Origin of the sequence: Cupriavidus sp. HPC(L), from assembly GCF_000307735.3 — a bacterium.
In the GTDB taxonomy this organism is placed as follows: Bacteria; Pseudomonadota; Gammaproteobacteria; order Burkholderiales; family Burkholderiaceae; genus Cupriavidus.
Genome location: NZ_AMPR02000002.1, coordinates 1 through 56812 on the forward strand (window position 1 = coordinate 1; position 56812 = coordinate 56812).

Annotated in this window: 55 protein-coding genes, 1 tRNA gene and 2 pseudogenes (1 of these 58 cut by a window edge); 50 read left to right on the forward strand and 8 right to left on the reverse strand. The window is 65.1% G+C overall.

Features of this window, described 5'->3' with window-relative positions:
- The 8 genes and pseudogenes from B551_RS25045 to B551_RS00650 form a co-directional block, all read left to right on the forward strand.
- Positions 1–789 (forward strand): pilus assembly protein PilP (locus B551_RS25045; protein ID WP_157071885.1); only part of this gene is annotated, 789 nt, incomplete at its 5' end.
- A 155-nt stretch (positions 790–944) separates the two neighbouring features.
- Positions 945–2303: pseudogene (locus B551_RS00620) on the forward strand (type IV pilus secretin PilQ); the annotation flags it as partial.
- Positions 2304–2490: 187 nt separating this feature from the next.
- Positions 2491–3126, forward strand: a complete 636-nt coding sequence (aroK, locus tag B551_RS00625) for a shikimate kinase AroK (protein ID WP_023263292.1) — start codon at positions 2491–2493, stop codon at positions 3124–3126.
- Positions 3113–4219, forward strand: a complete 1107-nt coding sequence (aroB, locus tag B551_RS00630; protein ID WP_006578483.1) for a 3-dehydroquinate synthase — start codon at positions 3113–3115, stop codon at positions 4217–4219. Before aroK ends, aroB begins: the two co-directional genes overlap by 14 nt.
- Positions 4220–4279: 60 nt before the next feature.
- Positions 4280–5416, forward strand: a complete 1137-nt coding sequence (locus tag B551_RS00635; protein WP_006578484.1) for a deoxyguanosinetriphosphate triphosphohydrolase — start codon at positions 4280–4282, stop codon at positions 5414–5416.
- A 78-nt stretch (positions 5417–5494) separates the two neighbouring features.
- Positions 5495–6211 carry a transposase gene (locus B551_RS00640; RefSeq protein WP_006578485.1) on the forward strand — a complete coding sequence of 239 codons (717 nt, stop codon included), beginning with the start codon at positions 5495–5497 and terminating at the stop codon, positions 6209–6211.
- A gap of 303 nt (positions 6212–6514) precedes the next feature.
- Positions 6515–11320, forward strand: coding sequence for a glutamate synthase-related protein (locus B551_RS00645; RefSeq protein ID WP_006578486.1), 4806 nt, complete (start codon positions 6515–6517; stop codon positions 11318–11320).
- Between the two features lie 138 nt (positions 11321–11458).
- A complete protein-coding gene (locus B551_RS00650) occupies positions 11459–12922 on the forward strand; it encodes a glutamate synthase subunit beta (protein WP_006578487.1) in 1464 nt (487 codons plus the stop codon).
- Between the two features lie 214 nt (positions 12923–13136).
- Here B551_RS00650 and B551_RS00655 read toward each other — a convergent pair whose 3' ends face one another.
- A complete protein-coding gene (locus B551_RS00655) occupies positions 13137–13667 on the reverse strand; it encodes a GNAT family N-acetyltransferase (RefSeq protein WP_023263293.1) in 531 nt (176 codons plus the stop codon).
- 206 nt (positions 13668–13873) lie between these two features.
- Here B551_RS00655 and B551_RS00660 point away from each other — a divergent pair, with 206 nt between their 5' ends.
- The 26 genes and pseudogenes from B551_RS00660 (at position 13874) to B551_RS00785 (ending at position 34643) form a co-directional block, all read left to right on the forward strand.
- Positions 13874–15034, forward strand: coding sequence for a tripartite tricarboxylate transporter substrate binding protein (locus B551_RS00660; protein WP_043436570.1), 1161 nt, complete (start codon positions 13874–13876; stop codon positions 15032–15034).
- 184 nt (positions 15035–15218) lie between these two features.
- A complete protein-coding gene (locus tag B551_RS00665; RefSeq protein ID WP_006575759.1) occupies positions 15219–16040 on the forward strand; it encodes an ABC transporter ATP-binding protein in 822 nt (273 codons plus the stop codon).
- Entirely contained in the window at positions 16040–16828 is a 789-nt protein-coding gene (mlaE, locus tag B551_RS00670; RefSeq protein ID WP_023263295.1) for a lipid asymmetry maintenance ABC transporter permease subunit MlaE, read from the forward strand. Before B551_RS00665 ends, mlaE begins: the two co-directional genes overlap by 1 nt.
- Before the next feature lie 49 nt (positions 16829–16877).
- A complete protein-coding gene (gene mlaD / locus B551_RS00675; protein ID WP_006575761.1) occupies positions 16878–17357 on the forward strand; it encodes an outer membrane lipid asymmetry maintenance protein MlaD in 480 nt (159 codons plus the stop codon).
- 41 nt (positions 17358–17398) lie between these two features.
- The gene (locus B551_RS00680; RefSeq protein WP_231906589.1) at positions 17399–18187 is read left to right on the forward strand and encodes a VacJ family lipoprotein; all 789 of its coding nucleotides are present in this window, start codon (positions 17399–17401) and stop codon (positions 18185–18187) included.
- Between the two features lie 194 nt (positions 18188–18381).
- Positions 18382–19005, forward strand: coding sequence for a phospholipid-binding protein MlaC (locus B551_RS00685; protein ID WP_006575763.1), 624 nt, complete (start codon positions 18382–18384; stop codon positions 19003–19005).
- A 132-nt stretch (positions 19006–19137) separates the two neighbouring features.
- Positions 19138–19413 (forward strand): annotated as a pseudogene (locus B551_RS00690) (lipid asymmetry maintenance protein MlaB); the annotation flags it as partial.
- Between the two features lie 405 nt (positions 19414–19818).
- Positions 19819–20856: an ABC transporter ATP-binding protein gene (locus B551_RS00695; protein ID WP_006575765.1), complete on the forward strand. Its 1038-nt coding sequence runs from the start codon at positions 19819–19821 to the stop codon at positions 20854–20856.
- 77 nt (positions 20857–20933) lie between these two features.
- On the forward strand, positions 20934–21704 hold the full coding sequence (locus tag B551_RS00700; protein WP_043436578.1) for an ABC transporter permease: 771 nt from the start codon (positions 20934–20936) through the stop codon (positions 21702–21704).
- Between the two features lie 68 nt (positions 21705–21772).
- Positions 21773–22045 (forward strand): BolA family protein, encoded by a 273-nt coding sequence (locus B551_RS00705; RefSeq protein WP_006575767.1) that lies wholly within the window; start codon positions 21773–21775, stop codon positions 22043–22045.
- Positions 22046–22070: 25 nt separating this feature from the next.
- Positions 22071–23324, forward strand: a complete 1254-nt coding sequence (gene murA, locus B551_RS00710; protein WP_006575768.1) for a UDP-N-acetylglucosamine 1-carboxyvinyltransferase — start codon at positions 22071–22073, stop codon at positions 23322–23324.
- Positions 23325–23343: 19 nt separating this feature from the next.
- Complete coding sequence (gene hisG, locus B551_RS00715) at positions 23344–24006, forward strand: ATP phosphoribosyltransferase (protein WP_006575769.1); 663 nt, start codon at positions 23344–23346, stop codon at positions 24004–24006.
- Positions 24007–24037: 31 nt separating this feature from the next.
- Positions 24038–25366, forward strand: a complete 1329-nt coding sequence (hisD, locus tag B551_RS00720) for a histidinol dehydrogenase (RefSeq protein ID WP_043436580.1) — start codon at positions 24038–24040, stop codon at positions 25364–25366.
- 90 nt (positions 25367–25456) lie between these two features.
- On the forward strand, positions 25457–26557 hold the full coding sequence (gene hisC, locus B551_RS00725) for a histidinol-phosphate transaminase (RefSeq protein WP_006575771.1): 1101 nt from the start codon (positions 25457–25459) through the stop codon (positions 26555–26557).
- Between the two features lie 4 nt (positions 26558–26561).
- A complete protein-coding gene (gene hisB, locus B551_RS00730) occupies positions 26562–27149 on the forward strand; it encodes an imidazoleglycerol-phosphate dehydratase HisB (protein WP_006575772.1) in 588 nt (195 codons plus the stop codon).
- A gap of 144 nt (positions 27150–27293) precedes the next feature.
- Positions 27294–27947: an imidazole glycerol phosphate synthase subunit HisH gene (hisH, locus tag B551_RS00735; RefSeq protein ID WP_023263297.1), complete on the forward strand. Its 654-nt coding sequence runs from the start codon at positions 27294–27296 to the stop codon at positions 27945–27947.
- A gap of 90 nt (positions 27948–28037) precedes the next feature.
- Positions 28038–28784 carry a 1-(5-phosphoribosyl)-5-[(5-phosphoribosylamino)methylideneamino]imidazole-4-carboxamide isomerase gene (gene hisA, locus B551_RS00740; protein WP_006575774.1) on the forward strand — a complete coding sequence of 249 codons (747 nt, stop codon included), beginning with the start codon at positions 28038–28040 and terminating at the stop codon, positions 28782–28784.
- A gap of 75 nt (positions 28785–28859) precedes the next feature.
- Positions 28860–29630, forward strand: coding sequence for an imidazole glycerol phosphate synthase subunit HisF (gene hisF, locus B551_RS00745; protein ID WP_006575775.1), 771 nt, complete (start codon positions 28860–28862; stop codon positions 29628–29630).
- A 2-nt stretch (positions 29631–29632) separates the two neighbouring features.
- Positions 29633–30040, forward strand: a complete 408-nt coding sequence (hisI, locus tag B551_RS00750; RefSeq protein WP_006575776.1) for a phosphoribosyl-AMP cyclohydrolase — start codon at positions 29633–29635, stop codon at positions 30038–30040.
- Positions 30040–30432 (forward strand): phosphoribosyl-ATP diphosphatase, encoded by a 393-nt coding sequence (locus B551_RS00755; protein ID WP_006575777.1) that lies wholly within the window; start codon positions 30040–30042, stop codon positions 30430–30432. Before hisI ends, B551_RS00755 begins: the two co-directional genes overlap by 1 nt.
- 85 nt (positions 30433–30517) lie before the next feature.
- The gene (locus B551_RS00760; protein WP_006575778.1) at positions 30518–30925 is read left to right on the forward strand and encodes a hypothetical protein; all 408 of its coding nucleotides are present in this window, start codon (positions 30518–30520) and stop codon (positions 30923–30925) included.
- Between the two features lie 66 nt (positions 30926–30991).
- Positions 30992–31348, forward strand: coding sequence for a histidine triad nucleotide-binding protein (locus B551_RS00765; RefSeq protein ID WP_006575779.1), 357 nt, complete (start codon positions 30992–30994; stop codon positions 31346–31348).
- A 147-nt stretch (positions 31349–31495) separates the two neighbouring features.
- On the forward strand, positions 31496–31738 hold the full coding sequence (gene tatA / locus B551_RS00770; protein ID WP_006575780.1) for a Sec-independent protein translocase subunit TatA: 243 nt from the start codon (positions 31496–31498) through the stop codon (positions 31736–31738).
- Between the two features lie 144 nt (positions 31739–31882).
- Positions 31883–32404, forward strand: a complete 522-nt coding sequence (gene tatB, locus B551_RS00775) for a Sec-independent protein translocase protein TatB (RefSeq protein WP_006575781.1) — start codon at positions 31883–31885, stop codon at positions 32402–32404.
- Between the two features lie 125 nt (positions 32405–32529).
- Positions 32530–33318 carry a twin-arginine translocase subunit TatC gene (tatC, locus tag B551_RS00780; RefSeq protein ID WP_006575782.1) on the forward strand — a complete coding sequence of 263 codons (789 nt, stop codon included), beginning with the start codon at positions 32530–32532 and terminating at the stop codon, positions 33316–33318.
- Between the two features lie 236 nt (positions 33319–33554).
- The gene (locus B551_RS00785; RefSeq protein WP_006575783.1) at positions 33555–34643 is read left to right on the forward strand and encodes a porin; all 1089 of its coding nucleotides are present in this window, start codon (positions 33555–33557) and stop codon (positions 34641–34643) included.
- 535 nt (positions 34644–35178) lie between these two features.
- Here the strand turns inward: B551_RS00785 and B551_RS00790 are convergent.
- Positions 35179–36369, reverse strand: a complete 1191-nt coding sequence (locus B551_RS00790) for a Do family serine endopeptidase (RefSeq protein WP_006575784.1) — start codon at positions 36367–36369, stop codon at positions 35179–35181.
- Positions 36370–36388: 19 nt separating this feature from the next.
- Here B551_RS00790 and B551_RS00795 point away from each other — a divergent pair, with 19 nt between their 5' ends.
- Positions 36389–37135 (forward strand): Nif3-like dinuclear metal center hexameric protein, encoded by a 747-nt coding sequence (locus B551_RS00795; RefSeq protein WP_006575785.1) that lies wholly within the window; start codon positions 36389–36391, stop codon positions 37133–37135.
- A 62-nt stretch (positions 37136–37197) separates the two neighbouring features.
- Here B551_RS00795 and mscL read toward each other — a convergent pair whose 3' ends face one another.
- Complete coding sequence (mscL, locus tag B551_RS00800; protein ID WP_006575786.1) at positions 37198–37629, reverse strand: large conductance mechanosensitive channel protein MscL; 432 nt, start codon at positions 37627–37629, stop codon at positions 37198–37200.
- Positions 37630–37861: 232 nt separating this feature from the next.
- On the opposite strand from mscL, the gene petA reads away from it, so the two are divergent.
- The 11 genes from petA (at position 37862) to B551_RS00850 (ending at position 50123) form a co-directional block, all read left to right on the forward strand.
- Positions 37862–38479: a ubiquinol-cytochrome c reductase iron-sulfur subunit gene (gene petA / locus B551_RS00805; protein WP_023263298.1), complete on the forward strand. Its 618-nt coding sequence runs from the start codon at positions 37862–37864 to the stop codon at positions 38477–38479.
- Between the two features lie 2 nt (positions 38480–38481).
- A complete protein-coding gene (locus B551_RS00810; protein WP_006575788.1) occupies positions 38482–39885 on the forward strand; it encodes a cytochrome b in 1404 nt (467 codons plus the stop codon).
- Positions 39886–39911: 26 nt separating this feature from the next.
- On the forward strand, positions 39912–40655 hold the full coding sequence (locus tag B551_RS00815; protein WP_006575789.1) for a cytochrome c1: 744 nt from the start codon (positions 39912–39914) through the stop codon (positions 40653–40655).
- A 237-nt stretch (positions 40656–40892) separates the two neighbouring features.
- The gene (locus B551_RS00820; RefSeq protein ID WP_006575790.1) at positions 40893–41504 is read left to right on the forward strand and encodes a glutathione S-transferase N-terminal domain-containing protein; all 612 of its coding nucleotides are present in this window, start codon (positions 40893–40895) and stop codon (positions 41502–41504) included.
- A 55-nt stretch (positions 41505–41559) separates the two neighbouring features.
- The gene (locus B551_RS00825) at positions 41560–42054 is read left to right on the forward strand and encodes a ClpXP protease specificity-enhancing factor (RefSeq protein ID WP_006575791.1); all 495 of its coding nucleotides are present in this window, start codon (positions 41560–41562) and stop codon (positions 42052–42054) included.
- Between the two features lie 81 nt (positions 42055–42135).
- Positions 42136–42211, forward strand: a tRNA-Thr gene (locus B551_RS00830).
- A gap of 609 nt (positions 42212–42820) precedes the next feature.
- A complete protein-coding gene (locus B551_RS00835) occupies positions 42821–44377 on the forward strand; it encodes a class I SAM-dependent DNA methyltransferase (RefSeq protein ID WP_023263300.1) in 1557 nt (518 codons plus the stop codon).
- Entirely contained in the window at positions 44367–45755 is a 1389-nt protein-coding gene (locus B551_RS25430) for a restriction endonuclease subunit S (protein ID WP_023263301.1), read from the forward strand. The genes B551_RS00835 and B551_RS25430 overlap by 11 nt, the downstream gene beginning before the upstream one ends.
- Positions 45755–46177 carry a hypothetical protein gene (locus tag B551_RS25935; RefSeq protein ID WP_157071886.1) on the forward strand — a complete coding sequence of 141 codons (423 nt, stop codon included), beginning with the start codon at positions 45755–45757 and terminating at the stop codon, positions 46175–46177. Before B551_RS25430 ends, B551_RS25935 begins: the two co-directional genes overlap by 1 nt.
- Positions 46174–46920 carry an abortive infection family protein gene (locus B551_RS00845; RefSeq protein ID WP_006575794.1) on the forward strand — a complete coding sequence of 249 codons (747 nt, stop codon included), beginning with the start codon at positions 46174–46176 and terminating at the stop codon, positions 46918–46920. The genes B551_RS25935 and B551_RS00845 overlap by 4 nt, the downstream gene beginning before the upstream one ends.
- Positions 46920–50123, forward strand: coding sequence for a type I restriction endonuclease subunit R (locus tag B551_RS00850; RefSeq protein ID WP_023263302.1), 3204 nt, complete (start codon positions 46920–46922; stop codon positions 50121–50123). Before B551_RS00845 ends, B551_RS00850 begins: the two co-directional genes overlap by 1 nt.
- A 475-nt stretch (positions 50124–50598) precedes the next feature.
- Here the strand turns inward: B551_RS00850 and B551_RS00855 are convergent, their stop codons facing one another.
- Both B551_RS00855 and B551_RS00860 read right to left on the reverse strand, forming a co-directional pair.
- Positions 50599–51294, reverse strand: coding sequence for a FadR/GntR family transcriptional regulator (locus B551_RS00855; protein ID WP_006575795.1), 696 nt, complete (start codon positions 51292–51294; stop codon positions 50599–50601).
- A 142-nt stretch (positions 51295–51436) separates the two neighbouring features.
- Positions 51437–52768: an MFS transporter gene (locus tag B551_RS00860; protein ID WP_006575796.1), complete on the reverse strand. Its 1332-nt coding sequence runs from the start codon at positions 52766–52768 to the stop codon at positions 51437–51439.
- 202 nt (positions 52769–52970) lie between these two features.
- Here B551_RS00860 and B551_RS00865 point away from each other — a divergent pair, with 202 nt between their 5' ends.
- Positions 52971–53534 carry an ureidoglycolate lyase gene (locus B551_RS00865; protein ID WP_006575798.1) on the forward strand — a complete coding sequence of 188 codons (564 nt, stop codon included), beginning with the start codon at positions 52971–52973 and terminating at the stop codon, positions 53532–53534.
- A gap of 79 nt (positions 53535–53613) precedes the next feature.
- Here B551_RS00865 and B551_RS00870 read toward each other — a convergent pair whose 3' ends face one another.
- Positions 53614–53856: a DUF2164 family protein gene (locus tag B551_RS00870; protein WP_006575799.1), complete on the reverse strand. Its 243-nt coding sequence runs from the start codon at positions 53854–53856 to the stop codon at positions 53614–53616.
- A gap of 171 nt (positions 53857–54027) precedes the next feature.
- On the opposite strand from B551_RS00870, the gene B551_RS00875 reads away from it, so the two are divergent.
- Positions 54028–54906, forward strand: coding sequence for a glycosyltransferase (locus B551_RS00875; RefSeq protein ID WP_172682426.1), 879 nt, complete (start codon positions 54028–54030; stop codon positions 54904–54906).
- A gap of 51 nt (positions 54907–54957) precedes the next feature.
- On the opposite strand, the gene B551_RS25940 is transcribed toward B551_RS00875, so the two are convergent.
- Positions 54958–55110: a hypothetical protein gene (locus tag B551_RS25940; RefSeq protein WP_023263303.1), complete on the reverse strand. Its 153-nt coding sequence runs from the start codon at positions 55108–55110 to the stop codon at positions 54958–54960.
- 248 nt (positions 55111–55358) lie between these two features.
- Between B551_RS25940 and B551_RS25435 the strand changes: the two genes are divergently transcribed.
- Positions 55359–55661 carry a helix-turn-helix transcriptional regulator gene (locus B551_RS25435; RefSeq protein ID WP_006575802.1) on the forward strand — a complete coding sequence of 101 codons (303 nt, stop codon included), beginning with the start codon at positions 55359–55361 and terminating at the stop codon, positions 55659–55661.
- Here B551_RS25435 and B551_RS00885 read toward each other — a convergent pair.
- Positions 55652–55879 (reverse strand): hypothetical protein, encoded by a 228-nt coding sequence (locus B551_RS00885; protein WP_006575803.1) that lies wholly within the window; start codon positions 55877–55879, stop codon positions 55652–55654. The genes B551_RS25435 and B551_RS00885 overlap by 10 nt on opposite strands.
- A 142-nt stretch (positions 55880–56021) precedes the next feature.
- Here B551_RS00885 and ettA point away from each other — a divergent pair, with 142 nt between their 5' ends.
- A protein-coding gene (ettA, locus tag B551_RS00890; protein ID WP_006575804.1) for an energy-dependent translational throttle protein EttA crosses the window boundary here: on the forward strand, positions 56022–56812 show its beginning. 877 nt of this gene lie beyond the right edge of the window; 791 of the gene's 1668 nt are visible here — the first part of the coding sequence; its start codon is at positions 56022–56024; the stop codon falls past the right edge of the window.

The following is a 56812-nucleotide window of genomic DNA, read 5'->3' on the forward strand; positions in this document are numbered from 1 at the left end:
GTCACGTTGAGCACGCTCGCCACCGCCCGGGGTCTGCGGATCGCGCTGTTCCAGCCGCAGCCCGTGGCGGCGGGCGAGGACTTCGCCCGGATTCCGCTGAAGCTGCGCGTCCACGGCGGCTATCGCGAAATCACGGCCTGGCTGGCCGATATCGCGGCCCTGCCGAGGCTGGTGACGCTGCAGTCGATGCAGCTGGCAGCCGGCAAGGGCGGCAGCCAGGGCGGCGGGCTGACGATGGAGGCGGTCGCGCTGGCCTACCGCGCGCTCGATGCGGCCGAACGCGAGGCGCAGCAGCGGGCGGCGCGCACACCGCGCGGGAAAGCCGCGGCCCAGGCCGTGCCGCCGGTGGCATGGACTCCCACGCCGCCGGACTCGCCACCTCTCTTGCCTCTGCTCGACGCGAACCATGCCGGCGACACTGACCTGGCGGCGGGGGACCCCTTTACCTACGCGCGGCTGCTTGCGCCCCAATTCGCGCCGCCGGACGATTGGCTCGCCGATCGGCGTCAGGCGCGGGCGCGCGAGCCGCTCGAGGCGTATGCGCTGGAGCAGTTGCGGATGGTCGGCAGCCTGCACGGCGCGGGCCGCGCCTACGGCCTGGTGCGGGTCGATGGCGTCGGCGCGGACGGCCTGGTCGCGGCGCTGCAGGTCGGACAGCGTGTGGGGCGCCACGATGGCGTCGTGGTGCGCATTGAACGGGACGAGATCGTGCTGCGCGAGCGCGTCTGGAACGGAGAGGATCGATGGATCGAAACGACGTCCCGCCTCGCGCTCGATGCGCCGGCGTGAACGCGCGCCTGCGGAGGGGGCTGACGCCGCGGATGGCGGTCGCGCTGGCGTTGGCCATGCCATGGGCGATTCCGCTGCGCGCGCTGGCCGTGCCCACGGTCGAGGCGCCGGCGGCCGACGCCGCGCCTTCCGCTTCGCCTTCGCCTTCGCCTTCGCCCGCGCCCACCCGCGAGCGCCTGTCCCTGAATTTCCAGCGCGTCGATGTCCGCGCGCTGCTGCAGGTCTTCGCCGACTTCACCGATCTGAACGTGGTCGCCAGCGACAGCGTGCAGGGCAATCTGACGCTGCGGCTCAAGGACGTGCCGTGGGAGCAGGCGCTGCGCATCGTGCTCGATGCCAAGGGACTGGCGTCGCGGCGCGACGGCAATGTGCTGTGGGTCGCGCCGCGCGCCGAGCTCGCGGCGCGGGACAGGCAGGAGCTGGAGGCCCGGCAGCAACTGGCCGACCTGGAGCCGGTCGGCAGCCAGGTGTTCCAGCTGAACTATCAGCGTGCGGACGATGTCCGCCGGCTGCTGCTCGGCAGCGGATCCACGGCGCCGGCGGCGAGCGCGGGGCCATACGGCGGTTCGCAAGGGCACGGCGCATCGGCGGGCGCCTCCCCGCTGCGGCTGCTGTCCCGCCGCGGCAGCCTGACCGCCGACGCGCGCACCAACCAGCTGTTCGTCGCGGACCTGCCCGAACGGCTGCAGCAGATCGCCGCCTTCCTGGCCCGCATCGACGTGCCGGTGCGCCAGGTCATCATCGAGGCCCGCATCGTCGAGGCCGACGACAAGTTCAGCCGCAACCTGGGCGTCAAGCTGAGCTTTGCCGCGCAATACGGGCGCGGCCGCGTCGCCGATACCCTGTCCGACGTGATGCCCGGCGCGGCGGGGCAGCCGGGCCCGTTGCTCAGCCTGCCGGCCGGCGCGCTGCATGGCGCCGATCCGGGCCACCTGGCGGTCAGCCTGTTCAACAGCGCGGCCAGCCGTTTCGTCGCGCTGGAGCTGTCGGCGCTGGAGGCCGACGGCAAGGGCAAGATCGTGTCGAGCCCGCGCGTGGTCACCACCAACAACATCAAGGCACTGATCGAGCAGGGCACCGAGTTGCCGTACCAGGCGGCCACCTCCAGCGGCGCGACCTCGGTGCAGTTCCGCAAGGCCAATCTGAAGCTGGAGGTGACGCCGCAGATCACGCCCGAGGGCCAGGTGCTGCTCGACGTCGACGTCAGCAAGGACAGCGTCGGCGTGCAGACGACGCAGGGCTTCGCGATCGATACCAGGCACGTGCAGACCCAGGTGCTGCTCGAGAACGGCGGCACGGCGGTGATCGGCGGCATCTATACGCGCGCCGAGCGCGGCGACGCCGCCAAGGTGCCGCTGCTCGGCGATATCCCGGTGCTCGGCCGGTTGTTCGGCAGCCGCGCGGTCTGGCGCGACCGCACCGAGCTGCTGGTCTTCCTGACGCCGCGCATCCTGCATGATGCCGGCGCGCCGGGCCGCGGCCATTCACGCGACCCGCCCGGCGCGATGCAGTAGACTGAGGCCCGCAATGCAGCGTCGGCGCTGGCCTGCGGCAGGAGCTGGCGATATTCGCCGGCGATTCGCCGCTGGAGCGGGCCGCGCGGCTGCACGGGTCTTGCCCCGCCGGGCCCGACATAAGAAGATGATGCCGTTTCCAACCCGCGAGCCGCCTGCAGAGCGCCGATCGGCTCGCCGCGAATCCGTGACCGCTTCCCGTCCGAACCTTTTTTTCGTCGGCCTGATGGGCGCCGGCAAGACCACTGTCGGCCGCACCGTGGCCCGCCGCATCGGCTATTCCTTCTTCGATTCCGACCATGAGATCGAGGCGCGCTGCGGCGTTCGCATCCCGGTGATCTTCGATCACGAAGGGGAGAGCGGCTTTCGCGACCGCGAGGCGCAGATGATCGACGAGCTGACGCAGCGCCAGGGCATCGTGCTGGCGACCGGCGGCGGCGCGGTGCTGCGGCCCGAGAACCGCAGCCGGCTGAAGGCGCGCGGCACCGTGGTCTACCTGCGCGCCAGCCCGCACGACCTGTGGCTGCGCACGCGGCACGACCGCAACCGGCCGCTGCTGCAGACGCAGGACCCGAAGGCGCGCCTGGAGGCGCTGTATGCCGAGCGCGATCCGCTCTATCGCGAGGTCGCCGATTTCGTCATCGAGACCGGCAAGCCCTCGGTAGCCCAGCTTGCTAATATGGTGCTGATGCAACTCGAGATGTCCGGCTGGATCGCCGCGGCGGCCGGCGGCAACGATCCCCGCAACGATGTTCCCGACGATGCCCGCAGCGATGCCGGCATCGAGCCGGCCCAAGATACCAAGACCGATGATCACGCTTGAAGTCGACCTGGGAGAGCGCAGCTATCCCATCCATATCGGCGCGGACCTGCTGGACCGCGCCGATCTGCTGGCCCCCCATATCCGTGGCCGCCACGCCGTCATTGTCACCAACGAGACCGTCGGTCCGCTGTACGCGGCGCGCGTCGAAGCCACGCTGGCCGGTCTCGGCAAGATCGTGCGCACGGTGACGCTGCCCGACGGCGAGTCGTTCAAGCACTGGCAGACGCTGAACCTGATCTTCGATGCGCTGCTCGCCGCCGGCGCCGACCGCAAGACCACGCTGATCGCGCTCGGCGGCGGCGTGGTGGGCGACATGACCGGGTTTGCCGCGGCCTGCTACATGCGCGGTGTACCGTTCGTGCAGATGCCGACCACGCTGCTGGCCCAGGTCGATTCGTCGGTGGGGGGCAAGACCGGCATCAACCATCCGCTCGGCAAGAACATGATCGGCGCCTTCCACCAGCCGCAGGCGGTGATCGCCGATATCGGCACGCTGAAGACGCTGCCCCCGCGCGAACTGGCCGCGGGCCTGGCCGAGGTCATCAAGCATGGCGCGATCGCCGACGCCGACTACTTCAGCTGGATCGAGCAGCATATCGGCGCGCTCAACGCCTGCGACGCCGACATGATGGCGCTGGCCGTGCAGCGCTCCTGCGAGATCAAGGCCGCGGTGGTGGCCGCCGACGAGCGCGAGGGCGGCATCCGCGCCACGCTCAATTTCGGCCATACCTTCGGCCATGCAATCGAGGCCGGCATGGGCTACGGCGAGTGGCTGCACGGCGAAGCGGTCGGCTGCGGCATGGTGATGGCCGCGGGCCTGTCGCTGCGGCTGGGCTTCATCGACATCGAGACGCGCTCGCGCATCGAGCGGCTGGTGGCCGCCGCGATGCTGCCGGTCGTCGCGCCCGATCTCGGCGTGGACCGCTACATCGAACTGATGAAGGTCGACAAGAAGGCCGAGGCCGGCCAGATCAAGTTCATCCTGCTGAAGAAGCTCGGCGAGGCCTTGATCACCAGCGTGCCCGATGCCGACCTGCGCGCCACGCTGCAGCACGCCGTATTGAAACGTCCCGTCGAGGCACCGGTCGCGTAAGCGGTCGGCCATGCCTCGCAACCCTCAGACGATGCCCGCATCGCCCAACCGGATTGCCGCATGACCGATCTCGAAAGCCATCTCGCTCCCTATGCCGCGCACTCGGCGCAGTCGCGCGGGCGTGTCCATGTCGAACCGGCGTCGTCCTCGCGCAGCGAGTTCCAGCGCGACCGCGACCGCGTGATCCACAGCACCGCGTTCCGCCGGCTCGAATACAAGACGCAGGTCTTCGTCAATCACGAGGGCGACCTGTTTCGCACGCGGCTGACGCACAGCCTCGAGGTAGCGCAGATTGCCCGCTCGATCGCCCGCAACCTGCGGCTGAACGAGGACCTGGTCGAGGCGATCTCGCTGGCGCACGACCTCGGCCATACGCCGTTCGGCCACGCGGGCCAGGATGCGCTGAACGCCTGCATGAAGAACCACGGCGGCTTCGAGCACAACCTGCAGAGCCTGCTGGTGGTGGACGAGCTGGAGGAGCGCTACGGCGGCTTCAACGGCCTGAACCTGACGTTCGAGACGCGCGAGGGCATCCTGAAGCATTGCTCGCGCGTCAACGCCGCCGCGCTGGGCGAGCTGGGGCGGCGCTTCCTCGAGGGCACGCAGCCGTCGCTGGAGGCGCAGCTGGCCAACCTGGCCGACGAGATCGCCTACAACAACCACGACATCGACGACGGGCTGCGCTCGGGGCTGCTGACGCTCGAGCAGATGGACGAGGTGCCGATGTGGGGCCGTCACCGCGCCGAGGTCATCGCGGCCTATCCGGGCATCAACGGCCGCCGGCTGATCAACGAGACGGTCCGCCGGATGATCAACACGCTGATCGTCGACCTGATCGAGACGACTCGCCGCAATATCGCCGCCGCGCGCCCGGCCGATATCGACGCGGTGCGCGCCGCCGGGCCGCTGGTCGCCTTCAGCCCGACGGTCAGGGAGGAGGCGCAGGCGCTCAAGCGCTTCCTGTTCCGCCATCTGTACCGCCACTATCTGGTGATGCGGATGTCGGCCAAGGCCCAGCGCATCATCGGCGACCTGTTCGAAGCCTTCATGGGCGACCCGCGCCTGCTGCCGCCGCAATACCAGGCGGCCCACGGCGGCGATCAGCCGCGGCTGATCGCCCACTACATCGCCGGCATGACCGACCGCTACGCGATCCGGGAGCATCGGCGCATGTTCGCCGTCGGCGAGCAGAACTGATGGCCGGCCGGGGGGCCGCCCTCAAAAAATAGGGACAGATGAGCTATCATGGCGCCATCGCATTGACACGATGGCGCCATGGCTCGACTTCCCCGCTTCTCTCCGACCGGCCTGCCGGCACTGGTGTTGCAACGTGGCAACAACCGCCAGCCGGTCTTCCTTACCCCAGACGATTACCGCTTTTACCTCGACTGCCTGCGCATGGCCGCGCGCGAGCACGATCTGGCGGTGCACGCCTACGGGCTGCGGCCCAACCATATCCATCTGGTAGCGACGCCCCGGCGCGACGACGCGCTGAGCCTGACGATGCAGGCGGTGGGCCGCCGCTACGCCCGTTACTTCAATCGCGTCGCCAGCCGCACCGGCACGCTGTGGGAAGGGCGCTTCCGCTCCGCGGTGCTGGAGCCCGACGCCTGGCTGCTGCCGGCGATGCTCTATGTCGAAGGCAACGCCGTTCGCGCCGGCGAGGCGAACACGCCGGAGGAGGACCGCTGGAGCAGCCACCGCCATCACGTCGGCCTCGAGGCGAGTCCCTTTGTAAGCGATCACTCCGCCTACTGGGCGCTAGGCAATACCCCGTTCGAGCGCCAGTCGCGCTACCAGTCGCTGGCGGCGGAAGGGTTGTCGTCCTCGGCGCTGGCCGTGCTGCGCAAGCACGCGCACAGCGGCTGGCCGCTCGGCAACGAGGCCTTCCTGCGCGGCCTGGAGCGCCACGCGGACCGGCGCGTGCAGCCGCTGCCGAAGGGCCGGCCGAAGCGCGCACCGGCCGAACCCGATACTGCGGCGACGTCCTGACAAATTGTCACTTCATGGCCACCGGACGCCGCCCAGAAATGGTGCAATATTAATGTGTCCCCAATAAATGACCCTCACCAAAACAGGGCATCGGTTAATATGATCTGACCCCATTTTATTTTTTTGCGGGCCTCAGACGATTCTTTTATATTTGCTCCACCCACATTCATTGTGCGGCGCGTCACGTCCTGTGTACGCCGCTGCGGTCTCCTTCGCTGCCCACCACGTCCGCCCGGACTGCACGCGAACGCCGTTCCGGCCGATGCCACACGAGGCGCGCTGCCCTCACCGGAATCGAAGCCCGTGGACCAATCGCAATTCCCGCCGGCCGAGCAGGCCCAGCAGGCCCAACAGGCGCTGCAGACCCACGCCAGCGCCGAGCGCCCGCAGGCGCAAGGCATGTACGACCCCGCCAACGAGCATGACGCCTGCGGCGTCGGCATGGTCGCCCATATCAAGGGCAAGAAGAGCCACGAGATCATCCTGCAGGGCCTGAAGATCCTGGAGAACCTGGATCACCGCGGCGCGGTGGGCGCGGACCACCTGATGGGCGACGGCGCGGGCATCCTGATCCAGATTCCCGACCAGTTCTATCGCGAGGAAATGGCCAGGCAGGGCGTGACGCTGCCGCCGGCCGGCGAGTACGGCGTGGGCATGATCTTCCTGCCGAAGGAGCACGCCTCGCGGCTGGCCTGCGAACAGGAGCTCGAGCGCACCGTTCGCCTCGAGGGCCAGGTCGTGCTGGGCTGGCGCGACGTGCCGGTCGACGCGGCGATGCCGATGTCGCCGACGGTGCGCAAGACCGAGCCGGTGATCCGCCAGATCTTCATCGGCCGCGGCCGCGACATCATGACGACGGACGCGCTCGAGCGGAAGCTGTACGTGATCCGCAAGACCGCGAGCCACGCGATCCAGGCGCTCAAGCTCAAGCACGGCAAGGAATACTTCGTGCCGTCGATGTCGGCGCGCACCGTGGTCTACAAGGGCCTGCTGCTGGCCAACCAGGTCGGCCAGTACTACCGCGACCTGCAGGATGCGCGCGCCGTGTCGGCGCTGGCGCTGGTCCACCAACGCTTCTCGACCAACACCTTCCCGGCCTGGGAACTGGCGCACCCGTACCGGATGGTCGCCCACAACGGCGAAATCAACACGGTCAAGGGCAACGTCAACTGGATCAACGCGCGCACCGGCGCGATCTCGTCGCCGGTGCTGGGCGAGGACCTGCCCAAGCTGTGGCCGCTGATCTATCCGGGCCAGTCCGATACCGCGTCGTTCGACAACTGCCTCGAGCTGCTGACGATGGCCGGCTACCCGCTGGTCCACGCGATGATGATGATGATTCCGGAAGCGTGGGAGCAGCACACGCTGATGGACGACAACCGTCGCGCGTTCTACGAGTACCACGCCGCGATGATGGAGCCGTGGGACGGCCCCGCCGCGATCTGCTTCACCGACGGCCGCCAGATCGGCGCGACGCTGGACCGCAACGGCCTGCGTCCGGCGCGCTTCTACGTGACCGAGGACGACGTCGTGGTGCTGGCCTCCGAGGCCGGCGTGCTGCCGTTCCCCGAGTCGCGCGTGGTGCAGAAGTGGCGCCTGCAGCCGGGCAAGATGTTCCTGATCGATATGGAGCAGGGCCGCATCATCGACGACAAGGAACTGAAGGACAACCTGGCCAACGCCAAGCCTTACAAGAGCTGGATCGATGCCGTGCGCATCAAGCTCGACGAGATCGACGCGAAGCCCGAGGATGTCGCCTCCGAGGCCAAGCCCGCGGCCAAGCTGCTGGACCGCCAGCAGGCGTTCGGCTTCACGCAGGAGGACGTCAAGTTCCTGATGGCGCCGATGGCGCTGTCCGGCGAAGAGGCGACCGGCTCGATGGGCAACGACTCGCCGCTGGCGGTGCTGTCGTCCAAGAACAAGACGCTGTACCACTACTTCAAGCAGCTGTTCGCGCAGGTCACCAACCCGCCGATCGATCCGATCCGCGAGAACATGGTGATGTCGCTGGTGTCCTTCATCGGACCGAAGCCGAACCTGCTCGAGCTGAACAACATCAACCCGCCGATGCGCCTCGAAGTGTCCCAGCCGGTGCTGGACTTCAAGGACATCGCCAAGATCCGCAACATCGAGCACTACACCGGCGGCAAGTTCCGTTCGTACGAGCTCGACATCTGCTATCCGGCCCAGTGGGGCAAGGAAGGCATCGAGGCGCGCCTGGCGTCGCTGTGCGCCGAGGCCGTCGATGCGGTGAAGTCGGGCTACAACATCCTGATCGTGTCGGACCGCCGCGTCGATCCGTCGCACGTCGCGATCCCGGCGCTGCTGGCCACCTCGGCGATCCACCATCACCTGGTGGAAAAGGGCCTGCGCACGTCCACCGGCCTGGTGGTCGAGACCGGCTCGGCGCGGGAGGTCCATCACTTCGCGCTGCTGGCCGGCTACGGCGCCGAGGCGGTGCACCCGTACCTGGCGATGGAAACGCTGGCCGAGATGGCCGGCGGCCTGTCGGGCGACCTGTCGGCCGACAAGGCGATCAAGAACTTCATCAAGGCGATCGGCAAGGGCCTGCAGAAGGTGATGTCCAAGATGGGCATCTCGACCTACATGTCCTACACCGGCGCGCAGATCTTCGAGGCCATCGGCCTGTCGCGCGAGCTGGTGCAGAAGTACTTCCACGGTACCGCGTCGAACGTCGAGGGCATCGGCATCTTCGAGGTCGCCGAGGAAGCGCTGCGCCTGCACCGCGACGCCTTCGGCGACAGCCCGGTGCTGGAGAACATGCTGGACGCCGGTGGCGAATATGCGTTCCGCATCCGCGGCGAAGAGCATATGTGGACCCCGGACTCGATCGCCAAGCTGCAGCACTCGGTGCGCGCCAACGAGGGGCAGGGTGCGTACCAGACCTACAAGGAATACGCGAACCTGATCAACGACCAGAGCCGCCGCCACATGACGCTGCGCGGCCTGTTCGAGTTCAAGGTCGATCCGGCCAAGGCGATCCCGCTGGAGGAAGTCGAGCCGGCCAAGGAAATCGTCAAGCGCTTTGCCACCGGCGCGATGTCGCTCGGCTCGATCTCGACCGAGGCGCACACCACGCTGGCGATCGCGATGAACCGCATCGGCGGCAAGTCGAACACCGGCGAGGGCGGCGAGGACGAGAAGCGCTATCGCAACGAGCTGCGCGGCATTCCGATCAAGAACGGCGACACGCTCAAGAGCCTGCTGGGCGACGACGTGGTCGAGCGCGACATCGAGCTCAAGGACGGCGATTCGCTGCGCTCGAAGATCAAGCAGGTCGCCTCGGGCCGGTTCGGCGTGACCGCCGAATACCTGGCGTCGGCCGACCAGATCCAGATCAAGATGGCGCAGGGCGCCAAGCCTGGCGAGGGCGGCCAGCTGCCCGGCCACAAGGTGTCGGACTACATCGGCAAGCTGCGTTATTCGGTGCCGGGCGTCGGCCTGATCTCGCCGCCGCCGCACCACGACATCTATTCGATCGAGGATCTGGCGCAGCTGATCCACGACCTGAAGAACGTCAATCCGCAGGCCGACATCTCGGTCAAGCTGGTGTCCGAAGTGGGCGTGGGCACGGTCGCGGCGGGCGTCGCCAAGGCCAAGGCCGACCACGTGGTGATCGCCGGCCATGACGGCGGCACCGGCGCTTCGCCGTGGTCGTCGATCAAGCACGCCGGCACGCCGTGGGAGCTGGGCCTGGCCGAGACGCAGCAGACGCTGATGCTCAACGGCCTGCGCAACCGCATCCGCGTGCAGGCCGACGGCCAGATGAAGACCGGCCGCGACGTCGTGATCGGCGCGCTGCTGGGCGCCGACGAGTTCGGCTTCGCCACCGCGCCGCTGGTCGCCGAGGGCTGCATCATGATGCGCAAGTGCCATCTGAATACCTGCCCGGTCGGCGTCGCCACGCAGGACCCGGTGCTGCGCGCGAAATTCCAGGGCAAGCCCGAGCACGTCGTCAATTTCTTCTTCTTCGTCGCCGAGGAAGCGCGCGAGATCATGGCGCAGCTGGGCATCCGCACCTTCGACGAGCTGATCGGCCGCGCCGACCTGCTCGACACCCGTGCCGGCATCGAGCACTGGAAGGCGCGCGGCCTGGACTTCTCGCGCATCTTCTATCAGCCGCCGTTCCCGGGCGACCAGCCGCGTTTCCACACCGATACGCAGGACCACGGCCTGGCGCCGGAATCGGGCAAGGCGCTGGACCACGTGCTGATCGCCAAGTCGCGCGCGGCCATCGACAAGGGTGAACGGGTGTCGTTCATCCAGCCGATCAAGAACGTCAACCGGACCGTCGGCGCGATGCTGTCGGGCACGGTGGCGCGCCAGTACGGCCATGAGGGCCTGCCGGACGACACCATCCACATCCAGCTGCAGGGCACCGCGGGCCAGTCGTTCGGCGCGTTCCTCGCGCACGGCATCACGCTGGACCTGGTGGGCGACGCCAACGACTACGTGGGCAAGGGCCTGTCGGGCGGCCGCGTGATCGTGCGCACGCCGCACGAGTTCCGCGGCGATCCGACCCGCAACATCATCGTCGGCAACACCGTGCTGTACGGCGCGATCGCGGGCGAGGCCTTCTTCAACGGCGTCGCGGGCGAGCGCTTCGCGGTGCGCAACTCGGGCGCCGTCGCGGTGGTCGAGGGCACCGGCGACCATGGTTGCGAGTACATGACCGGCGGCACCGTGGTGGTGCTGGGCGCCACCGGCCGCAACTTCGCGGCCGGCATGTCGGGCGGCGTGGCCTACGTCTACGACGAGGACGGCCTGTTCGACAAGCGCTGCAACACCTCGATGGTCGCGCTCGAAGCGGTGCTGGGCGCCGCCGACCAGGAGAAGGGCCAGAGCGCGGCCAGCTGGCACAAGTTCGGCGGCAAGCGCCAGCTGGACGAGGTGATCCTGCGCGGCCTCATCGAGCAGCACTTCCGCTTCACCGGCTCGGAGCGCGCCAAGGCGCTGCTGTCGGACTGGACCACGGCGCGCCGCAAGTTCGTCAAGGTCTTCCCGACCGAGTACAAGCGGGCGCTGGGCGAGATGTACGCCAAGGAACAGGCCGCGCGCGACAGCGACCGCGAGGCGATTGCCGCCTGAGGGCGGGCCCCGCAGCCGGGACGGCGCGGGCGGCAACGGTGGCGAATCGCTGCCGCCGCGCGGTCCACCACACCACTATGACCTCACAACGGGGCGCGCGCGTCGCGCTGCGCCCCGAGCACAACCCAAGGAAGCGACATGGGCAAGGCGACTGGCTTTCTCGAATTTCCGCGCCAGAGCGAGAGTTACGAACCGGCACCGAAGCGGGTCCGGCATTACAAGGAATTCGTGTTCCGGCTGAGCGACAACGAAGCCAAGGTGCAGGGCGCGCGCTGCATGGACTGCGGCATCCCGTTCTGCAACAACGGCTGCCCGGTCAACAACATCATCCCGGACTTCAACGACCTGGTGTATCGCCAGGACTGGAAGTCGGCGATCGACGTGCTGCACCAGACCAACAACTTCCCCGAATTCACCGGCCGCATCTGCCCGGCGCCGTGCGAGGCCGCCTGCACGCTCGGCATCAATGAAGACCCGGTCGGCATCAAGTCGATCGAGCGCGCGATCGGCGACAAGGCGTGGGAAGAGGATTGGGTCAAGCCGCAGCCGCCCGCGCACAAGACCGGCAAGACGGTGGCCGTGGTCGGCTCGGGCCCCGCGGGCCTGGCGGCCGCGCAGCAGCTCGCTCGCGCCGGCCACGACGTCACCGTGTTCGAGAAGAACGACCGCATCGGCGGCCTGCTGCGCTACGGCATCCCCGACTTCAAGCTGGAGAAGGCGCTGATCGACCGCCGCATGACGCAGATGCAGGCCGAGGGCGTGACCTTCCGCGCCGGCGTGATGGTGACCGACGGCAAGCTGCCGGCCGGCATCAAGAACTACGCGCGCGAAACGATCTCGGCGCAGGAGCTGATGGACCAGTTCGACGCGGTCGTGCTGGCCGGCGGCGCCGAAGTGCCGCGCGATCTGCCGGTGCCGGGGCGCGAGCTGCAGGGCGTGCATTTCGCGCTGGAATTCCTGATTCCGCAGAACAAGGAAGTGGCCGGCGACGGCCCCAACGAGATCCGCGCCGACGGCAAGCACGTGGTGGTGATCGGCGGCGGCGATACCGGCTCGGACTGCGTCGGCACCTCGAACCGCCATGGCGCCGTCTCGGTGACCCAGTTCGAACTGCTGCCGCAGCCGCCGGAAGAGGAGAACAAGCCGCTGGTGTGGCCGTACTGGCCGATCAAGCTGCGCACCTCGTCGTCGCACGAGGAAGGCTGCGAGCGCGACTGGTCGGTGGCGACCAAGGAATTCATCGGCGAGAACGGCAAGGTTACCGCGCTGAAGGCGTGCCGCGTCGAATGGAAGGACGGCCGCATGCAGGAAGTGCCCGACAGCGAGTTCGTGCTGAAGGCCGACCTGGTGCTGCTGGCGATGGGCTTCACCAACCCGGTGGGCTCGATGCTGGAAGCGTTCGGTGTCGACACCGATGCGCGCAAGAACGCCAGGGCGTCGACCGAAGGCGAGCGCGCCTACTTCACCAATGTGCCGAAGGTGTTCGCCGCTGGCGACGTGCGCCGCGGCCAGTCGCTGGTGGTCTGGGCGATCCGCGAAGGCCGCCAGGCCGCACGCTCGGTCGATGCCTTCCTGATGGGGCATTCGGAACTGCCGCGCTGATTGGCGCTGGCGCGGGGGAAGGGCCCGGTTGCCCTCTCCCCGACCCTCTCCCGCAAGCGGGAGAGGCAGAACCCAGCAAGGAGAGGACGAGCGCCACAGGTTCGCCTACGTATCGTCCGCTGTAGGGGTGGCTCCCCTCTCCCGCTTGCGGGAGAGGGGCCGGGGGAGAGGGGCCGGGGGAGAGGGCAGCGGGCGGACGCCACGCCACCGCCATTCAACCGTACCCGCCGATCTCCCTCCCCATCACCACCGCCCCCTTCCCATAGCGCGACAGCCTGGTCGCCGCTTCCCCCACAAGCGCCACCGGCGCGTAGCCCAGCTGCTGCCACCAGCGCGCCGCGCTCTGGACCGCGATCAGCCGCGAGCAGCGCAGGCCCGCCTGCATCGCATGCTGCCGCGCCTTCGCATAGAGCCGTTTCGCCAGCCCTTGCCCTTGTCCCGCAGGCGCGACCGCCATGTCGTGGATGAACCAGCTCAGGGTTTGGTCTGCGGCCCCATCGTGCCGCAGCACGCCGTCGAGCGGCGGCAGCGTCTCGCGCGGCCACGGATGGGTCAGCAGATAGGCGGCAAGCCGTTGCGGCGCATCGGCGTGCGCGGCGACCCAGCATAGCGTCGGCGCCAGCGCCAGCCGGCTGGCCAGCGCGTCGGCCGATTCGATCAGTTCGGGGCGGTAGCACTGCGCCTGCACCGCCAGCACTTCGGGCAGATCGGCCGCCGCCATCGGCCGCAACAGGAAATCGGACATGGCGCGGATTATAGGGCGCCCCGGGGAGGCGTCCGGGCGATACGCCGCCGCACAATGTGCTTCCGGGTTGACCCGGCTATGGTTAACGCGGTTTGTGCTGGCCGGAAGCGGCTTCGTACAATCGTCCCAAGCAAGAACAACGCTGCCTCGCTCACCCCTGTCAGCCAATCCAGGCGCCCGCCAGCGCGGCGCCCCGGAGGATCTTGATGCCCGAAGTACGCATGCTTGCGCGGCTTTGGCGAGGTAAGGCGACGTTGCGCTTCCCCGCCGTGACGGCGACCGGCGCACCTGGCGCGCGACCGCACGCCGCCGCAGGTCCCGGGCGCGCGGTGGTCGTGATGTGTCTTCTGTCGGCTCTCCTCGGCCCGGTCAGCGACGCGCTGGCCGCCCCGCCGGCCGCCCAGTCCAGCGCGCAGCCAACCGCGCCTTCCGCCGCGCCATCGGGCGCCACCGGGCGCTCCGCCTCGATGTCGTTCCCCGCCCGTCCGCTGCGGCTGGTCGTGCCGTTTCCGGCCGGCGGCGTGCCGGACGCCATCGCGCGCACGCTGGCCGAGAAGCTGACCGCCAAGTTGGGCGTGCCGGTCGAGGTCGACAATCGCCCCAGCGCCAACGGCACCACCGCCGGCGACGTGGTGGCCAAGGCCAGTTCCGACGGCCATACGCTGCTGCTGCACCAGTCCACGATGCTGATCCAGTCCGGCGTCGAGCCGCTGCCTTACGACGTGGTGCGCGATTTCACGCCGGTGGCGCGCGTGGCGGCGATGCCGCTGTTCCTGGTGATCGACGCCCGGCTGCCGATCCGCACGCCCCAGCAATGGATCGCCGCGGTGCGCGCCAATCCCGGCGCCTACAGCGTGGGCACCGCCCAGGCCGGCACGCCGGCGCACCTGTATGCCGAATACGCGGTGCGCGGCATCCCCAACGGCGTGCCGCTGGTCACCGCCAAGGGCGAGGCGGCACTGGTGCAGGAGATGCTGGCGGGCCGGATCAGCGCCTGCTTCTGCAATTTCGCGCCGGTCCAGCAGCATGTGCGGGAGGGCACGCTGCGGCTGCTCGGCGTGGCCGGATCGGCCCGTTCGCCGCTGGCGCCGGGTGTGCCGACTCTTCACGAGAGTGGACTCGACGGCTACGGCGCGGGTCCGTGGCTAGGCGTGCTGGCGCCGGCCAAGACGCCGCGAGCCATCGTCGCCAGGCTGGCCACGGTGCTGGACGAGGTCGTGCGCGAGGGCGACGTCGCGCGCCGGCTGGAATCGGTCGGGCTGACGCCGCTGCGCGACTCGCCCGAGGCCTTCGCCACCTCGATCCGCTCGGAATCGATCCAGTGGCAGGTGATCCTGCGCCAGGCCGGCCGGCCGGTCGAACCTTGAGTCGGGAGAGGCGTCCGCGGGCGCGTCCGCCGGGCCTCGACCCGGGTGTCCGCCCCTTCGTCGCTCGATAGTGCACGTCGCGCTGCCCTGCAGCATTTCATCGCGGGCGCATTGCCCGGCACGCGAACGGACGAGTATAGGTATTAGCACTTATAATGCCGACCGTCTCTAGCGCGATGCCAACGTGACCCAAACCACACCCAACCTCGTCGAGCTGCAAGCGGTCGACTTCGCCTATGCGGCGGGCGGCAAGCCCATCCTGTCGGGCCTGTCCATGCGGATTCCGCGCGGCAAGGTCGTCGCGGTCATGGGCGGCTCCGGCTGCGGCAAGACCACCGTGCTGCGGCTGATCGGCGGCCAGGTGCGGCCGCAGCGCGGCCACGTCCGCTTTGACGGCGCCGATATTCCGGCGCTGGACCGCGCGGGCCTGTATGCGGCGCGGCGGCAGATGGGGATGCTGTTCCAGTTCGGCGCGCTGTTTACCGACCTGTCGGTGTTTGACAACGTCGCCTTTCCGCTGCGCGAACACACCGACCTGCCCGAGTCGATGATCCGCGACCTGGTGCTGATGAAGCTCAACGCGGTGGGCCTGCGCGGCGCGCGCGACCTGATGCCGGCGCAGATCTCCGGAGGCATGGCGCGGCGCGTGGCGCTGGCGCGCGCGATCGCCCTCGATCCCTCGCTGCTGATGTACGACGAGCCTTTTGCCGGGCTCGATCCCATTTCGCTGGGCCTGACCGCGCGCCTGATCCGCACGCTGAACGACGCGCTCGGCGCCACCACGATCATCGTGTCGCACGACGTGCACGAGACCTTCCAGATCGCCGACTACGTGTATTTCATCGCCGAGGGCCGCATCGCGGCGGAAGGGGAGCCCGAGGCGCTGCGCGCGTCGACCGACCCCTTCGTCCACCAGTTCGTGCATGCCGAGGCCGACGGCCCGGTGCCGTTCCACTACGGCGGGCCCTCGCTCGCCGAGGACTTCGTCGGCGGGGCGGGACGGTAATGGGCGCGCTCTACAACGCCATCGCGATGATCGGCTCGGCGGTGCGCCAGACCGTCGAGGGCCTGGGCATGGCCACGCGGATGTTCTTCGCGATGCTGGCGATGTCGCCGTCGATGCTGCGGCGCTTCCGGCTGGTATCGGACCAGATCTTTTTCGTCGGCAACCTGTCGCTGGTGATCATCGCGGTGTCGGGACTGTTCGTCGGCTTCGTGCTGGGTCTGCAGGGCTACTACACGCTGAACCGCTACGGCTCCGAACAGGCGCTGGGGCTGCTGGTCGCGCTGTCATTGGTACGCGAGTTGGGGCCGGTGGTGACCGCGCTGCTGTTCGCCGGCCGCGCCGGCACCTCGCTGACCGCCGAGATCGGCCTGATGAAGGCGGGCGAGCAGCTGACCGCGATGGAAATGATGGCGGTGAACCCGCTGCAGCGCGTGGTCGCGCCCCGCTTCTGGGCGGGCGTGATCGCGATGCCGGTGCTGGCGGCGATCTTCAGCGCGGTCGGCATCCTCGGCGGCTACATCGTCGGCGTGCAGCTGATCGGCGTCGACGCCGGCGCGTTCTGGTCGCAGATGCAGGGCGGCGTCGATGTGCGCGACGACGTGCTGAACGGCGTCATCAAGAGCTTTATCTTCGGCATTGCCGTGACGTTTATCGCCTTGTACCAGGGCTACGAGGCCAAGCCGACGCCCGAGGGCGTGTCGCGCGCCACCACCCGCACCGTGGTGATCGCGTCGCTCGCCGTGCTGGGGCTCGATTTCCTGCTGACGGCGCTGATGTTCAGTACCTGAGCCCCGCATGGGCGCCGTCGCATCCCGCTGGTTGAACTAGAGAATTCCGATGAGAAAGAACGCACTCGATTTCTGGGTGGGGCTGTTCGTGGTGGCCGGCTTCGTGGCCCTGCTGTTCCTCGCGCTGAAGGCCGGCAACATGAGCGCCTTCACCTTCGAGGACACCTACACCGTGCAGGCCCGCTTCGACAATATCGGCGGGCTGAAGGCGCGCGCGCCGGTCAAGAGCGCCGGCGTGGTGGTCGGCCGCGTCGCCCAGATCAGCTTCGACGACAAGAACTACCAGGCCACGGTGACGATGCACCTGGAGCAGCGCTACCAGTTTCCCAAGGACACGTCGGCCAAGATCCTGACGTCGGGGCTGCTGGGCGAGCAATACATCGGCCTCGAAGCGGGCGGCGACACCGCAATGCTGGCCGACGGCGCGCGGATCACGATGACCCAGTCGGCCGTGGTGCTGGAGAATTTGATCGGGCAGTTCCTATACAACAAGGCGGCCGATGCAGGCGGCACGGGAGCGGAGAAATGAGGGGTTTGGGAGTACACGGGCGCTGGCTGCTGGCCGGCGCGATGGCGGTCGCCCTGGCGGGCTGCGCGACGGGGCCGGACGCCAATCCGCGCGACCCGCTCGAGCCGTTCAACCGCGAAGTCAACAAGATCAACGAGGACTTCGACAAGGGCGTGATGCGCCCGATCGCGGAGGTCTATGCCGACTACGTGCCGTCGCCGGTCCGCACCGCGGTCAGCAATGTGTTCTCCAACGTCAGCGACGTCTACTCGGCGCTGAACAACCTGCTGCAGGGCAAGCCGACGCGCTTCGCCGAGGACACCATGCGGGTGGCGATCAACACGGTGCTGGGCATCGGCGGCCTGATCGACATCGCCACGCCGGCCGGCCTGCCCAAGTACAAGGAAGACTTCGGCCAGACGCTGGGCGTGTGGGGCGTGCCGCCCGGGCCGTACCTGGTGCTGCCGCTGTTCGGCCCGAGCACGGTGCGCGACACCGGCGGCATGCTGGTGGACCGGCAGGCCGACCCAACCGCCTACCTGCATCCGGTCTGGATGCGCAATACACTGATCGGCGTGCGCGTGGTCAGCGCCCGCGCCGAACTGCTGGGCGCCAGCAGCCTGGTCGAGATGGCCGCGCTGGACCGCTACTCGTTCATGCGTGACGCCTATTTGCAGCGCCGCGAGTACCTGGTCTACGACGGCAATCCGCCGGACCGCGACGACGATGACGTCGACAGCGACGCCGAGCCCAAGCCGCCGAGCTCGGGTTCGGGCGAAAGCCTGCCGGGTCAGACCATGCCGGTGCCGCCGGTGGCGCCGTCGCTGACGCCCGGCCGGCTCGGCCTGTGAGTGCCGGCGCCGCGAGACTTGTGCGCCACTGGGGTCGACCGGCTATGTCAGTGGCCGGTCACCGCTGCAACAAACTGTGATAACGGGTGCCAGCGCCACGCGCGCCCGGCACCATGAACTTGCCCGGGGTGCGCGCTCTCCAACGTACGCACCCCCCGCCGCCCCCGGCGGAACAAGATAGACAAGGAAAAACCATGTTCAAGCGACTGTTGCTTCCCTTCATCGCCGCCTTCGCCATGGCGGGCGCGGCCATGGCCCAGAGCGCGGATACCTCCACGCCGGACGGGCTGATCAAGGCCCTGGTGGACGACGTGATGGCCACCGTCAAGGCCGACAAGGAAATGCAGGCCGGCAGCATTCCGAAGATCACCGCGCTGGTCGAGCAGAAGATCCTGCCGAACGCCAACTTCCAGAAGACCACGCAGATCGCGATGGGCCGCAACTGGGCCAAGGCGACGCCGGAGCAGCAGAAGCAGATCGTCGAGGAGTTCAAGATGCTGCTGATCCGCACCTACGCGGGCGCCGTCTCGCAGATCCGGGACCAGACCGTGCAGTTCCGTCCGTTCCGCGCCGCGCCCGAGGACACCGAGGTGACCGTGCGCACCCAGGTGATCAACAAGGGTGAGCCGATCCAGATGGACTACCGCCTGGAAAAGACGGCGCAGGGCTGGAAGGTCTACGACATCAACGTGCTGGGCGCCTGGCTGACCGAGGCCTACAAGGGCAGCTTCAACACGATTGCCAGCCAGCAGGGCATCGAAGGCGTGATCAAGACGCTGCAGGACCGCAACCGCCAGCTGGCCAGCGCGAAGGGTTAAGACCCGTTGCGGCGCAGCACGTGGATGCTGCGCCGCGTTACAATGCCGGCTCGGTGCACGCTTTTCGCGCACCGGCCGCTAAATCCGATCGGATCCGATCCGATCCGACCCGATTCCTTACCGACCGCCTCGATGCTTTCACTCGGAACCTCGCTGACCAACCGCAACGCCGCCGCCGTGCTGCGCGACGCGGCCGCGCGCGTGGCCCAGGGGGAAGCGCAGGTCGACTGCAGCGCGCTCGGGCAGGTCGACTCCTCGGCGGTGGCCGTGATGCTGGCGCTGCATCGCGACGCCAGCGCGCGCGGCCGGACGCTGTCCTTCGTCGGCGTGCCGCAGCAACTGGCCGCACTGGCCAGCCTGTACGGCGTCGATACGCTGCTGGCCCTGTCGCCGCAGAGCCCCGCATCGGTACCGGCGCAAGCGGTTGCCGCAACGGAGGCGGAACCCGCCGCAGAATCGGCTTCGGCATCCGGCGCCGTACCCCTCGAGCAAGCCGCCTTGCACCGACATTGAACCGGCATCCGCGGTGAGGGCAGGGCCAAGGCCTGGGCCGGCACCGTCGCGATGCCTCGGCGCCGGCCGCCAGCCCGCGCCGCGTCCCAAGCGGGGACTTCCCCGCATCCCCTATAATTCCGGGTTATTCGTTCGTCAGCACCGCCGCGCGCCAACGCGCGATGCGCCTGCCACGCCGGCAGCCGGCACGCCAGGCGGGCGACCAGTCCGGCTGCTGTCACACCCCCAGGCGGTCCCCGCCATTTCCAGGAGCCCGGCGCGGCAGCGCGACGCTCGCACGCCCGCCAGACGATATCGGCCATGAAAGCCATCGAAATCCAGGATGTCCGCAAGCGCTACCGCAATCTGCAGGCGCTCAAGGGCGTCAGCTTCAGCGTCGAGCGCGGCGAATTCTTCGGCCTGCTCGGTCCCAACGGCGCGGGCAAGACCACGCTGATCTCGATCCTCGCCGGACTGAACTGCGCGGACTCGGGCCAGGTACGCGTGCACGGCCACGACGTGGTCGGCGATTACCGGCTGGCGCGCCGCATGCTGGGCGTGGTGCCGCAGGAGCTGGTATTCGATCCGTTCTTCACGGTGCGCGAGACGCTGCGCCTGCAGTCGGGTTATTTCGGCCTGACCCGCAACGACGACTGGATCGACGAGATCATGGCCAACCTGGACCTGACCGACAAGGCCGACGCCAACATGCGCCAGCTGTCGGGCGGCATGAAGCGCCGCGTGCTGGTCGCGCAGGCGCTGGTGCATCGTCCGCCGGTGATCGTGCTCGATGAACCCACTGCAGGCGTCGACGTGGAACTGCGCCAGACGCTGTGGAAATTCATCTCCCGGCTGAACCGCGAAGGTCATACCATCATCCTGACCACCCACTATCTGGAAGAGGCCGAGGCTTTGTGCGATCGCATCGCGATGCTCAAGTTCGGCGAAGTGGTGGCGCTGGACCGCACCAGCAGCCTGCTGAGCCAGTTCGCCGGCCTGCAGCTGGTACTGACGCTGTCGGCCGGACGCCTGCCGGCCTCGCTGGAGCCGCTGCGGATGCCCTCCAATCCGGGCGAGCGCGCGATCCGGCTGCGGCTGTCCGGCTACCAGGTGGTCGAACCGATCCTCGCGGCCTGCCGCGAGGCGGGCTGCGAAATCGAAGACATGGAAATCAACAAGGCGGACCTCGAGGACGTATTCGTGCAGATCATGGGCAGGGAAGGGCGCAAGCCGGCTTCCGGTGACCCGGGCGAAGGCGAAGGTGCGGACGGACAAGGCAAGGGCGACGGCGGCAAGCGCGCCACGGACGCGGCCGAACCGGTCAATACCACCCCTTCCTCGCTGGAGAGCCCGGTATGAAACATCCTGCCGGACTCGATCACGCGCAACAGGACGCGCGCAACGGCGGCGGCGACGACAGCCAGCACCTGGCGCCGATGGCGGTGGGCGGCCTGGTCGGCTTTCGCACGCTGCTGTACAAGGAAGTGCTGCGCTTCTGGAAGGTCAGCTTCCAGACCGTGGCCGCGCCGGTGCTCACCGCGATCCTCTATCTGCTGATCTTCGGCCATGTGCTGGAGGACCGCGTCCAGGTCTACGACCAGATCAGCTACACCGCCTTCCTGGTGCCCGGGCTGGTGATGATGAGCATCCTGCAGAACGCGTTTGCCAACAGTTCGTCGTCGCTGATCCAGTCCAAGATCACCGGCAACCTGGTGTTCGTGCTGCTGCCGCCGCTGTCGCACTGGGAGATGTTCGGGGCCTACGTGACCGCGGCCATCGTGCGCGGGCTCGCGGTGGGACTCGGCGTGCTGCTGGTGACGGTGTGGTTCGCCGACCTGCATGTGGCCAACGTGGCGTGGATCGTCGTGTTCGCGCTGCTCGGCGCCGGCATGCTGGGCACGCTGGGGCTGATCGCCGGCATCTGGGCCGAGAAGTTCGACCAGCTGGCCGCCTTCCAGAACTTCCTGATCATGCCGGCGACCTTCCTGTCCGGCGTGTTCTATTCGATTCACTCGCTGCCCGCGTTCTGGCAGAAGGTATCGCACGCCAATCCGTTCTTCTACATGATCGACGGGTTCCGCCATGGCTTCTTCGGCGTCTCCGACGTGTCGCCGTGGTTCAGCCTGGCCGTGGTCGCGAGCGCCTTCGCGGTGGTCGCGACGATCGCGCTGCGTCTGCTGCAGAGCGGCTACAAGCTGCGGCACTGATCTTGCGAGACCAGGCCAGACCGACACGCGCGACAGCGGGGACGCACACAGACGAAACGAGATTCACCATGCTGCCTACACCGGAACAAGTCAGGGACTACATCGCTCAGGGGCTGCCCTGCGAACACCTCGAAGTGGAGGGCGACGGCCAGCACTTCTTCGCCACGATCGTCAGCGCCGAGTTCGAGGGCAAGCGGCTGATCCAGCGCCATCAGCGCGTCTATGCCGCGCTTGGCGACCGCATGCGGGCCGAGATCCACGCGCTGTCGATGAAGACGCTGACGCCCGCCGAATGGCAAGGCGGGCAGGGCGACCAGGGCGGCCAGCCGGGCCGCGGCTGAGCGGCCGCGTACCTGCGTATCCCTCATGGATCAACTGCAAATACACGGCAACGGCCCGCTGCGCGGCGAGATCCGCGTGTCGGGCGCGAAGAACGCCGCGCTGCCGATCCTGTGCGCCAGCCTGCTGACGGCCGACACGCTGACGCTGCGCAATGTCCCCGGTCTGCACGACGTGCGCACCATGCTGGCGCTGCTGCGCCAGATGGGCGTGCGCATCGAACAGGACGGCACGCAGCTGGCGCTGGACGCGCGCGAGATCGCCTCGCCCGAGGCGCCGTATGAGATGGTCAAGACCATGCGCGCGTCGATCCTGGTGCTCGGACCGCTGGTCGCGCGCCTGGGCGAGGCGCGGGTGTCGCTTCCCGGCGGCTGCGCCATCGGCGCGCGCCCCGTGGACCAGCACATCAAGGGCCTGCAGGCGATGGGCGCCGAGATCGCCATCGAGCACGGTTTCATCCACGCCCGCGCGCGCCGGCTCAAGGGCGCGCGCATCGTCACCGACATGATCACGGTGACGGGAACCGAGAACCTGCTGATGGCCGCCACGCTGGCCGACGGCGAGACCGTGCTGGAGAACGCCGCACGCGAGCCCGAGGTGACCGACCTGGCCAATCTTCTGGTCGCCATGGGCGCACGGATCGAAGGCATCGGCACCGACCGGCTGGTGATCCAGGGCGTCGAGCGGCTGCACGGCGCCGAGCATGCGGTGATCGCCGACCGCATCGAGGCTGGCACCTTCCTGTGTGCAGCCGCGGCGACACTGGGCGAGGTCGTGGTACGCGATGTCTCGCCTGGCATCCTCGACGCGGTGCTCGACAAGCTGGTCGAAGCCGGCGCAACGATCGGGCGCGGCGCCGACTGGGTGCGGCTGTCGATGGGCCAGCGCCCGCGCGCGGTCAGCTTCCGGACCTCCGAATATCCGGCCTTTCCGACCGACATGCAGGCGCAGTTCATGGCGCTCGATTGCGTGGCGGACGGCGCCGCGCGCGTCACCGAGACGATCTTCGAGAACCGCTTCATGCACGTGCAGGAGCTGAACCGGCTCGGCGCCAATATCGCGGTCGAAGGCAATACCGCGGTGGTGACCGGCGTGCCGCGCCTGTCCGGCGCCCGCGTGATGGCGACCGACCTGCGCGCCTCGGCCAGCCTGGTGATTGCCGGCCTGATCGCCGACGGGGAAACGGTGATCGACCGCATCTATCATCTGGACCGCGGCTACGACCGCATGGAAGACAAGCTGTCGGCAGTCGGTGCGCGCATTCGGCGCATCGCCGGCTGACCCAGCGACGAACAAGACGATGAGCCCATCTCCGAACCAGCTGACCCTGGCCCTTTCCAAGGGCCGGATCTTTACCGAAACCATGCCGCTGCTGGCGGCCGCGGGCATCGAGGTCACCGAAGACCCGGAAACCTCCCGCAAGCTGATCCTGCCGACCACCGACCCGGACGTGCGCGTGATCATCGTGCGCGCCTCCGACGTGCCGACCTATGTGCAGTACGGCGCCGCCGACTTCGGCGTGGCCGGCAAGGACGTGCTGATGGAACACGGCATGGCCGGCCTGTATGCGCCGATCGACCTGAATATCGCGCGCTGCCGCATGTCGGTGGCGGTGCCGGCGGGCTTCGACTATGCCCGCGCGGTGCGCCAGGGCGCGCGGCTGGCGGTGGCGACCAAGTATGTGCAGACCGCGCGCGAGCACTTCGCCAAGAAGGGCGTCCACGTCGATCTGATCAAGCTGTACGGTTCGATGGAGCTCGGTCCGCTGGTTGGACTGGCCGATGCGATCGTCGACCTGGTCAGCACCGGCGGCACGCTGCGCGCCAACAATCTGGTGGAAGTCGAGGAGATCGTGCAGATCTCGTCGCGGCTGGTGATCAACCAGGCCGCGCTCAAGCTCAAGCGCGAGCGGCTGGCGCCGATCCTCGAAGCGTTTGAACGGGCCTCCGCGGCCGTGGCGTGATGCCATGGCCGACGGCCCGGGGAAGGGAATCATGAACGAACAAAGCCTGAACATTCGCCGACTGGATTCGGCCAGCGCGGACTTCCCCGTGCGGCTGCGCCAGCTGCTGGCCTTCGAGGCCGGCGAGGACGAGGCCATCGAGCGCGCCGTTGCGCAGATCCTGGCCGACGTCAAGGTGCGCGGCGATGCCGCGGTGCTGGAATACACACTGCGCTTCGATCGCGTCGAGGCGGAGTCGCTGGCCGCGCTGGAACTGTCACCGGCCGAGATGGACGCCGCGCTCGAGGAACTCGAGCCCAAGCGCCGCGCCGCGCTCGAGGCGGCCGCGGCGCGCGTGCGCGCCTACCACGAGAAGCAGAAGATCGAATGCGGCAGCCATAGCTGGGAATACGCGGAGGCCGACGGCACCGTGCTGGGCCAGAAGGTGACGCCACTCGATCGCGTCGGCCTCTATGTGCCGGGCGGCAAGGCGGCCTATCCGTCGTCGGTGCTGATGAACGCGATTCCGGCCCGCGTCGCCGGCGTCAAGGAAGTGATCATGGTGGTGCCGACCCCGGGCGGCGTGCGCAATCCGCTGGTGCTGGCCGCCGCGGCGATCGCCGGCGTCGACCGCGTGTTCACGATCGGCGGCGCGCAGGCCGTCGGCGCGCTGGCCTACGGCACCGAGACGCTGCCGCAGGTCGACAAGATCGTCGGCCCGGGCAACGCCTATGTCGCCGCGGCCAAGCGGCGCGTGTTCGGCACGGTCGGCATCGACATGATCGCCGGCCCGTCCGAGATCCTGGTGATCTGCGACGGCAGCACCGACCCGGACTGGGTGGCGATGGACCTGTTCTCGCAGGCCGAGCACGACGAGATGGCGCAGTCGATCCTGCTGTGCCCGGATGCCGGCTATCTGCTCAAGGTCGAGGACAGCATCCGCCGCCTGCTCGACGACATGCCGCGCCGCGACGTGATCGCGGCCTCGATCGGCGGCCGCGGCGCGCTGATCAAGGTCCGCGACATGGAGGAGGCCTGCGACATCGCCAATGCGATTGCGCCCGAGCACCTGGAGATCTCCGCGCTCAATCCGCGCCAGTGGGCCGAGAAGATCCGCCACGCCGGCGCGATCTTCCTGGGCCAGTTCACCAGCGAATCGCTGGGCGACTACTGCGCGGGGCCGAACCACGTGTTGCCGACCTCGCGCACCGCGCGCTTCTCGTCGCCGCTGGGCGTCTATGACTTCCAGAAGCGCTCGAGCCTGATCGAGGTCAGCGAGACGGGCGCGCAGATGCTGGGCCAGATCGCGGCGGAACTGGCCTATGGCGAAGGCCTGCAGGCGCATGCCCGCAGCGCCGAATACCGCCTCAAGCGCAGTTGAATTGCCGGGGCGTGCGTGCCGGGCCGGTGCGCCGCCCCCCGTGTGCCGCCCCGGTGTGCCGCCCCCTCACACCCAACCGAAGAGGAAACCATGTCAGCAGTCGAGCCTTCCCTGATCGAGCGAATCATCCGTGACGACGTCCGCGCCATGGGCGCCTATCACGTGGCCGATTCGCACGGTCTGATCAAGCTCGACGCGATGGAGAACCCGTACCGGCTGCCGGCCGAGTTGCGCGAACAGCTGGGCAAGCGGCTCGCCGAGGTCGCGCTGAACCGCTATCCGGTGCCGACCAGCGAGGCGCTGCGCGCGCGGCTCAAGAGCGTGATGGACGTGCCCGCCGGCATGGAGATCCTGCTCGGCAACGGCTCGGACGAGATCATCAGCATGCTGGCGCTCGCGGTCGCACGGCCCGGCGCCAAGGTGATGGCGCCGGTGCCCGGCTTCGTGATGTATGCGATGTCGGCGCAGTTCACCGGGCTCGAATTCGTGGGCGTGCCGCTGCGCGCGGACTTCACGCTGGACCGCGAGGCGATGCTGGCCGCGATGGCCGAGCACAAGCCGGCGGTGATCTATCTGGCCTATCCGAACAATCCGACCGGCACGCTGTTCGACGAGCAGGATATGGAGGCGATCGTGCGCGCCGCGCAGGGCGAGGTCTGTCACAGCGTGGTGGTCGTCGACGAGGCCTACCAGCCGTTCGCGCAGCACAGCTGGATGCCGCGGCTGCCGGAGTTCGGCAACCTGCTGGTGATGCGTACCGTGTCGAAACTGGGCCTGGCCGGCATCCGGCTCGGCTACCTGGCCGGCGATCCGGCCTGGCTCGCGCAGATCGACAAGGTCCGCCCGCCATACAACGTCAACGTGCTGACCGAGGCGACCGCGCTGTTCGTGCTCGAGCATGTCGACGTGCTCGACGAACAGGCCGCGCAGCTGCGTGCCGAGCGCGCCAGCGTGGCCGCCGCGATGGCCGCGCACCCCGGCGTGACGGTGTTTCCGAGTGCCGGCAATTTCCTGCTGGTGCGCGTGCCCGATGCCGCGCGAATCTTCGATCGGCTGCTCGCGCGCAAGGTGCTGATCAAGAACGTGAGTAAAATGCACGCATTGCTGGCCAACTGTCTGCGCGTGACGGTCAGCACCCCCGAAGAAAATGCGCAGTTTCTCGAGGCGTTTGCCGCCTCGCTGCAGGATTAGCACCATGCGTGTTGCCGAGGTCACCCGCAATACCTCCGAGACCCAGATCCGCGTCGCGTTGAATCTGGACGGCACCGGACGCCAGCTGCTGGCTTCCGGCGTTCCCTTCCTGGACCACATGCTGGACCAGATCGCCCGCCATGGCATGTTCGACCTCGAGGTCGAGGCCAAGGGCGATACCCATATCGACGACCACCATACGGTCGAGGATGTCGGCATCACGCTGGGACAGGCGGTGGCCAAGGCCATCGGCGACAAGAAGGGCATCACCCGCTACGGGCACAGCTACGTGCCGCTGGACGAATGCCTGTCGCGCGTGGTCATCGATTTCTCGGGCCGCCCGGGGCTGGAGTTCCACGTGCCGTTCACCCGGGCACGCGTGGGCAGCTTCGATGTCGACCTGACCATCGAGTTCTTCCGCGGCTTCGTCAATCATGCCGGCGTGACGCTGCATATCGACAATCTGCGCGGCATCAATGCCCACCATCAATGCGAAACGGTATTCAAGGCCTTCGGCCGGGCGCTGCGCATGGCGGTGGAGCTGGACCCGCGCGCGGCCAACACGATTCCGTCGACCAAGGGCACGCTCTGATTTCGCTATCGCCGTGATCGAGGGCCGGCCAGTCCTGCCGCCGACGATCACGCGGACCGATCTCTATCGATCTCTACCGGATTCCACCACCCCCCACCGTTTCCGAGGGGACGGCCGCGCGATGCCACGGCCGTTTCCAACATCATGACTACGATTGCAATTGTGGATTACGGCATGGGCAACCTGCGCTCGGTGGCGCAGGCGCTGCGCCGTGCGGCGCCGGACGCCGATGTGCGTGTCGTCGATGCGCCCGAGGGCATCCGTGCCGCCGAGCGCGTGGTGCTGCCCGGCCAGGGCGCGATGCCCGACTGCATGGCGGCGCTGAACGCCTCCGGGCTGCGCGAGGCCGTGCTCGAGGCCGCGGACAGCAAGCCGCTGCTGGGCGTGTGCGTTGGCGAACAGATGCTGTTCGAAGCGAGCAGGGAAAGTAGGGCCGGTGCGGACAGCACGCCATGCCTGGGCCTGATGCCGGGCGAGGTGGTGCGCTTCGAGCTCGACGGCATGACGCAGCCCGACGGCTCGCGCTACAAGGTGCCGCAGATGGGCTGGAACCGCGTTCGCCAGACCCGGCCGCATCCGCTGTGGCAGGGTATTCCTGATCAGAGCTGGTTCTATTTCGTACACAGCTACTATGTGCAGCCGCGCGATTCCGCCCATACTGCCGGGGAAACCGAATATGGCGTCGTGTTTACCAGCGCGGTGGCCCGGGATAATATTTTTGCCACGCAGTTCCACCCCGAGAAGAGCGCGGCGCTTGGCTTGCAGCTCTACCGGAACTTCGTGGACTGGAAGCCCTGATTCACCAAGCCGTTCGACGCAGGCAAGGCCGGGCCGGCAGCGCCGGTCACGCCAGGACAACCTTTTTACTTCAACACGCTCGTCACGCTTATGTTGCTCATTCCGGCCATCGACCTGAAGGACGGTCAGTGTGTACGCCTCAAACAAGGCGATATGGACCAGGCCACCGTCTTCTCCGAAGAGCCCGCCGCCATGGCACGACATTGGGTGGAACAGGGCGCGCGCCGTCTGCACCTGGTCGACCTGAACGGCGCCTTCGTCGGCAAGCCCCGCAATGAGGCGGCCATCAAGGCCATCATTGCCGAGGTCGGCGAAGAGATCCCGGTCCAGCTCGGCGGAGGCATCCGCGACCTGAACACCATCGAGCGCTGGCTGGACGACGGCCTGTCGTACATCATCATCGGCACAGCCGCGGTCAAGAACCCGGGCTTCCTGAAGGACGCGTGCTCGGCGTTCGGCGGCCACATCATCGTCGGCCTCGATGCGCGCGACGGCAAGGTCGCCACCGACGGCTGGAGCAAGCTGACCGGCCACGAGGTCATCGACCTGGCGCGCAAGTACGAGGACTACGGCGTCGAGGCGATCATCTATACCGACATCGGCCGCGACGGCATGCTGCAGGGCATCAACATCGATGCGACGGTCAAGCTGGCCCAGTCGGTGTCGATCCCGGTGATCGCCAGCGGCGGCCTGTCGAACATGAGCGATATCGACCGGTTGTGCTCGGTCGAGAGCGAAGGCGTCGAAGGGGTGATCTGCGGCCGCGCGATCTACTCCGGCGACCTGAATTTCGCGGACGCGCAGGCGCTCGCGGACAAACTGGGCGCGGACAAGTAAGCCGTCGCCATTGCGCCCGGGGGGCGCTGCTGCCCGCGTCGTGCCGCACTGGCGCGCCGCGTGGCAAGGATTCCGATGCTAGCCAAACGTATCATCCCCTGCCTGGACGTGACCAATGGGCGGGTGGTCAAAGGGGTCAACTTCGTCGAATTGCGCGACGCGGGCGATCCGGTCGAGATCGCGCGCCGTTATGACGAACAGGGCGCGGACGAAATCACGTTCCTGGACATCACCGCGACCAGCGACGGCCGCGACCTGATGCTGAACATCATCGAGGCGGTGGCCTCGCAGGTCTTCATTCCGCTGACGGTCGGCGGCGGCGTGCGCACCGTCGAGGACGTGCGCCGGCTGCTCAATGCCGGCGCGGACAAGATCAGCGTCAATTCGTCGGCGATCAGCAATCCGCAGCTGGTGTCCGATGCCACCGCGCGCTACGGTTCGCAGTGCATCGTGGTGGCGATCGACGCCAAGCGCAGCTCGGCACCGGGCGAGCCGCCGCGCTGGGAGGTGTTCACCCACGGCGGGCGCAAGGCGACCGGGCTCGACGCGGTCGAGTGGGCGCGCGAAATGGCGCGCCGCGGCGCCGGCGAGCTGCTGCTGACCAGCATGGACCGCGACGGCACCCGGAGTGGTTTCGATCTCGAGCTGACCCGCGCGGTCAGCGACGCGGTCGGCGTGCCGGTGATCGCCTCGGGCGGCGTCGGCGGGCTGCAGGATCTGGCCGACGGCATCCGCATCGGCCATGCCGACGCGGTGCTGGCGGCGAGCATCTTCCACTACGGCCAGCACACGGTGGCCGAGGCGAAGGCATTCATGGCCCGCGAGGGCATTCCGATGCGGGTTTGACGATGCAAAAGAAGTGGCTCAACAAGGTCAAGTGGGACGATCACGGCCTGGTGCCGGTGATCGTGCAGGAAGTCGGTTCCAACGACGTGCTGATGTTCGCCTTCATGAATCGCGAGGCGCTGCAGCGCACCGTCGAGCTCGGCGAGGCGGTGTTCTGGTCGCGCTCGCGCAAGCGGCTGTGGCACAAGGGCGAGGAATCGGGCCATGTGCAGAAGGTGCACGAGATCCGGCTGGACTGCGACGAGGACGTGGTACTGCTGAAGGTCACGCAGGCCGGCGACATCGCGTGTCATACCGGCCGCCATTCCTGCTTCTTCCAGAAATTCGAGGGCGACGTCGAGGACGGCGACTGGCAGACCGTCGAACCGGTGCTGAAGGACCCCTCGTCCATCTACGGCGGCAATCACTGATGAGCGACGCTTCTGTAAACCAGGCGGACGCGCTGGCCGACGTGCTGGCACGGGTGGCCGCGGTACTCGAATCGCGCAAGCCGGAACACGGTGGCGATCCCGACCAGTCCTATGTGGCGCGGCTGTTCCACAAGGGCGACGACGCGATCCTGAAGAAGATCGGCGAGGAAGCCACCGAAACCGTGATGGCGGCCAAGGACGCACGCGCCGAGGGTCTCGCCGCGCCTGCGCTCGACAAGGTGGTCTACGAGGTCGCGGACCTGTGGTTCCACAGCATGGTGCTGCTGGCCCGCTTCGGCCTGAGCCCGGCCGACGTGGTCGCCGAACTGGCGCGCCGCGAAGGGCTGTCGGGACTGGCCGAAAAGGCGGCGCGCACGCCCGGGTCGAAGTGATCGTCGGCGCTCCTCGGCGGGCCGCGGTGTATCGTGTGGCACAGTATCGTCTGGACCGAACCGTGCGCACATGCAAGGAGGCGCAATGAGCAACGACTATCCCGGCCGCGATTATCCGGGCCAGGTGGTGCCGAGCAGCGGCGGCGCGCAGCTCGACACCCTGCGCAAGCTGACCCACATCCTGTACGGGCTGTATGCGATTTTCTGGCTGACCGGCGGCATCACCGCGCTGATCGCGATCATCATCAACTACGTCAAGCGCGACGATGCGCGCGGCACGCTCTATGCATCGCACTTTGCGTGGCAGATCCGATCGTTCTGGTGGTCGGTCGCGTGGACCGTGCTCGGCGGCGTGCTGTTCGCCACCGTGGTCGGCATCGCGCTGGCCTTCATCGTCTGGGGCCTGTTGTCGCTGTGGATTCTTTACCGTATTGTCAAAGGCTGGTTGTATTTGAACGACAGCAAGCCGATGTACCCGGAGCAGCGTTTCTAGACGGCGCGAACTGGGCCAGGGTCGAATCGGGCTTGCCGGTGTCCTTCACTTCGCAATGAAACTTTCATGAACGCACACGAGAATTGCATCTTCTGCAAGATCGTCGCCGGCCAGATACCGTCGCGCAAGGTGTACGAGGACGCCGACATGCTGGCGTTCCACGATATCCATCCGAAGGCGCCGGTGCACTTCCTGATCATTCCGAAGGTGCATGTGAACTCGCTCGCCGACTGTGGCCCGGGCGAAGGCGACGTGCTTGCTAAAATGCTGCTCAAGGCGCCGCAGCTGGCCCAGGAACTGGGTTGCGGCAATGGCTTTCGCACCGTGATCAACACCGGTCCGGATGGCGGCCAGGAGGTCTATCACCTGCATCTGCACGTGATGGGCGGGCCGCGGACCGAATGGAAGGTCGCGCTGCCGTAGCCGCGGCAAGCCTTCAGTAGAGAATCACGTCTGGCCGCTTGCGGCGGACGAAACAGCGCCGGCTACCGTCGCCCGGCGTGCGAGCTCGGACGGAACAACGGGTCCGCGTGGCAAGGTGCCCCGCGGGGCTTCATCAGGAGCAGGAAAATGGGTTCGTTTAGCATTTGGCATTGGCTGATCGTGCTGGTGATCGTCATGCTGGTCTTCGGTACGAAGAAGCTGCGCAACATCGGCCAGGATCTGGGCGGCGCGGTCAAGGGCTTCAAGGACGGCATGAAGGACCCCAACGCCCCGGCGGGCGAGGACACTGCCACCGGTACGCCGAAGGAACTGCGCGATTCGACCACGATCGACGTGGACGCCAAGGAAAAGTCGCGCCAGCAGCAGTAATCCGACCATGCAGTCAGTCGGCGTCCGGCCCGCACGGCCCCGCATCGGTCCGGCCGTGCCCCGGTACACTGATTTCCTCCTTCCTCCCGGCAGCGGCGTGCGGCATTGCGCCCGCCCGCTGTCGGCACTGGCATTGAATCCCGCATGATCGATCTGGGCATTTCCAAGCTGGCGCTGATCGGCGCGGTCGCGCTGATCGTGATCGGGCCCGAGCGGCTGCCCAAGGTCGCCCGCACCGTCGGCGCGCTGGTCGGCCGCGCGCAACGCTATATCAGCGACGTGAAGGCGGAGGTCAGCCGCGAAGTCGAACTCGATGAGTTGCGTCGGATGCGTACCGAGTTCGAGGACGCCGCGCGCGACGTCGAGCGGACCATCCATAAAGAGGTCAACGAGCAGACCCAGTCGCTGAACGAGGCATTGTCGGATGCGATCGCCGAGCCTGGCGCGCCCGGCGCCGGCTCGGGGGATGCGCCGGCGCCGTATGTGCCGAGCTGGGATACCGCGCACAAGATGCACAACGGCCGCAAGAGCTGGCGCGTCAAGCAGGCCGCCGTGCCGAAGTGGTACAAGCGCCAGAACAATGTCCGCGGCTGGGCGCAGTCCGGCGCTGCCCGCGTCAAGCGGCACCGCCCGGCAACGCGCCCCGCGCGTTCTTTCTTCGAGTGACCATGCGGCAGTCCGCCCCGATGCCGGCGGCCGACCGGTCCGCACGTTTGTCGCGCGCCTTGCCGCGTGCGATGTCGCTTTTCTCTTCCCTGTTGTCCGCCCACCGCTGCTGAGCGGCTGCCGCCATGAGCGAATCGCGTTCTCCCGAACCCCAAGACGAATCCCAGCAGGAAACCTTCATCTCGCATCTGGTGGAGCTGCGCGAGCGCATCGTCAAGGCCGTCGCCGGTGTGCTGGTGGTATTCGTCAGCCTGGTGTACTGGGCGCCGGATATCTTCAATCTGTTTGCGCGTCCGCTGATGGAGTCGCTGCCCAAGGGCGGCAAGATGATCGTCACCGACGTGACCGGCTCGTTCTTCGTGCCGATGAAGGTCACGTTGCTGGTCGCCTTCCTGATCGCGCTGCCATGGGTGCTGTACCAGGTCTGGCAATTCGTCGCGCCCGGTCTCTATCAGCATGAGAAGCGTTTGATCATGCCGCTGGTCACCAGCAGCTATCTGCTGTTCCTGTTCGGCGTGGCGTTCGCGTACTTCCTGGTGTTTCCCACGGTGTTCCATTTCATGGCGCACTACAACGCGCCGCTGGGCGCCGAGATGTCGACCGACATCGACAAGTATCTCGGCTTCGCGATGACAACGTTCCTCGCCTTCGGCATCACGTTCGAAGTGCCGGTGGTCGTCATCGTGCTGGTGCGCTTCGGCGTGGTGGAACTGGAGAAACTCAAGCAGATCCGCCCGTATGTGATCGTTGGCGCCTTCATCATCGCGGCCATTGTCACGCCGCCCGATGTGCTGTCGCAGCTGCTGCTGGCGATTCCGCTGATCCTGCTCTACGAGCTTGGCCTGCTGATGGCCAAGGTCATCGGCCGTCCGTTGCCCAATGACGGCGCCGCAAAGGAGTCGCAAGCCGACTGATTGGTGCTACGGGGCGCAAACATTGCGTCCTTTTTGCACCAAAATGGGGAAAATCACCGTTTCTCCTGTTGCTGTTCAGCAACAAAAGCCGCCCTCAGGAACGGTTTACGACGAAAAAGCCTTCTGAGCGCGCGGGAGCCTGACACATAATACGCAGCAGACGTGATGGTGAATGCGTCGCCCAAGCACTTGGGCAACCCAAGATTTCCCAATCAGTTGACAAGGAAAGTGTCGATATGAAGATGAAACTGTTTGCAGCTGCAGTCGCCGCCCTGGCCGCTGGTGGTGCCTACGCCCAGTCGAGCGTGACCCTGTACGGCGTGGTCGACGCTGGTATCGAGTACAACAACAACGCTGGTCAGACGGGCGAAAACCTGTTCAAGATGACGTCCGGCGGCCAGTCGGGCTCGCGTTGGGGCCTGCGTGGCGTGGAAGACCTGGGCGGTGGCCTGAAGGGTCTGTTCGTGCTGGAAAGCGGTTTCGATCTCGACACCGGCCGTTCGGGCCAAGGTGGCCGTCTGTTCGGTCGTAGCGCCTACGTCGGTCTGCAGAACCAGTTCGGCACCCTGACCCTGGGCCGTCAACAGACCCCGTTCTACGACTTCGGTCTGCAGTTCGACCCGATGGCGATCGCTCCGCGTTACTCGATCACCTCGCAAGCTGTCGAGTTCCAATCGCGTGCTGACAACGCCGTCAAGTACGTCGGCAAGTTCGGCGGCCTGACCGCGTCGGCAATGTACTCGTTCCGCGCTGACGGCCAAGAAGTTGCTGGCCGCAACGTGTTCGGCCGCGAAATGGGCGCCATGCTGTCGTACGCAGCTGGTCCGTTCGCGATCGGTGCTGCCTACGACGACCTGCACGTCGGTACCGAAGCTAACCAGGCTCCGGTGATCCGCCGCGCTACGGTTGCTGGTACCTACGCTTTCGGTCCGGCCAAGGCTTTCGTTGGCTACCGTTGGGCGAAGGCTTCGGACGGCGCTGTTCTGCCGGGCGCTGTTGGTGCTGACACCACGACGTCGAACCTGTACTGGGCTGGCCTGGCGTACCAAATGACCCCGGCCTTCTCGGTCACGGGTGCTGCGTACTACCAGGACTTCCGCCGCAGCGGTGCTGATCCGTGGCAATTCGTGCTGACCGGCGACTACGCTCTGTCGAAGCGCACCGACATCTACACCTCGCTGTCGTACACCCTGAACAAGGATGGTTCGGCTCTGGGCGTGTCGGGCTTCAACACCGCCGCTACCGCCACCGCGCCTGCCACGTTCAACGTGGAGCCGGGCAAGGACCAGTTCGGTGCCATCATCGGCGTGCGTCACAAGTTCTAATTTGACGCGAGCGATCGCATCAAGTTAGCTTGATCGAAACGCCGGCATCCTTCGGGATGCCGGCGTTTTGTTTTGTAGGGTCCGTTTTGTCAGGTCTGGATCTGCAGGATCGGGCGCTGCGAAGCGCGCTATGCAAGCGGCGCGCTGCCCCGCCGAAGTGCTCTAGCTGTGGATTGGAGTCGACGAGCAGACCAACAGGTGGCGGCATGCTGTCGGGCTCCAACCGTCTCTTGGTATCTCCACGCTGGCGTCGACGTTTAGCCGAACGCCTGTCGGTGCGGCCGCATCGCCTTCATCGGTCCCCCAAAGCATGGCTGGGTTCGGTGTGGGTGGGCAGGGCAGCGGGAAGACCGGCTCTGCGCCATCAGCACGCGCATCTCGAAAGATCGCGCGGCGTACGCCTTACCGATCGGCAATCCGAATGGCAATCCAAACCGCTCGGCTCATCCACGATCGGTAGACGCCAATAAAAAAGCCCCTTGGCAAACACCAAGGGGCTTTTGTTCGACCGCCGACGGGGAAGGGAGGATCCTCCTCAATCTTCCTCGTCGTACGGCAACACACGCCGCGGCGGCGGAGGACGCTTGCCGATCATCACCGTGACTTCGGTCGGCTTGCCGCGGCGTACGACTTTCATCTTGACTTCCGTACCCGGCTTGAGCTGCGCGATCGCATTGAGCAGTGCCGTGGTATCGGTGATCGGTTGATCCTGCACGGCGACCAGCACGTCTCCCGGACGCACGCCGGCCTTGTCTGCCGGGCCGCCCTGGACAATCGCGGCGATCAGCGCGCCTTCCTTCGCTTCGAGCCCGAACGACTCGGCGATCTCCGGCGTCATGTCCTGCGGCTCGACCCCGATCCAGCCGCGCGTCACCGAACCGGTCGAAATGATCGACTCCATTACCTGCTTGGCGGTCGACACCGGAATCGCGAAGCCGATCCCCAGCGAACCACCCGAGCGCGAGTAGATTGCCGTATTGATGCCCAGCAGATTGCCCTGCGCGTCGACCAGCGCGCCGCCGGAGTTGCCCGGGTTGATCGCGGCGTCGGTCTGGATGAAGTTTTCGAAGGTATTGATGCCGAGGTGGCTGCGGCCCAGCGCCGACACGATGCCCATCGTCACCGTCTGGCCCACGCCGAACGGGTTGCCGATCGCCAGCACCACATCGCCGACCTTGACGTTCTCGAGGCGCCCCAGCGTGATCGCCGGCAGATCCGTCAGCGTGATCTTGAGCACCGCCAAGTCCGTTTCCGGGTCTGAGCCCACGACCTTGGCGTTGGCCTTGCGGCCGTCGGTCAGCGCGACCTCGATCTCGTCGGCGCCGTCCACCACATGATGGTTGGTTAGAATGTAGCCCTCGGCGCTGACGATCACCCCCGAGCCCAGGCTCGATACCGGCTCCTGCCGCTCGGGCAGCCGGTCACCGAAGAAGAAGCGGAACCACGGATCGTCGGCCTGCGGATTGCCCCGGCGTGCGCCGTTCTTGCTGGTGAAGATGTTGACGACCGCCGGCATCGCCAGCTGCGCCGCCTCGCTATACGAGCGTTCCGCCGATGGTCCGGTGACATTCGGCACCACTTCCTTGAGCGCGACGATCGGCGAACCGGATTGGACCGCGACGCGCCCGCGTTGCAGCCAATCCGGTTTCAACGTCGCCACGACAAACCAGATGGCCAGCACAACCGTGACGGCCTGGGCAAAGAACAGCCAGAAGCGGCGCAACATATTGGAGTTTGGGCTGAAAATGAAAACAAAAGAGCTTGAATTGTACTTGAACGACCTGTTGGAGGTCCCCCGCTACAAGGACTATTGTCCGAATGGTCTGCAAGTACAAGGTCGGCCGGAAGTCACTCATATCGTGACCGGAGTGACCGCAAGTGTTGCTCTGCTCGATGCCGCGATCGAAGCCGGTGCCGATGCCATCCTGGTCCATCACGGCTATTTCTGGCGCGGCGAGGATGCCCGCGTGATCGGCCAAAAGCATGGCCGGCTGCGCCGCCTGCTGGTGTCGGACACCAATCTGCTGGCGTATCACCTGCCGCTGGACGGCCATCCCGAACTAGGCAACAACGCCCAACTGGGACGCGAGCTCGGCTTGAATCCGACCGGACGTTTCGGCGACGATCAGCTCGGCTGGACCGGCACGTTGCCGCAGTCGATGACGCTGCGCATGCTGGCCGACCACATCGCCGGCGTGCTTGGCCGCGAGCCGCTGGCGATCGGCGATCCCGATCAGCCGGTACGCACGGTGGGCTGGTGTACCGGCGGCGCGCAAGGCTATTTCGACGGAGCGATTGCAGCGGGAGTCGATGTCTATCTGAGCGGCGAGGTGTCCGAGCAGACCACGCATCTGGCGCGCGAGAGCGGCGTCGGCTATATCGCCGCCGGCCATCACGCCACCGAGCGCTACGGCGTCCGCGCGCTCGGCACCCATCTGGCGCAGCAGTTCGGCTTGCGCCATACCTTCATCGACATTCCGAACCCGGTATAAAGCGGGCTTTCTCAGCCGGCTTTCTCACCGGGCGCCGGCCGTGAGGCCGGTACCGACTGCACTCAGGCGCGGCTGCTCTTCAGGCTGTCGCGGATTTCGCGCAGCAGCTTGATGTCTTCCGGATCCTCGGGCGCCGGTGCCGGCGGTTCGGCGGCGCGCAGGCGATTGATCGCACGCACCATCATGAAAATGATGAAGGCCAGGATCAGGAAGTTGACCAGGATGGTCAGGAAATTGCCGTAGGCGAATACCGGCACGCCGGCCTTTTTCAAGGCATCGAGCGTCAATGGCGTTCCGGCTGGGGGATCGGACAACACCAGAAACAGATTGGAAAAGTCCAGTTTGCCGATGATGCGGCCCACCAGGGGCATGATCAGGTCATTGACCACGGAATCCACGATTTTTCCGAAAGCTGCGCCGATAATCACGCCGACCGCGAGGTCGACCACGTTGCCGCGCATCGCGAAGGTCTTGAATTCCGACATCATGCTCATGGCTTAACTCCTTGCTGTTGTTCATTTTTCACCACGGACCGCAGCGCAAGACTGCCGCAACGATGCCGCAAACGCAAGCCTGAAGCGGCTTTGCGGCAGACTGATGTCGCTCCCCTACACCCAGGCGCGATGACCGAACACCCCCGGGTAACCGCGCTTTCACTGGCCAATGTGCCTAAGGTACAATTTACGGTTGACGCAAAATCTAAATTGACTTCCCCTGGGGTTTGGAATGAGTGACCAGCAAAGCGTGAAGAGCGTGGATAAGGGGCGTCGCAATTGGTTGATCGCGACGTCTGTGGCTGGCGGCATCGGAGGAGTGGCAGTTGCGGTGCCGTTTGTCAGTACGTTTGCACCGTCGGAAAAGGCCAAGGCGGCAGGCGCGCCGGTCGAGGCCGACATCAGCGGGCTCAAGCCCGGCGAAATGATGACGGTCGAATGGCGCGGCAAGCCCGTCTGGATTCTGCGTCGCACCGACGAAATGCTGGCGTCGCTGAAAAAGACCGACGCCGAAGTGGCCGACCCGGACTCGGAAATCCCGTTCACGATGGAGACTCCCGAGTACTGCAGGAACGAAACCCGTTCCCGGCCCGAGCACAAGGACATTCTCGTCGTCGTCGGTATCTGCTCCCATCTCGGTTGCTCCCCGTCCGGCCCGTTCGCGGCTGGTGCCAATCCCACCCTCGGTTCCGACCCCGGTTTCCTCTGCCCGTGCCACGGCTCGACCTTCGACCTGGCAGGCCGCGTCTTCAAGAACAAGCCGGCACCCCAGAACCTTGACGTTCCCCCATACCAGTTCCTCACCGACACCACGATCGTGATCGGCAAAGACGAAAAAGGAGAGGCTTGATCATGGCGGCGGAAAAGCAAGTCAAGACGACCGGCCTGCTGGGCTGGATCGACGCGCGCTTCCCGGCGACGCAGCTGTGGGAAGACCATCTGTCGAAGTACTACGCACCGAAGAACTTCAACTTCTGGTACTTCTTCGGCTCGCTGGCGCTGCTGGTCCTGGTGATCCAGATCGTCACCGGCATTTTCCTGGTGATGAACTACAAGCCCGACGGCACGCTGAACGCCGCCGGCATCCCGGTGGCCTACGCCAGCGTCGAGTTCATCATGCGCGAGGTGCCCTGGGGCTGGTTGATCCGCTACATGCACTCGACCGGCGCCTCGGCATTCTTCGTGGTCGTCTATCTGCACATGTTCCGCGGGCTGCTGTACGGTTCGTACCGCAAGCCGCGCGAACTGGTCTGGATCTTCGGCTGCCTGATCTTCCTGACGCTGATGGCCGAGGCCTTCATGGGCTATCTGCTGCCGTGGGGCCAGATGTCGTACTGGGGCGCCCAGGTGATCGTCAACCTGTTCTCGGCAATCCCGGTGATCGGCCAGGACCTGTCGCTGTTCATCCGCGGTGACTACGTGGTCAGCGACGCAACGCTGAACCGCTTCTTCTCGTTCCACGTGATCGCCGTGCCGCTGGTGCTGCTGGGTCTGGTGGTCGCGCACATCATCGCCCTGCACGAAGTGGGCTCGAACAACCCGGATGGCGTCGAGATCAAGGCCAACAAGGACGAAAACGGCGTGCCGATCGACGGCATCCCGTTCCACCCGTACTACTCGGTCCATGACCTGATGGGTGTGGGCGTGTTCCTGATCCTCTTCTCGGCCGTGATCTTCTTCTTCCCCGAGATGGGCGGCTACTTCCTGGAACACAACAACTTCTTCCCGGCCGACCCGCTGAAGACGCCGCCGCACATCGCGCCGGTCTGGTACTTCACGCCGTTCTATTCGATGCTGCGTGCCACCACGGCCAACTTCCTGCCGATCCTGTGGATCTTCTTCGCGGTGCTGCTGGGCATCCTGTTCCTTCGCAGCAAGAGCCTGAAGGTCAAGGGCATCGCGGTCGCGATCGCGGTGCTGCTGGCGCTGGGCTTCTACTTCATCGACGCCAAGTTCTGGGGCGTGGTGATCATGGGCGGTTCGGTGATCATCCTGTTCTTCCTGCCCTGGCTCGACCATTCGCCGGTCAAGTCGATCCGCTACCGTCCGGCTTTCCACAAGACGATCCTGATGGTCTTCGTCGTGTTCTTCCTGATCCTGGGCTACCTCGGCGTGCAGCCGCCGTCGCCGATCGGTGAGAAGGTGTCGCAGCTTGGTACGCTGCTGTACTTCGCCTTCTTCCTCGCGATGCCGCTGTGGAGCCGCGTCGGCACCTTCCAGCCGGTGCCCGACCGCGTGACGTTCAAGCACCACTAAGCCAGGCCCAAGGACAAGGAACAACGATGAAAAAGCTGCTTTCCATTCTCGCGCTGGCCGGTGCGTGCTTTGCCGGTGCGCCCGCCATCGCCGCCGAAGGGGGTTATCCGCTCGAGCCGGCGCCGGTCAACACCAGCGACCTGTTCTCGCTGCAGCGTGGCGCCAAGCTGTTCGTCAACTACTGCCTGAACTGCCACGGCGCGTCGATGATGCGCTACAACCGGTTGCGCGATATCGGCCTGACCGAAGAGCAGATTCGCGAGAACCTGATGTTCACCGCGGACAAGGTCGGCGAAACGATGACCATCGCGATGCAGCCGAAGGACGCCAAGGCCTGGTTCGGCGCCGCGCCGCCTGATCTGTCGGTGATCGCCCGCGCCCGCGGCGACGCGTGGCTGTATACGTATCTGCGTACCTTCTACCGCGACGACACCCGTGCGACCGGCTGGAACAACCTGGTCTTCCCGAGCGTCGGCATGCCGCACGTGCTGTGGGAACTGCAGGGCCAGCGCGCCGCCAAGTTCGCCGAGGCGGAAGAGCATGGTCAGAAAGTGCACAAGTTCGTCGGTTTCGAACAGCTGACGCCCGGCAGCATGACGCCGCTGCAGTACGATACCGCCGTCGCCGACCTGGTCGCCTATCTGGACTGGATGGCCGAGCCGGCGCAGAACCATCGCCGCCGTCTGGGCGTGTGGGTGCTGCTGTTCCTGGGCATCTTCACCGTGTTCGCCTGGCGCCTGAACGCCGCCTACTGGAAAGACGTCAAGTAATCCCGGTAGACCGCCCGAGGGCTAGTGCGGAGTTGCGTATGCGGCACCGCCTGGCCCTTTTTCCTTTGTGACGGAATGAATTGGATCGAGCCACTGGGCGCCCCATGCGGCGCCCGCCGAGCCACCAATCCAGCATTCCGTTACGCTATTTGTAACGAATTTGCTTTCCGATGGTGGGTTCTGACAGAATGTTTGACCCAACTTCGGCCCTAGCGCCGCCTCCAAGGAATCCCAACCATGATGGTGTTGTATTCGGGCACCACCTGCCCGTTCTCTCAGCGTTGCCGCCTGGTCCTGTTCGAAAAGGGCATGGACTTCGAAATCCGCGACGTCGACCTGTTCAACAAGCCGGAAGACATCTCGGTGATGAATCCCTACGGCCAGGTCCCCATCCTGGTCGAGCGCGACCTGATCCTGTACGAATCCAACATCATTAACGAGTACATCGACGAGCGCTTCCCGCACCCGCAGCTGATGCCGGCCGATCCGGTACAGCGCGCCCGCGCCCGCCTGTTCCTGTTCAACTTCGAGAAGGAACTGTTCACCCACGTCTACGTGCTGGAGAACGAAAAGGGCAAGACCGCCGAGAAGAGCCACGAGCGTGCCCGCGGCGCGATCCGCGACCGCCTGACGCAACTGGCGCCGATCTTCGTCAAGAACAAGTACATGCTCGGCGAAGAGTTCTCGATGCTGGACGTCGCCATCGCTCCGCTGCTGTGGCGCCTGGACCACTACGGCATCGAGCTGTCGAAGAACGCCGCGCCGCTGCTGAAGTACGCGGAACGGATCTTCAGCCGCCCCGCCTATATCGAAGCGCTGACCCCGTCGGAAAAGGTGATGCGCCGCTAAGCCGGCCCTGGCCCGAGTCCGCTCGGGCCACCGGCGCGACGCCTCTGGAAGTCTTATGCCTGAAACCTCGACCAAGCCCTACTTGATCCGCGCCATCTACGAATGGTGCACGGACAACGGCTTCACTCCGTATATCGCCGTGTTCGTCGACGCGAACACCAACGTGCCGCGCGAATTCGTCAAGAACAACGAGATCGTGCTGAACGTCAGCTTCGACGCGACCAGCGGTCTGGAAATGGGCAACGAGTGGATCAGCTTCAGCGCCCGCTTCGGCGGCGTCTCGCGCAAGCTCGACGTGCCGGTCGATAACGTGCTGGCAATCTACGCGCGCGAGAACGGGCAGGGCATGGCCTTCCCGGTCGAACGCAGCGTGCCAGAGACCCAGGCTGCAACCGAACGAGAACTGAATCCGCCGCCGAAACTGGCTCCGGTCGAAAGCGATGGCGCCGCGCAAGCCGACGGCGCCGATGCTTCGGACGACGACGATCCGAATCCGCCCCCGGTGCCCCGGATTGGTACGCGCAAGCCTTCGTTGAAGGTCGTCAAGTAAGCCCCTTCGGCCGGTCAGTTCTTGACTGGCCAACCATCGCCAAGGCAGCCCGCATGCAGTAGAATCGCGGTCTGCATTCATGCCGGCTTAGCTCATCAGGTAGAGCAGTTGATTTGTAATCATCAGGTGGCGGGTTCGAGTCCTGCAGCCGGCACCAATAAAATCGAGGGGTTGCGCCAATACAGCGCAACCCCTTTTTCTTTGCGGTCGATGAAAGCTGCATGTTGGCATACTGCGCGCTGCTGAATTTATCGCCACCATATGGGCGCTCGCTTTTTGTTCCTCTGTTACTGAGTCATTGGGGGGGCGAACTGCCCATGTGCGATAAAATCGCTAGCAAACTACTATCGCGTCAAACGGTAGGAGCCATGTCAGAAAAAAGCAAACCAAGGAACTCATAGCCGCCGCGCAGCAGCGTTATGTCATTTTCATTTCGCGCGGCACCGATATCCTGTCTCCGATCACCCCAGCTCGGGGAAGCCACACGGCTATCCAACACGCTCATCGCCCTTATGATGCAGGCGTCTCCCGGCGCTTTCGTGGAACTGGTCCGGCAGTTCGCACCCGACATAGGATCCTTCTTCGCACCGAAGCATGGGCCACATGCTTCCCTGTAATGTTACTTTACCGGCCTATCGTCGCTTCTTGTGAGAGCGGTACGTCGCTACTCACGGATTGCGACAGCTGTACGCGTTAAGAGCGTATAGCGCCGCAGGGCATTTAGCTTGCCCCCGCAGCAGCATCGCTTAAATAGGGATAGAAAAGAATGGCACAGAACAATTCAAACAAGAACGGTAACGGAGGAAACCTCGGCTTCGAGGCTGACCTCTTCAAAGCCGCTGACAAACTGCGCGGAAACATGGAGCCCTCCGACTACAAGCACGTCGCGCTCGGGCTCATCTTCCTGAAATACATCTCAGATGCCTTCGAGGCCAAGCACAAGGCGCTGCTGGCAGAAGACGCGCAGGCCGCCGAGGACAAGGACGAATACCTCGCTGACAACGTATTCTGGGTGCCGAAGGAGGCGCGCTGGTCGCACCTGCAGGGCAACGCCAAGCTGCCCATCATCGGCACCTTGATCGATGACGCGATGCGCGCCATCGAGAAAGACAACGAGTCGCTCAAGGGCGTACTGCCCAAAGACTACTCCCGCCCCGCGTTGAACAAGGTGATGCTGGGCGAGCTGATCGACCTGATCTCCGGCATTGCGCTCGACGAGGAAGGTGACCGCTCCAAGGACATTCTCGGGCGCGTGTACGAGTACTTCCTCGGCCAGTTCGCCGGCGCCGAAGGCAAGCGCGGCGGCGAGTTCTACACCCCGCGTTCCGTGGTGCGCGTGCTGGTCGAAATGCTCGAACCGTACTCGGGCCGCGTCTACGACCCTTGCTGCGGCTCGGGCGGGATGTTCGTGCAGTCGGAGAAATTCGTGCAGGAGCACGGCGGCCGCATCGGCGACATTGCGATCTACGGGCAGGAGTCGAACTACACCACGTGGCGGCTGGCCAAGATGAATCTTGCCGTGCGGGGCATCGACTCCGACATCCGCTGGAACAACGAAGGCAGTTTCCACAAGGACGAGTTGCGCGACCTCAAGGCCGATTACGTTCTCGCAAATCCGCCGTTCAACATCTCCGACTGGGGCGGCGACCGCCTGCGTGAAGACGTGCGCTGGAAGTTCGGCGTGCCGCCAGTGGGCAACGCCAACTACGCCTGGCTGCAGCACATCTACCACCACCTCGCGCCCAATGGCACGGCGGGCGTGGTGCTGGCCAACGGCTCGATGAGCTCGAACCAGTCTGGCGAGGGCGAAATCCGCAAAGCCATGATTGAAGCCGACGCGGTGGATTGCATGGTGGCGCTGCCCGGGCAGCTCTTTTACTCCACGCAGATCCCCGCTTGCCTGTGGTTCCTGGCCCGCAACAAGAGCGCCGGCAAGGGCCTGCGCGACAGGCGCGGGCAAGTGCTGTTCATCGACGCCCGCAAGCTGGGCGTGCTGGTAGATCGTACCCGGCGCGAACTCACAGACGAAGAAGTCCAGAAGATCGCCGACACATACCACGCTTGGCGCGGTGAGAAAGACGCTGGGGAGTACGCCGACGTGGCTGGCTTCTGCAAGTCGGTGTCAATGAACGATATCCGCAAAAACGGCCATGTACTGACGCCGGGACGCTACGTGGGCGCGGCTGAGCAGGCAGACGACGGCGAGCCCTTCGAGGAAAAGATGGCGCGGCTGTCTGCCCAGTGGCGTGAGCAGCGGACGGCAGCGACCAAGCTGGATGCGGCAATTGAGGCCAACCTGAAGGAGCTTGGGTATGGCGAATGAGTGGATAGAAACGCCTTACGGACAATTCTCTGCGGATTATTGCGTCGCACGCCTCTCAAATCTTTGCGATCCGAATGCAGGTATCCAGACAGGGCCATTTGGCAGTCAGCTTCATCAAGAAGACTACGTTCAGATTGGCACGCCGATTATCACAGTTGAGCATTTGGGTGAAAATAGAATCCTTCACGCAAATACACCCAAAGTCTCTGGCACTGATCGCGACCGACTGTCACGTTACCAGCTAAATCAAGGCGATATCGTTTTTAGTCGTGTAGGGTCTGTTGATCGTCGCGCATTAGTCCGTGAGAAAGAGGAAGGCTGGCTTTTTTCCGGTCGATGCCTCCGTGTACGGCCAGATCCCAGCAAGATCGATTCCCAATACCTCTCGTATTTCTTTGGGCTTTCTGCCTTTAAGGAGCACATCAGGTCAATTGCGGTTGGGGCAACTATGCCCTCACTGAATACCTCGCTCTTGAGCGAGATCGTTGTTCCGTACCCACCGAGTATCGAAGAACAACGCGCCATCGCCCACATCCTCGGCACGCTAGACGACAAGATTGAACTTAACCGACGCGCAAACGAAACGTTGGAGGCGATGGCCCGCGCCTTGTTCAAAGCGTGGTTCGTGGACTTCGAACCTGTGCGCGCCAAGCTGGAAGGCCGCTGGCAGCGCGGTCAATCCCGGCCCGGCCTGCCTGCACACCTCTACAACCTCTTCCCCGACCGGCTCGTCGAATCGGAGTTGGGGGAGCTTCCGGAGGGGTGGCGTCATTCGACGATTGGCGCAGAAGTGTCCGTCTGCGGCGGGTCTACACCAAGCACCAAGGAAGCCAACTTCTGGGAAGGCGGGCACCACTGCTGGGCCACGCCCAAAGACCTGTCCGCCCTGAAGTTTCCCGTTTTGCTGAATACAGATAGAAAGATCACGGATGCCGGTCTTGCGAAGATCAGTTCAGGCCTCCTGCCTGTCGGCACAGTGTTGCTCTCATCTCGCGCACCAATCGGCTATTTGGCTATCGCCGAGGTTCCAACGGCGATCAACCAAGGCTTCATCGCGATGAAATGTGATGGTGTTCTGCCAAATGTGTTTGTGCTGCTTTGGTGCAGGGAAAGCATGGATGCGATCGTCGGTAACGCCAACGGCTCGACATTCCAGGAGATCAGCAAAACCAATTTCCGGCCAATTCCCGTCGTAGTTCCTTCAGAGCCCGTACTGACGAGGTTTAGAAAGTCGGCAGACTCGCTTTATCGACAGATGGTGGAAAACGAACGGGAATCTCGCTCCCTCGCCCAACTCCGCGACACCCTCCTGCCCAAACTTATCTCCGGGGAACTGCGGGTCGGTGACGTCGATAAATTCTTGGGGGGCGTCATCTGATGAGTTCATCCACGCTGACCAGTTTGGCCATGCTAAAGATGCAAGTCGATCAGGGGCATGACTACCTCGATTATCTTCGGCCGTTCAACGCGGAACGTGATGAAAAGCTGCGCATCCAGCAGCGCTTGTATTGGCGCTGCAATCGCAAGGCGGGGTATTGCGCATGGGCCATGTCCATCGGATTCGTCGCGACGCTTGTGGTCGGCCTTGCCGCCAGTTTAGGGGTTAAGTCTGAAAATGCTATATGGAACATGACTCTTCCGTCGACTTTAGCGATCTCGTTCCCGCTCACGCTCGGAAACCTTGTTTGGGGGTCAACCTTTCGAGGCTTTCATCAGTTGATTCATGACCGCTGTCGCGTGTGGTTCTTAAAGCGAGAATCGGCTGCCCTCGGTATAGATATATCGGGCATCGAAAAATGACGATCGATTGGTGCCCCGGCATCCGCGAGGCCTGCGCGCATTGGCTCAACGCGCCCATGTTGCAGCAAACCTTTGAGGCACTGGAGCGTGCTCTGGAGCAGGACAACGACGCGTGCATCGACTGCGCCAAGACCGTGGTTGAAGTGGTATGTCGCACGGTGGTGGAGAGTTTCCACACCCAGCAAGCACCGCTCAGGCCCACACAGGAAACGCCCACGCTGTCGGATTGGCTGAGTGCAGCCATTCGCGCTCTCAAGCTGGGTGATGTTCGTGATGATCGGTTCAGGAAGCTGGTGTCCAGCCACCACAAGTTGGCCGATGCACTCAACGATCTTCGCAACAAGGCGGGTCCGGCAAGCCACGGCAAAGACCCGTATCTGGAGCGCCTGGCAGTGCACCACCGGCGTACTGCCGTGCTCGCAGCCGATGCCATTGTGGCCTTTCTGCACAAGGCCTATCTGGATGCGCAGCTCGACCCGATTAGCTCGCGCGAGCCTTGGGAGCGCTTTGCGGCTGACAACGCTTTGATCGATGCGCACGTGGGCTTGGCGGTGGACGCCGAGGACGGAGACTCGCCGACCTTACGCTTCCTGCTGCCGGGAGGGGACGAGCTAACCCTCAACATCGAAGTCAGCCGTTTGCTTTACCAACTGGATCGGGACGCCTATGTCGAGGCGTTGAATGCTGCGCGCGGGGCGCTGGCTCTGGCCGTGGAACGCACCGAAGAACAAGGAGAACAGTAATGGCGTTTCTGTCGGAGGCCGCCGTGGAGCAAGCGCTGCTGGATCAGCTGCGCGCTCTCGATTACAGCATCGAACGCGAGGAGGACATCGGCCCCGATGGACACCGACCGGAGCGCGAAAGTCACGATGAGGTTGTGCTCAAGAAGCGGTTCGAGGACGCCGTTGCTCGCCTAAACCCTGGACTGCCATTGGAGGCTCGGCATGACGCCGTGCGGCGGGTGATGCAATCCGAGCTGCCATCACTGCTTGAAGAGAACCGCCGCATCCACAAGTTGATGACTGAAGGCGTGGACGTCGAGTATTACGCCGACGACGGCACGCTGACGGCAGGCAAGGTCGCGCTCATCGACTTCGAGCACCCGAAGCAGAATGATTGGCTAGCGGTGAGCCAGTTTGTGGTGATCAACGGCCAGAACAACCGGCGGCCCGACGTGGTGGTTTTCGTGAACGGCTTGCCACTGGGCGTGATCGAACTGAAAGCACCGGGCAGCGCCGGAGCGCATCTATTGGGTGCGTTTAATCAACTGCAAACCTACAAGCAGCAGATTCCGGCGCTGTTCCACACCAACGCACTACTGGTGACGTCGGACGGCATTGCTTCACGGGTGGGGTCGCTGTCGGCAGACCTTGAGCGGTTTATGCCTTGGCGCACCACCGACGGCACTGACGTTGCGCCGAAGGGCGCGCCGGAACTTTCTACCCTGATCGAAGGCGTGTTCGAGCAGCGCCGCCTGCTCGACCTGCTCTGCCATTTCACGGTCTTCGGCGAAACCGGTTCTGGACTGGCCAAAATTATCGCGGGCTACCACCAGTTTCATGCTGTCAACAAGGCGGTGGAATCGACGGTTCGCGCCTCGACGCAATGGCAGGGCGTGCAAGAAGATCCGGTGGAATATGGCTTACCAAGCATCAGAACGCAGACTAAGGGCGACAAGCGCGCTGGCGTTATTTGGCACACTCAGGGCTCCGGTAAGAGCCTGTTGATGGCGTTCTACGCAGGGCAGCTGGTCAAACATCCGGCAATGGCCAATCCTACGTTAGTGGTGCTCACCGATCGGAACGATCTTGATGATCAGTTGTTCTCAACGTTCTCGATGTGCCGTGACCTGATCCGGCAAACGCCGGTACAGGCCGAGAGCCGCGAAGATCTACAGAAGGTTTTGAGTCGCGCTTCGGGCGGGGTGATCTTCACCACCTTACAGAAATTTGGGGAGATAGACGGGCCGCTGACCACGCGGCGCAACGTGGTGGTCATCGCAGATGAAGCGCACCGCAGTCAGTATGGCTTCAAGGCCAAAGTGGATGCGAAGACCGGCGACATTTCCTATGGCTTCGCCAAGTACATGCGCGACGCCCTGCCGAACGCATCGTTCATCGGCTTTACGGGCACGCCGATTGAGGCCGATGACGTGAACACTCCGGCCGTGTTCGGCAACTATATCGATGTCTATGACATCAGCCGTGCGGTTGAAGATGGCGCGACCGTGCCGATTTACTACGAGTCGCGGCTGGCACGCATCGAACTCGATGAAGACGAGAAGCCAAAGATCGACGCCGAAGTCGACGAGCTTACCGAGGAGGACTCCGAGGCCGACCAGGAGCGTTTCAAGAAGAAATGGTCAACGGTCGAAGCCCTGGTCGGCAGCGACAAGCGCCTGGCGCTGGTGGCCACGGACATGGTCGCCCACTTCGAGGATCGTGTGGCTGCCCTCGATGGCAAGGCGATGGTGGTGTGCATGAGCCGCCGCATTTGCGTGAAACTCTACGACGAGATCGTCAAGCTGCGGCCGGACTGGCACAGCGCCGATGACAACGCGGGTGCGGTCAAGATCGTGATGACGGGCGCGGCCAGCGACCCGGAAGAATGGCAACAACACATCGGCAACAAGGCCCGGCGCGATCTGCTGGCCAAACGCGCGCGAGATCCGAAAGACACGCTCAAGCTGGTGATCGTCCGCGATATGTGGCTCACCGGCTTTGATGCACCTTGCATGCACACGATGTATGTGGACAAACCGATGCAGGGGCACGGCTTGATGCAGGCGATTGCGAGGGTGAACCGGGTATTCCGCGACAAGCCAGCCGGACTGATCGTGGACTACATCGGCATCGCGCAAAACCTGAAGTCGGCCCTGCAGCAATATTCGAAGAATGACCAGGAAAACACCGGTGTAGACGAAGCGCAAGCTATCGCGGTGATGATGGAGAAGTACGAGGTCGTCCGGGACATGTACCACGGCTTCGACTACGCCTCGGCGATGACCGGGACGCCGCAAGAGCGTCTGGCGATGATGGCAGGAGCCATCGAGTGGATTCTCGACCTCCAGCAGAAGTTGGCGGCGAAAGAGAAAACCGAAGATGGCAAGAAGAGCGCCCATCGTCGCTATCAGGACGCAGTGCTCGCGCTATCCAAGGCGTTCGCTTTAGCATCCGCCTCCGACGAGGCCCGCGAAATTCGCGAGGAAGTCGGCTTCTTCCAAGCGATTCGCGCCGCCCTGGTCAAGAGCAGTACCGGCTCCGGAGTGACCCAGCAAGAGCGCGAGTGGGCGATCCAGCAGATCGTCAGCCGCGCGGTGGTCTCGACCGAGATCGTGGACATCCTTGCCGCTGCGGGTATCAAGAGCCCGGACATCTCCATTCTCTCCGACGAGTTTCTCGCCGAAGTTCAGCAGATGGAGAAGAAGAATCTTGCGTTGGAAGCGTTGCGCAAGCTGATCAACGACGGCATTCGCTCGCGTAGCAAAGCCAACGTGGTGCAGACAAAGGCGTTCTCGGAGCGCCTAGAAGACGCTGTGGCCCGCTACCACGCCAATGCCATTACCACTGCTGAAGTGCTGCAAGAGCTGATTGCGCTGGCAAAGGAAATCCGTGCAGCCCGCCAGCGTGGCGAGGAAGCCGGTTTGTCCGACGAGGAGATCGCCTTCTATGATGCACTCGCTGAGAACGAAAGTGCGGCGCAGATGATGGGTGACGAGAAACTTAGAGTGATCGCGCACGAATTGCTGATGAGCCTGCGTGAGAACGTGTCGTTGGATTGGGCACACCGTGAATCCGCCCGAGCCCGGATGCGGGTGATCGTAAAACGCATCCTGCGCAAGTACGGCTACCCGCCCGACCTCCAAGACACTGCTGTGCAAACGGTGCTGCGGCAGGCCGAGGCGTTGTCATCCAGTTGGTCGGTATCGCATCGCGGAATCACGTGATAACCGTTCGCGCCGCTGCTCAGGAACGAGCAATATACGAGGTTCGCAGTCGACCGGTTCGAGCCGTAAGACGCTCTATGTGAGCATGGCGGACCACTGTGTGTCCCGCTTTCTCTTCGGGCCGTCGAAGTCTACCCGCTATGTTGGCGTGCCGAAGTCTTACTCGCCCGCCGAAATCGCCATCATCGTCCCCGCTACAACGGCGCCGCAGTCATCGCCCCTCAAGTCCGTGCAACGCAAACCTACCCCGACCGGCGCTGCATCGTGGTCGACGATGGCACACCGGCGGCACCGCTCAACACGTTGAACCCTCGAAAAGGACCGTCGCATCGCCTACATCCGCAAGCCGAACGGCCGCGTGGCGTCGGCGCGCAATCTCGGTATCCGGCCGATCGGCGGCGAATACATCAAGCCGTCCCTGCCGGGTGCGGCGCGGTTCAGCGCCACAATCGACAGCGCACATGTATGCCCGCCCTCAACCAGCATCAACACTCGTCGGAAAATGCACCCCCGCCCGCTGCGCCGCCTGCACGATATGGTCCGCCATGGCCCGCTGCGCCAGTGAAGGATCGCCCGCAGCCAGCGCGTCAATAATCGCCGTGTGCTCATTGAAGGTAGCCCGCCGAGCGCCGCGCTTGTAGAACGGCAGGCGCTGGCTTTCCTGAATGATCTCCGCGCTGTTGCGCAGGATCTCCGCAATCGCCCGATTGCCGGAGATCGCGATGATCTGCATGTGGAAATCGAAATCGAGCTGCGCCGCTTGCGTGAAGTCCGACGCTTCGATGCAGGCCTGCATGGCTTCCGCATTGGCTCGCAGCGCATCGATATCGGCTGGCTCCACCACCAATGCAGCGAGCCGCGCGGTGAAATTCTCCAGCGCGAAGCGCAGCTGGTAGATGTCGGTCAGCGAATGCGAATCGGCGAAGCGCCAGGGCTGGACGGAGGGCGAGGGGTTTTCGGCGACGTAGACCCCCTTGCCTGGGCGCGGCACGATCAGACCCAATCCCTGCAAGGTCGAGAACGCTTCCCGCAGCGAGGTCCGGCTGATGCCGAGGCGCTCGGAGAGCTCGCGCTGGGAGGGCAGCAGCGAGCCGGCGGGGTAGGTGCCGTCGTTGATCCACTGCTGGATCAGCCGGGCGGCATTGGCGGCGACTGCGGTGGAGTTGAACATGCCTGATGTCTGAACGAGGAAGAGCGCCGAGGCAGCTGCGGACGAACTGGCCGCGCAACGAAGCGGAGGGGCGCCGCTCAGGCAGACGATTGTAACCGAGCGCAGCTCGCGCCGCCCTTGCGCCCCCGCGCCGCGGCGGCGCCTACTTGTTGACCAGCTTGGCGGGTACCGTGTACGTCAGCAGGGCGCCCATCAGCAGCACGCCGGCCAGCACGAACATCGCCAGGTTGGTGCTCTGCGTCGCGTCCTTGATCAGCCCGATCATGTAGGGGCTGAGGAAGCCGGCGAGGTTCGCGAAGGAATTGATCATCGCAATGCCCGCTGCCGCGCCGGCGCCCGAGAGGATCGCGGTCGGCAGGCTCCAGAACAGCGGTGAAGTCGCGAGGCTGCCCCCGGCCGCCAGTGCGAGGGCGGCGAGGGACCACGCCACGTTGTCGCTGAACACGGCACTCAGCATCAGTCCCGTGGCGCCGCAGCAGAACGGCACGATCAGATGCCAGCGGCGCTCGCGCATGCGGTCGGAGCTGCGGCTGACCAGAATCATCGAGCAGACCGCGACCGAGAACGGCACCGCGGTCAGCAGGCCGATATGCAGCGCGCCGGATACGCCCGACTGCTTGATCAGCGTCGGCAGCCAGAAGGTCAGGCCGTACTGGCCCATCACCGTGCAGAAGCAGATGAAGGCCATCTTGACGATGCGCGTATCGGCGAACAGCGCGCGCAGCGTCGGATGGGCGTCCTTGGCTTGGCGTTCGTTCGCGATATTGCGTTCGAGCACGGCCTTCTCGGATTCGGTCAGCCACTTCGCGGAACGGATGTTGTTGTCGAGGTAGAACATCACCGCGACGCCGACGAGCAGCGAGGGGATCGCTTCGATCAGGAACATCCACTGCCAGCCGCGCAGCCCCGATACGCCCTGCATCGATTCCATGATCCAGCCCGACAGCGGCCCGCCGAAGATGCCCGACACGGGGATGGCACACATGAACAGCGCCACCATCTTGGCGCGCCGATGCGATGGGAACCAGTAGGTCAGGTACAGGATCATGCCGGGATAGAAGCCGGCCTCCGCGGCGCCGAGCAGAAGGCGCAGCACGTAGAACTGCGTCGGCGTGGTGACGAACATCATCGCGGCCGAAATCAGCGCCCAGGTAATCATGATGCGCGAGATGGTCGCCTTGGCGCCGATCCGATGCATCAGCATGTTGCTGGGTACTTCGAAGAAGAAGTAGCCGATGAAGAAGAGGCCCGCCCCCAGGCCGTACATGGCTTCGCTGAACTGCAGGTCGGCGAGCATGTGGAGCTTGGCGAAGCCGACGTTCACACGGTCAAGATACGCAACGACGTAACACAGCATCAGGAACGGCAGCAGTCGCCATGCCACCTTGCGGTAGAGCGCGTTTTCTTGCGCGACGGCCGGGATGTCGGCCTCGGCTGCCGGCGTTATTGCCTGGCCGGCTTGGTAGGGTGTCATGGCGGGTCTCCTCGTGTTTGTTGTGGCGCCGGGTCGAATCTCAACTGGTATTACCAGTATGATCCACGCGTCAGGGCGCAACGATAACTTCTTGCCGATCCGCGTATATATCCGCGTTTACCCGTTGTCAGTGTGCGTTGACAATGGACACTCATACCGTAATACTGGTAAGACCAGTATGCGAACCCGACTCCGAATTGCCATGCCGCTGCTCACCGATTCACTGCCCCTGATCGCGCAACCGCTGACCGCGGACGCCTTCGCGCCGTTTGGCGACATCATCGAAAGCGATGGCCACGCGCCCATCGTCATCAACCAGGGCATGTGTCATCGCTTTCATGACCTTGCCGAAGTCGACGTGTCCTCGAACGACGGACGGCCGCTGATCAATCTGTTCGAGTCGCAGCCCTATGCGCTGCCGCTGGCACTGACCTCGTTCGAGCGGCACCCGCTCGGCAGCCAGGCATTTATTCCGCTGGGGGATGCGCCGTTCCTGGTCGTCGTTGCGCCGCCTGGCGACACGGTGGAACCGCATGCGGTGCGGGCCTTCGTCACCAATGGCCGGCAGGGCGTCAACTATCGGAAGGGCGTGTGGCACCACTCACTGATCGTGACGGAAGGCGTTGCCCGGTTCATCGTGGTGGACCGTGGCGGGCCAGGCAATAACTGCGATGAACTGGAGCTGGCCGGGGGCGCCACGCTGCGGCTGACCTTGTCGCAGACAGAGTTGGAACAGGCATCGGGAACCGAAGCCACGCTGTTCTGAGCTGCCCGCCGTATCGTTGGCCGTAACCCGGGGAAGCGAAAGGCGAAGGGGCCCTCGCCTTTCGCTCCGACGTATTGCGCTACTGATACTGCAGCAAGATATCGAGCTGCTCCGAAACATCCGTCAGCTTGCGCTCCATCACGCGTTTCGCGTCGAGCACGCCTTCGTTGTAGGCCTGCGATCGCACCAGCTTGTACAGCTTCTCGGCAAAGGGGACGACTTCCATATTGCCGACCGATACCTGAAGCTCGCTGTCGAGCAGATCCCGGACTGCGGAAGAAAACTTGATCAGGTCGAAATTGTCGTTTTGCATCGGGCTCATCGGTGTCTCCTCGGTCGAGTTCAGGAATGTAATCCATCGAGCCGAACTGACGGAGCGGGGGCGGTAACCAACCAAGCGCGCCGGACGCCGATGCCCGGTTTCCGGGCCCGTCACGGGGGATATGCGATCATTGGCCGCAATCGCAGAACCCGCTTTCCCCATTCGATGCTGTTGAAGTCTCTTTCCAAAATCCGCCGCTCGCGGACCGATTCGCCACCCGAAGTCTCCATCATCGTCCCCTGCTACAACCAGGCGGCCGTGATCGCCGACACGCTGAAATCGGTGCAGCGCCAGACCTACCGGCACTGGCGCTGCATCGTGGTCGACGACGGCTCCACCGACGATACCGCGCAGCGCGTGCAGGCCTTCGTGCAGAAGGACCGCCGCTTCACCTATATCCGCAAGCAGAACGGCGGCGTGGCGTCGGCGCGCAATCTCGGCATCCGGCTGACTGGCGGCGAATACATCGTGCCGCTCGATGGAGACGACAAGATCCATCCGGACTACCTGCGCCGCGCGATCCGGCATTTCCGCAGCCAGCCGGATACCGCGCTGGTCTACTGCCAGGTCAAGCGATTTGGCGCGAAGAAGGGCAAATGGCGCTTGCCCGAATACAGCTATCAGCGCCTGCGGTTCGAGAACATGATCCACAACTGCGCGGTCTACCCGCGCGCGTTGTACGACCGGACCAGCGGCTATTCCGAAGCGATGAAGCACGGCTTCGAGGACTGGGAGTTCTATATCCGGCTGCTGGATTCCGAAGCGAAGGTGCATCGGATCGATGCGCCGCTGTTCTACTACCGCATCAGCAAGCGTTCGCGAACGACGCAGCAGTTATCGGGCGGCCATGAGCGCGAGTCGTTGGCGACGATCTATCGCAACAATACGGACGTCTATTCGGACGTAGTCGACGATCCGATTACCAGCTTCAAGATGGCGCGCCAGCTGTTCCTGCCGGATGTGGTGCGGCGCTACAAGCGGCAGCGCACGCGCATGCATCTGGGCTATCTGGCGGTGATCGTGCTGCTGGCGGTGCAGGCGTTTGATTGAATGGCGGGGCTGAGAGCCTCTCACGCCGTCGATCTGATTCGTTCCCGGAAACTACAGCGCTGCACCGGGCACGGCCGCAATATCGAACAGACTCCCCCGGAACTCATGGCTGCCGATATGCCCGACCTCGAACCATGGCGCACCATGGATCTTGCCGCCGATGTCTCGCCATCGTTTGCAGAACATCAGATCCTCCGACAGCATGTCGCCGTTCGAAGCCAATACCCCGTTGATAGAACGCCGCCTGCAGTTGCAGCAGCGAATGGGTATAGGAGCCGTAGCATTGATCGTTGTAGATCGGCGATGCCACCAGCACGCTGGCGGGAGGCTGGCTGGAATGGAGTGAGTTCACGACGGTGTGGACGTAGTTCGCCAAGACGCGACACTATATCGGGCTGTTGCGCGCGCGTATGTCCCACCGAATTACCGAGCGGTAACTTCCCGATCAAAAGATGCAGATAGAGGAACCTGTCTTCCCGAGCGGTAACTTGCCAGTGAACGGCGTGGTGATCCGCAATTCGGCCCAGCTAGGTGCCGTCATACGGCAACGTCGCGAGCAGTTTGAGCTGAAGCAAACGGATCTGGCGGGGCTGGGCGGCACCGGCAATCGCTTCATCGTCGATCTCGAGCGCGGCAAGCCGACGGTTCAATTGCAGAAGGTCATCGACCTGATGGACTTGCTGGGGCTTGATGTCGTGGTAAAGCCGAAAACAAGCCCCGGGTGTGGCCGGCTGTCTGGAGCGCCTCAATGGTGATGATGGTGATGATGCGCCCAATGAATATCGTTCGACTCCACGAACGACGCGACCGCATCCTTGTCGCCGGTGGCGTGGCGCATCATTTCACCGCACTTGCAGAAGCCCTGATACGGCGTGATATGCGAGCAGGCGGAGACCTTCTGCAGGTATAGCGTCACGGGCTTGTTGCACTTCTTGCACTTGAAGGTCAGCGTGCGGGCGGGTTTGGGGCTCATGGTGGTATTCGGCAAGCGGAAATTGGCCCGGAGGCGAGGGGCATGATGATACCGCGCCCGCACCAATCGGGTGCGGCGGCCGCGCCCGGTTTGCTACACTGCGCCATCCCCTCCAACACCGTCATTTCACTGGATAAGCCGCATGGCACAGTACGTCTATACGATGAATCGCGTGGGCAAGATCGTTCCGCCCAAGCGTCAGATCCTGAAGGATATTTCGCTGTCGTTTTTCCCCGGTGCCAAGATCGGCGTGCTGGGCCTGAATGGTTCGGGCAAGTCGACCCTGCTCAAGATCATGGCCGGCGTCGACAAGGACATCGAGGGCGAAGCGATCCCGATGCCGAACCTGAATATCGGCTATCTGTCGCAGGAGCCGCAGCTCGATCCCGAGCAGACCGTGCGTGAAGCGGTCGAGGGCGGCCTGGGCGAGGTGTTTGAGGCGCGCAAGAAGCTCGAGGAAATCTACGCGGCTTACGCCGAGCCGGACGCCGACTTCGACCAGCTGGCTGCCGATCAGGCCAAGTACGAGGCGATCCTGGCCGCCAGCGACGGCAACAATGCCGAGCAGCAGCTGGAAGTCGCCGCCGACGCGCTGCGGCTGCCGCCGTGGGACGCCAAGGTCGGTCATCTGTCCGGCGGCGAGAAGCGCCGCGTCGCGCTGTGCCGGCTGCTGCTGTCGCGCCCCGACATGCTGCTGCTCGACGAGCCGACCAACCACCTGGACGCCGAGTCGGTCGAATGGCTCGAGCAGTTCCTGACCCGCTTCCCGGGCACGGTCGTCGCCGTGACCCACGATCGCTACTTCCTCGACAACGCGGCCGAGTGGATCCTGGAACTGGACCGCGGCCACGGCATTCCGTGGAAGGGCAACTACAGCTCGTGGCTCGACCAGAAGGAAAACCGCCTGAAGCAGGAAGAATCCAGCGAGTCGGC

Coding starts and splice junctions, on each gene's coding strand:
- B551_RS00655 (WP_023263293.1), bottom strand. CDS start 13,667: ATGTCCGATTTCCTGTTGCGGCCGATGGCGGCGGCCGATCTGCCCGAA.
- B551_RS00650 (WP_006578487.1), top strand. CDS start 11,459: ATGGGCAAGGCGACTGGCTTTCTCGAATTTCCGCGCCAGAGCGAGAGT.
- aroB (WP_006578483.1), top strand. CDS start 3,113: ATGATCACGCTTGAAGTCGACCTGGGAGAGCGCAGCTATCCCATCCAT.
- mlaD (WP_006575761.1), top strand. CDS start 16,878: ATGAGAAAGAACGCACTCGATTTCTGGGTGGGGCTGTTCGTGGTGGCC.
- B551_RS00640 (WP_006578485.1), top strand. CDS start 5,495: ATGGCTCGACTTCCCCGCTTCTCTCCGACCGGCCTGCCGGCACTGGTG.
- mlaE (WP_023263295.1), top strand. CDS start 16,040: ATGGGCGCGCTCTACAACGCCATCGCGATGATCGGCTCGGCGGTGCGC.
- B551_RS00765 (WP_006575779.1), top strand. CDS start 30,992: ATGAACGCACACGAGAATTGCATCTTCTGCAAGATCGTCGCCGGCCAG.
- hisB (WP_006575772.1), top strand. CDS start 26,562: ATGCGTGTTGCCGAGGTCACCCGCAATACCTCCGAGACCCAGATCCGC.
- B551_RS00870 (WP_006575799.1), bottom strand. CDS start 53,856: ATGAGCCCGATGCAAAACGACAATTTCGACCTGATCAAGTTTTCTTCC.
- B551_RS00885 (WP_006575803.1), bottom strand. CDS start 55,879: ATGAGCCCCAAACCCGCCCGCACGCTGACCTTCAAGTGCAAGAAGTGC.
- B551_RS00850 (WP_023263302.1), top strand. CDS start 46,920: ATGGCGTTTCTGTCGGAGGCCGCCGTGGAGCAAGCGCTGCTGGATCAG.
- tatA (WP_006575780.1), top strand. CDS start 31,496: ATGGGTTCGTTTAGCATTTGGCATTGGCTGATCGTGCTGGTGATCGTC.
- hisH (WP_023263297.1), top strand. CDS start 27,294: ATGACTACGATTGCAATTGTGGATTACGGCATGGGCAACCTGCGCTCG.
- B551_RS00695 (WP_006575765.1), top strand. CDS start 19,819: ATGAAAGCCATCGAAATCCAGGATGTCCGCAAGCGCTACCGCAATCTG.
- mscL (WP_006575786.1), bottom strand. CDS start 37,629: ATGAGCATGATGTCGGAATTCAAGACCTTCGCGATGCGCGGCAACGTG.
- B551_RS25940 (WP_023263303.1), bottom strand. CDS start 55,110: ATGCTGTCGGAGGATCTGATGTTCTGCAAACGATGGCGAGACATCGGC.
- tatC (WP_006575782.1), top strand. CDS start 32,530: ATGAGCGAATCGCGTTCTCCCGAACCCCAAGACGAATCCCAGCAGGAA.
- B551_RS00815 (WP_006575789.1), top strand. CDS start 39,912: ATGAAAAAGCTGCTTTCCATTCTCGCGCTGGCCGGTGCGTGCTTTGCC.
- B551_RS00760 (WP_006575778.1), top strand. CDS start 30,518: ATGAGCAACGACTATCCCGGCCGCGATTATCCGGGCCAGGTGGTGCCG.
- hisG (WP_006575769.1), top strand. CDS start 23,344: ATGAGCCCATCTCCGAACCAGCTGACCCTGGCCCTTTCCAAGGGCCGG.
- hisD (WP_043436580.1), top strand. CDS start 24,038: ATGAACGAACAAAGCCTGAACATTCGCCGACTGGATTCGGCCAGCGCG.
- B551_RS00835 (WP_023263300.1), top strand. CDS start 42,821: ATGGCACAGAACAATTCAAACAAGAACGGTAACGGAGGAAACCTCGGC.
- B551_RS25935 (WP_157071886.1), top strand. CDS start 45,755: ATGAGTTCATCCACGCTGACCAGTTTGGCCATGCTAAAGATGCAAGTC.
- B551_RS00685 (WP_006575763.1), top strand. CDS start 18,382: ATGTTCAAGCGACTGTTGCTTCCCTTCATCGCCGCCTTCGCCATGGCG.
- B551_RS00860 (WP_006575796.1), bottom strand. CDS start 52,768: ATGACACCCTACCAAGCCGGCCAGGCAATAACGCCGGCAGCCGAGGCC.
- hisA (WP_006575774.1), top strand. CDS start 28,038: ATGTTGCTCATTCCGGCCATCGACCTGAAGGACGGTCAGTGTGTACGC.
- B551_RS00855 (WP_006575795.1), bottom strand. CDS start 51,294: ATGTTCAACTCCACCGCAGTCGCCGCCAATGCCGCCCGGCTGATCCAG.
- hisC (WP_006575771.1), top strand. CDS start 25,457: ATGTCAGCAGTCGAGCCTTCCCTGATCGAGCGAATCATCCGTGACGAC.
- hisI (WP_006575776.1), top strand. CDS start 29,633: ATGCAAAAGAAGTGGCTCAACAAGGTCAAGTGGGACGATCACGGCCTG.
- hisF (WP_006575775.1), top strand. CDS start 28,860: ATGCTAGCCAAACGTATCATCCCCTGCCTGGACGTGACCAATGGGCGG.
- tatB (WP_006575781.1), top strand. CDS start 31,883: ATGATCGATCTGGGCATTTCCAAGCTGGCGCTGATCGGCGCGGTCGCG.
- B551_RS00755 (WP_006575777.1), top strand. CDS start 30,040: ATGAGCGACGCTTCTGTAAACCAGGCGGACGCGCTGGCCGACGTGCTG.
- B551_RS00790 (WP_006575784.1), bottom strand. CDS start 36,369: ATGTTGCGCCGCTTCTGGCTGTTCTTTGCCCAGGCCGTCACGGTTGTG.
- B551_RS00660 (WP_043436570.1), top strand. CDS start 13,874: ATGCCCGAAGTACGCATGCTTGCGCGGCTTTGGCGAGGTAAGGCGACG.
- B551_RS00700 (WP_043436578.1), top strand. CDS start 20,934: ATGGCGGTGGGCGGCCTGGTCGGCTTTCGCACGCTGCTGTACAAGGAA.
- B551_RS00810 (WP_006575788.1), top strand. CDS start 38,482: ATGGCGGCGGAAAAGCAAGTCAAGACGACCGGCCTGCTGGGCTGGATC.
- B551_RS25435 (WP_006575802.1), top strand. CDS start 55,359: ATGCAGATAGAGGAACCTGTCTTCCCGAGCGGTAACTTGCCAGTGAAC.
- petA (WP_023263298.1), top strand. CDS start 37,862: ATGAGTGACCAGCAAAGCGTGAAGAGCGTGGATAAGGGGCGTCGCAAT.
- B551_RS00825 (WP_006575791.1), top strand. CDS start 41,560: ATGCCTGAAACCTCGACCAAGCCCTACTTGATCCGCGCCATCTACGAA.
- B551_RS00635 (WP_006578484.1), top strand. CDS start 4,280: ATGACCGATCTCGAAAGCCATCTCGCTCCCTATGCCGCGCACTCGGCG.
- murA (WP_006575768.1), top strand. CDS start 22,071: ATGGATCAACTGCAAATACACGGCAACGGCCCGCTGCGCGGCGAGATC.
- B551_RS00680 (WP_231906589.1), top strand. CDS start 17,399: ATGGCGGTCGCCCTGGCGGGCTGCGCGACGGGGCCGGACGCCAATCCG.
- B551_RS00865 (WP_006575798.1), top strand. CDS start 52,971: ATGCCGCTGCTCACCGATTCACTGCCCCTGATCGCGCAACCGCTGACC.
- B551_RS00795 (WP_006575785.1), top strand. CDS start 36,389: ATGAAAACAAAAGAGCTTGAATTGTACTTGAACGACCTGTTGGAGGTC.
- B551_RS00705 (WP_006575767.1), top strand. CDS start 21,773: ATGCTGCCTACACCGGAACAAGTCAGGGACTACATCGCTCAGGGGCTG.
- B551_RS00785 (WP_006575783.1), top strand. CDS start 33,555: ATGAAGATGAAACTGTTTGCAGCTGCAGTCGCCGCCCTGGCCGCTGGT.
- B551_RS00820 (WP_006575790.1), top strand. CDS start 40,893: ATGATGGTGTTGTATTCGGGCACCACCTGCCCGTTCTCTCAGCGTTGC.
- B551_RS00845 (WP_006575794.1), top strand. CDS start 46,174: ATGACGATCGATTGGTGCCCCGGCATCCGCGAGGCCTGCGCGCATTGG.
- B551_RS25430 (WP_023263301.1), top strand. CDS start 44,367: ATGGCGAATGAGTGGATAGAAACGCCTTACGGACAATTCTCTGCGGAT.